The 57,544-nt window shown below is 71.9% G+C and carries 46 protein-coding genes (1 of these 46 running past the window's edge); 18 read left to right on the top strand and 28 right to left on the bottom strand.

All coding sequences use genetic code 11. The annotated features are described in order from the left end of the window. Together ACIBK6_RS15010 and mltG are read left to right on the top strand one after the other, a co-directional pair. On the top strand, window positions 1-126 hold the final stretch of the coding sequence (locus ACIBK6_RS15010) for an ABC transporter ATP-binding protein (protein ID WP_399051862.1). The gene continues 1,695 nt to the left of window position 1, outside the view; the window shows 126 of its 1,821 coding nt (coding positions 1,696-1,821); its start codon lies beyond the left edge, outside the window; the stop codon is at window positions 124-126. Window positions 127-399: 273 nt separating this feature from the next. After that, window positions 400-1,230, top strand: a complete 831-nt coding sequence (gene mltG / locus ACIBK6_RS15005; RefSeq protein WP_399051642.1) for an endolytic transglycosylase MltG — start codon at window positions 400-402, stop codon at window positions 1,228-1,230. 238 nt (window positions 1,231-1,468) lie between these two features. Here the strand turns inward: mltG and ACIBK6_RS15000 are convergent, their stop codons facing one another. After that, window positions 1,469-2,551 carry an NAD(P)-binding domain-containing protein gene (locus ACIBK6_RS15000; RefSeq protein ID WP_399051641.1) on the bottom strand — a complete coding sequence of 361 codons (1,083 nt, stop codon included), beginning with the start codon at window positions 2,549-2,551 and terminating at the stop codon, window positions 1,469-1,471. A 155-nt stretch (window positions 2,552-2,706) separates the two neighbouring features. Between ACIBK6_RS15000 and ACIBK6_RS14995 the strand changes: the two genes are divergently transcribed. The 6 genes from ACIBK6_RS14995 to ACIBK6_RS14970 all read left to right on the top strand — a co-directional run bounded on the left by ACIBK6_RS14995 (window position 2,707) and on the right by ACIBK6_RS14970 (window position 6,706). Further along, window positions 2,707-2,841, top strand: coding sequence for a hypothetical protein (locus ACIBK6_RS14995; RefSeq protein ID WP_399051640.1), 135 nt, complete (start codon window positions 2,707-2,709; stop codon window positions 2,839-2,841). A gap of 28 nt (window positions 2,842-2,869) precedes the next feature. Further along, window positions 2,870-3,292 (top strand): YjbQ family protein, encoded by a 423-nt coding sequence (locus tag ACIBK6_RS14990; RefSeq protein WP_399051639.1) that lies wholly within the window; start codon window positions 2,870-2,872, stop codon window positions 3,290-3,292. Between the two features lie 160 nt (window positions 3,293-3,452). Continuing rightward, window positions 3,453-4,022, top strand: a complete 570-nt coding sequence (locus tag ACIBK6_RS14985) for a hypothetical protein (RefSeq protein ID WP_399051638.1) — start codon at window positions 3,453-3,455, stop codon at window positions 4,020-4,022. After that, window positions 4,019-5,233: an MAB_1171c family putative transporter gene (locus ACIBK6_RS14980; protein WP_399051637.1), complete on the top strand. Its 1,215-nt coding sequence runs from the start codon at window positions 4,019-4,021 to the stop codon at window positions 5,231-5,233. Before ACIBK6_RS14985 ends, ACIBK6_RS14980 begins: the two co-directional genes overlap by 4 nt. Beyond that, window positions 5,230-6,189, top strand: coding sequence for a DNA-binding protein (locus ACIBK6_RS14975; RefSeq protein ID WP_399051636.1), 960 nt, complete (start codon window positions 5,230-5,232; stop codon window positions 6,187-6,189). Before ACIBK6_RS14980 ends, ACIBK6_RS14975 begins: the two co-directional genes overlap by 4 nt. Window positions 6,190-6,226: 37 nt before the next feature. Beyond that, window positions 6,227-6,706 (top strand): DUF3574 domain-containing protein, encoded by a 480-nt coding sequence (locus ACIBK6_RS14970; RefSeq protein WP_399051635.1) that lies wholly within the window; start codon window positions 6,227-6,229, stop codon window positions 6,704-6,706. 21 nt (window positions 6,707-6,727) lie between these two features. Here ACIBK6_RS14970 and ACIBK6_RS14965 read toward each other — a convergent pair whose 3' ends face one another. The 8 genes from ACIBK6_RS14965 to ACIBK6_RS14930 all read right to left on the bottom strand — a co-directional run bounded on the left by ACIBK6_RS14965 (window position 6,728) and on the right by ACIBK6_RS14930 (window position 16,175). Then, on the bottom strand, window positions 6,728-7,441 hold the full coding sequence (locus ACIBK6_RS14965; protein ID WP_399051861.1) for a DUF4142 domain-containing protein: 714 nt from the start codon (window positions 7,439-7,441) through the stop codon (window positions 6,728-6,730). Between the two features lie 37 nt (window positions 7,442-7,478). After that, the gene (locus ACIBK6_RS14960; RefSeq protein ID WP_399051634.1) at window positions 7,479-8,075 is read right to left on the bottom strand and encodes a phospholipase domain-containing protein; all 597 of its coding nucleotides are present in this window, start codon (window positions 8,073-8,075) and stop codon (window positions 7,479-7,481) included. Window positions 8,076-8,194: 119 nt separating this feature from the next. Continuing rightward, window positions 8,195-8,773, bottom strand: a complete 579-nt coding sequence (locus ACIBK6_RS14955; RefSeq protein WP_399051633.1) for a hypothetical protein — start codon at window positions 8,771-8,773, stop codon at window positions 8,195-8,197. Window positions 8,774-8,801: 28 nt separating this feature from the next. Continuing rightward, window positions 8,802-9,707 (bottom strand): zinc metalloprotease HtpX, encoded by a 906-nt coding sequence (htpX, locus tag ACIBK6_RS14950; protein WP_399051632.1) that lies wholly within the window; start codon window positions 9,705-9,707, stop codon window positions 8,802-8,804. A 228-nt stretch (window positions 9,708-9,935) separates the two neighbouring features. Continuing rightward, window positions 9,936-12,788, bottom strand: coding sequence for an NHLP bacteriocin export ABC transporter permease/ATPase subunit (locus tag ACIBK6_RS14945; protein WP_399051631.1), 2,853 nt, complete (start codon window positions 12,786-12,788; stop codon window positions 9,936-9,938). Window position 12,789: 1 nt separating this feature from the next. Then, a complete protein-coding gene (locus ACIBK6_RS14940) occupies window positions 12,790-15,069 on the bottom strand; it encodes an NHLP family bacteriocin export ABC transporter peptidase/permease/ATPase subunit (protein ID WP_399051630.1) in 2,280 nt (759 codons plus the stop codon). Continuing rightward, on the bottom strand, window positions 15,066-15,872 hold the full coding sequence (locus ACIBK6_RS14935) for an HlyD family efflux transporter periplasmic adaptor subunit (RefSeq protein ID WP_399051629.1): 807 nt from the start codon (window positions 15,870-15,872) through the stop codon (window positions 15,066-15,068). Before ACIBK6_RS14935 ends, ACIBK6_RS14940 begins: the two co-directional genes overlap by 4 nt. A 75-nt stretch (window positions 15,873-15,947) precedes the next feature. Then, window positions 15,948-16,175, bottom strand: a complete 228-nt coding sequence (locus ACIBK6_RS14930; RefSeq protein WP_399051628.1) for a type A2 lantipeptide — start codon at window positions 16,173-16,175, stop codon at window positions 15,948-15,950. A 439-nt stretch (window positions 16,176-16,614) separates the two neighbouring features. On the opposite strand from ACIBK6_RS14930, the gene ACIBK6_RS14925 reads away from it, so the two are divergent. Both ACIBK6_RS14925 and ACIBK6_RS14920 read left to right on the top strand, forming a co-directional pair. Further along, the gene (locus tag ACIBK6_RS14925; protein WP_399051627.1) at window positions 16,615-17,970 is read left to right on the top strand and encodes an OFA family MFS transporter; all 1,356 of its coding nucleotides are present in this window, start codon (window positions 16,615-16,617) and stop codon (window positions 17,968-17,970) included. Between the two features lie 213 nt (window positions 17,971-18,183). Next, a complete protein-coding gene (locus ACIBK6_RS14920) occupies window positions 18,184-18,873 on the top strand; it encodes a SpcZ (RefSeq protein ID WP_399051626.1) in 690 nt (229 codons plus the stop codon). A 42-nt stretch (window positions 18,874-18,915) separates the two neighbouring features. Here the strand turns inward: ACIBK6_RS14920 and ACIBK6_RS14915 are convergent, their stop codons facing one another. From ACIBK6_RS14915 to ACIBK6_RS14895, 5 genes are all read right to left on the bottom strand, one after another. Next, window positions 18,916-19,788 (bottom strand): TauD/TfdA dioxygenase family protein, encoded by an 873-nt coding sequence (locus ACIBK6_RS14915; protein ID WP_399051625.1) that lies wholly within the window; start codon window positions 19,786-19,788, stop codon window positions 18,916-18,918. A gap of 70 nt (window positions 19,789-19,858) precedes the next feature. Further along, window positions 19,859-20,551 carry a hypothetical protein gene (locus ACIBK6_RS14910; protein WP_399051624.1) on the bottom strand — a complete coding sequence of 231 codons (693 nt, stop codon included), beginning with the start codon at window positions 20,549-20,551 and terminating at the stop codon, window positions 19,859-19,861. After that, window positions 20,517-21,560, bottom strand: a complete 1,044-nt coding sequence (locus tag ACIBK6_RS14905; RefSeq protein WP_399051623.1) for a GSCFA domain-containing protein — start codon at window positions 21,558-21,560, stop codon at window positions 20,517-20,519. The genes ACIBK6_RS14910 and ACIBK6_RS14905 overlap by 35 nt, the downstream gene beginning before the upstream one ends. Beyond that, entirely contained in the window at window positions 21,557-30,859 is a 9,303-nt protein-coding gene (locus tag ACIBK6_RS14900; RefSeq protein ID WP_399051622.1) for an amino acid adenylation domain-containing protein, read from the bottom strand. The genes ACIBK6_RS14905 and ACIBK6_RS14900 overlap by 4 nt, the downstream gene beginning before the upstream one ends. Further along, on the bottom strand, window positions 30,856-35,061 hold the full coding sequence (locus ACIBK6_RS14895) for an amino acid adenylation domain-containing protein (RefSeq protein ID WP_399051621.1): 4,206 nt from the start codon (window positions 35,059-35,061) through the stop codon (window positions 30,856-30,858). Before ACIBK6_RS14895 ends, ACIBK6_RS14900 begins: the two co-directional genes overlap by 4 nt. A gap of 485 nt (window positions 35,062-35,546) precedes the next feature. Here ACIBK6_RS14895 and ACIBK6_RS14890 point away from each other — a divergent pair, with 485 nt between their 5' ends. After that, complete coding sequence (locus tag ACIBK6_RS14890) at window positions 35,547-38,576, top strand: amino acid adenylation domain-containing protein (protein ID WP_399051620.1); 3,030 nt, start codon at window positions 35,547-35,549, stop codon at window positions 38,574-38,576. Window positions 38,577-38,598: 22 nt separating this feature from the next. Here ACIBK6_RS14890 and ACIBK6_RS14885 read toward each other — a convergent pair whose 3' ends face one another. The 3 genes from ACIBK6_RS14885 to ACIBK6_RS14875 all read right to left on the bottom strand — a co-directional run bounded on the left by ACIBK6_RS14885 (window position 38,599) and on the right by ACIBK6_RS14875 (window position 41,033). Continuing rightward, window positions 38,599-39,651 (bottom strand): chitinase, encoded by a 1,053-nt coding sequence (locus tag ACIBK6_RS14885; RefSeq protein ID WP_399051619.1) that lies wholly within the window; start codon window positions 39,649-39,651, stop codon window positions 38,599-38,601. Between the two features lie 167 nt (window positions 39,652-39,818). Next, a complete protein-coding gene (locus tag ACIBK6_RS14880) occupies window positions 39,819-40,502 on the bottom strand; it encodes an HAD family hydrolase (RefSeq protein WP_399051618.1) in 684 nt (227 codons plus the stop codon). Between the two features lie 54 nt (window positions 40,503-40,556). Then, window positions 40,557-41,033, bottom strand: a complete 477-nt coding sequence (locus tag ACIBK6_RS14875; RefSeq protein ID WP_399051617.1) for an Lrp/AsnC family transcriptional regulator — start codon at window positions 41,031-41,033, stop codon at window positions 40,557-40,559. Between the two features lie 225 nt (window positions 41,034-41,258). Here ACIBK6_RS14875 and ACIBK6_RS14870 point away from each other — a divergent pair, with 225 nt between their 5' ends. After that, window positions 41,259-42,746: an FUSC family protein gene (locus ACIBK6_RS14870; RefSeq protein WP_399051860.1), complete on the top strand. Its 1,488-nt coding sequence runs from the start codon at window positions 41,259-41,261 to the stop codon at window positions 42,744-42,746. Window positions 42,747-42,948: 202 nt separating this feature from the next. Further along, complete coding sequence (locus ACIBK6_RS14865) at window positions 42,949-43,410, top strand: hypothetical protein (RefSeq protein WP_399051616.1); 462 nt, start codon at window positions 42,949-42,951, stop codon at window positions 43,408-43,410. Between the two features lie 119 nt (window positions 43,411-43,529). Here ACIBK6_RS14865 and ACIBK6_RS14860 read toward each other — a convergent pair whose 3' ends face one another. Continuing rightward, window positions 43,530-43,967, bottom strand: a complete 438-nt coding sequence (locus tag ACIBK6_RS14860) for a DUF6463 family protein (protein WP_399051615.1) — start codon at window positions 43,965-43,967, stop codon at window positions 43,530-43,532. A gap of 234 nt (window positions 43,968-44,201) precedes the next feature. Then, window positions 44,202-44,744, bottom strand: a complete 543-nt coding sequence (locus tag ACIBK6_RS14855; protein ID WP_399051614.1) for a TetR/AcrR family transcriptional regulator — start codon at window positions 44,742-44,744, stop codon at window positions 44,202-44,204. A 170-nt stretch (window positions 44,745-44,914) separates the two neighbouring features. Here ACIBK6_RS14855 and ACIBK6_RS14850 point away from each other — a divergent pair, with 170 nt between their 5' ends. Then, a complete protein-coding gene (locus tag ACIBK6_RS14850; protein ID WP_399051613.1) occupies window positions 44,915-45,070 on the top strand; it encodes a hypothetical protein in 156 nt (51 codons plus the stop codon). Window positions 45,071-45,208: 138 nt separating this feature from the next. Then, window positions 45,209-46,252 (top strand): lactonase family protein, encoded by a 1,044-nt coding sequence (locus ACIBK6_RS14845; protein WP_399051612.1) that lies wholly within the window; start codon window positions 45,209-45,211, stop codon window positions 46,250-46,252. Between the two features lie 88 nt (window positions 46,253-46,340). Here the strand turns inward: ACIBK6_RS14845 and ACIBK6_RS14840 are convergent, their stop codons facing one another. Together ACIBK6_RS14840 and ACIBK6_RS14835 are read right to left on the bottom strand one after the other, a co-directional pair. Beyond that, a complete protein-coding gene (locus tag ACIBK6_RS14840; RefSeq protein ID WP_399051611.1) occupies window positions 46,341-47,261 on the bottom strand; it encodes a sirohydrochlorin chelatase in 921 nt (306 codons plus the stop codon). Window positions 47,262-47,382: 121 nt separating this feature from the next. Further along, entirely contained in the window at window positions 47,383-48,363 is a 981-nt protein-coding gene (locus ACIBK6_RS14835) for an N-acetylglucosamine kinase (protein ID WP_399051610.1), read from the bottom strand. 275 nt (window positions 48,364-48,638) lie between these two features. Here ACIBK6_RS14835 and ACIBK6_RS14830 point away from each other — a divergent pair, with 275 nt between their 5' ends. After that, window positions 48,639-49,316, top strand: a complete 678-nt coding sequence (locus ACIBK6_RS14830) for a uracil-DNA glycosylase (RefSeq protein WP_399051609.1) — start codon at window positions 48,639-48,641, stop codon at window positions 49,314-49,316. A 59-nt stretch (window positions 49,317-49,375) separates the two neighbouring features. On the opposite strand, the gene ACIBK6_RS14825 is transcribed toward ACIBK6_RS14830, so the two are convergent. Both ACIBK6_RS14825 and ACIBK6_RS14820 read right to left on the bottom strand, forming a co-directional pair. Beyond that, window positions 49,376-50,464 carry a WD40/YVTN/BNR-like repeat-containing protein gene (locus tag ACIBK6_RS14825; protein ID WP_399051608.1) on the bottom strand — a complete coding sequence of 363 codons (1,089 nt, stop codon included), beginning with the start codon at window positions 50,462-50,464 and terminating at the stop codon, window positions 49,376-49,378. Window positions 50,465-50,553: 89 nt separating this feature from the next. Further along, entirely contained in the window at window positions 50,554-51,162 is a 609-nt protein-coding gene (locus ACIBK6_RS14820) for a TetR/AcrR family transcriptional regulator (protein ID WP_399051607.1), read from the bottom strand. A 176-nt stretch (window positions 51,163-51,338) separates the two neighbouring features. Here ACIBK6_RS14820 and ACIBK6_RS14815 point away from each other — a divergent pair, with 176 nt between their 5' ends. Next, window positions 51,339-52,103, top strand: coding sequence for a class II aldolase/adducin family protein (locus tag ACIBK6_RS14815; protein ID WP_399051859.1), 765 nt, complete (start codon window positions 51,339-51,341; stop codon window positions 52,101-52,103). A 101-nt stretch (window positions 52,104-52,204) separates the two neighbouring features. Here ACIBK6_RS14815 and ACIBK6_RS14810 read toward each other — a convergent pair whose 3' ends face one another. Then, entirely contained in the window at window positions 52,205-53,227 is a 1,023-nt protein-coding gene (locus ACIBK6_RS14810) for an NADH:flavin oxidoreductase/NADH oxidase (protein WP_399051858.1), read from the bottom strand. Window positions 53,228-53,401: 174 nt separating this feature from the next. On the opposite strand from ACIBK6_RS14810, the gene ACIBK6_RS14805 reads away from it, so the two are divergent. Continuing rightward, a complete protein-coding gene (locus tag ACIBK6_RS14805; protein ID WP_399051606.1) occupies window positions 53,402-53,764 on the top strand; it encodes an ArsR/SmtB family transcription factor in 363 nt (120 codons plus the stop codon). Window positions 53,765-53,840: 76 nt separating this feature from the next. On the opposite strand, the gene ACIBK6_RS14800 is transcribed toward ACIBK6_RS14805, so the two are convergent. The 4 genes from ACIBK6_RS14800 to ACIBK6_RS14785 all read right to left on the bottom strand — a co-directional run bounded on the left by ACIBK6_RS14800 (window position 53,841) and on the right by ACIBK6_RS14785 (window position 57,438). Then, the gene (locus ACIBK6_RS14800; protein ID WP_399051605.1) at window positions 53,841-55,190 is read right to left on the bottom strand and encodes an FAD-dependent oxidoreductase; all 1,350 of its coding nucleotides are present in this window, start codon (window positions 55,188-55,190) and stop codon (window positions 53,841-53,843) included. Between the two features lie 94 nt (window positions 55,191-55,284). Next, complete coding sequence (locus ACIBK6_RS14795) at window positions 55,285-55,887, bottom strand: TetR/AcrR family transcriptional regulator (protein ID WP_399051604.1); 603 nt, start codon at window positions 55,885-55,887, stop codon at window positions 55,285-55,287. Between the two features lie 152 nt (window positions 55,888-56,039). Continuing rightward, complete coding sequence (locus ACIBK6_RS14790) at window positions 56,040-56,744, bottom strand: HAD family hydrolase (protein ID WP_399051603.1); 705 nt, start codon at window positions 56,742-56,744, stop codon at window positions 56,040-56,042. A 19-nt stretch (window positions 56,745-56,763) separates the two neighbouring features. Beyond that, window positions 56,764-57,438 carry a phosphatase PAP2 family protein gene (locus tag ACIBK6_RS14785; protein WP_399051602.1) on the bottom strand — a complete coding sequence of 225 codons (675 nt, stop codon included), beginning with the start codon at window positions 57,436-57,438 and terminating at the stop codon, window positions 56,764-56,766. Window positions 57,439-57,544 lie beyond the last annotated feature (106 nt).

Raw genomic sequence — 57,544 nt, 5'->3', positions numbered from 1 at the left:
CAGATCGTCGTCCTCGACCAGGGCCTGATAGCCGAGCGCGGCACCCATGAGGAACTCCTCGACCGGGACGGCAGATACGCGGCCCTGGTCCGCAGGGATGCCGAGCTGGCCCCCGCCCCCTCATGACGGGCGCGGGCAGGGCTGCCGACGGCCCCCTCATGAGGGCAGGGCCGACGCCGCCGCCCCGGGTCCGGACACGGCGACGCCGGTCTGCAGCCTGTCGCTTGCGCACCTCAAGCATCCTTCGGCACACGGGAGTTGAGCAACGAACGCCGTGACGATCACGCGTTCCGGCGAACAATCGATCCCCTGTTCGCATGTTCCCCTCGGTCGACCCTGACTCGTGTCGGAGGCTGTCGAATATCCGATTTATCTAATATGTCGGGGTAGCGTGCCGCCATGAGTGAGTCCCCGTACCGCCGGCGGTCCCGGCTGACCCGCCGTGGCCGGCTGACCCTGCTGCTCCTCGCGCTGCTGCTGGTCGTGGCGGGCGTGGTGCTCGTGCTGGTGCTGCGGGAGACCGGCGCTCCGACCAGGACCCTCGTCGTCCCGGAGGGGTGGCGGGCGAGCCGGGTGTACGCGGCCGTCGACAAGCGCCTCGATCTGCCGCCCGGCACCACCAAGCAGGCCGCCGCGACGGCGGACCTCAGGCTGCCGCCGGACGCGAAGGGCAACCCCGAGGGCTACTTGTTCCCGGCGACATACCCGGTCAAGGACGATGCGACCCCGGGTGGTCTGCTCCGGTACATGGTGGACACCGCCACCAAGCACTTCGGTCAGGACCGGATCGCGGCGGGTGCTCAACGCGCCGGTCTGACGGTCTATCAGACGGTCGTCATCGCCGGGATCGTGCAGGCCGAGGCCGACTCCGCAGCCGACATGGGCAAGGTCTCGCGTGTCATCCACAACCGACTCGCCCGCGGTATGCCCTTGCAGATGGACTCGACGCTGAACTACGCGCTCAACCGCTCGACGCTCATCACCACGACCAGCGATACCAAGACCGACAGCCCCTACAACACGTATCAGCACAAGGGGTTGCCGCCCACCCCCATCGGCAGCCCGGGGCAGCAGGCTGTCGACGCCGCGATCAACCCGACACCGGGCAACTGGCTGTACTTCGTGACCGTGGCGCCCGGAGACACCCGCTTCACCGACAGCTACGACCAACAGCAGCTGAACGTACGGGAGTTCAACAAGAACCAGCGGAAGCCCGGAAGCCCCGCCTGACCGTGCACGCGCCACTCCGGCCGCCCCCGTTCCTCCCCGTCGGCTGAACCCTGCCCGTCCGCCCCCGGTTGGACCCGCCCCGGCTGACCGTGCCCAGCCCAACTCCGGCTGACCCCGCCGGTCGCACCCCGCCTGGCCCCGTCTGTCCCTCCGAGCCGATCCCGCTTCTCACACTCCGGCTGACCCCGCCGATCACACCCCGGGACCCTGCCCGTCCCTCCCGAGCCGACCCCCGTGCTCACGCCACCGCGGGCTCGCGTTCCAGCAGGCGCTTGATGTCCCGCACCGCGGCCCGTCCGGCCCGGTTGGCGCCGATGGTCGAGGCCGACGGGCCGTAGCCGACCAGGTGGACGCGCTCGTCCCTGACCGCCCTGGTTCCCTCAAGGCGGATGCCGCCGCCCGGCTCGCGCAGCCGCAGCGGAGCGAGGTGGTCGACGACCGGCCGGAAACCGGTCGCCCAGACGATGGCATCGGCCTCGACCGTCCGGCCGTCGTCCCAGGCCACCCCCTGTGGGGTGATCCGGTCGAACATCGGCAGCCGGTCCAGGACGCCCTTCGCCCGCGCGGCCCGGACGGCATCGTTCAGCGGCAGCCCCGTCACCGAGACCACGCTCCTGGGCGGCAGCCCGAGCCGCACCCGCTCCTCGACCATCGCCACGGCCGCACGGCCGGCCTCCTGGTCGAAGGGCCCTTCCCGGAACACCGGCGGCCGCCGCGTCACCCACGTCGTCTCCGCCGCGACCTCGGCGATCTCCATCAGATGCTGGGTGCCCGAGGCCCCGCCGCCGACCACGACGACCCGCAGCCCCGCGAACGCGTCCGGCCCCGGATAGTCCGCCGTGTGCAACTGTCGCCCCCGGAACGTCTCCTGGCCCGGATAGCGCGGCCAGAACGGCCGGTCCCAGGTGCCGGTGGCGTTGATCAGCGCGCGCGTGGCATAGCCGCCCTGCGAGGTCTCGACCAGCAGCCGCCCGCTCTCGCCCTCCCGCACGCCGCGTACGTCGACGGGGCGGTGCACCCGCAGGCCGAAGGCGTCCTCGTACGCGGTGAAGTACGCGCCGATGACCTCCGAGGACGGGCGGTCGGCCGCCGCGCCGGTCAGTTCCATACCGGGCAGCGCATACATCCCGTGCACCTTGCCGTACGTGAGTGACGGCCAGCGGAACTGCCAGGCGCCGCCCGGTCGCGGTGCGTGGTCGAGCACCACGAAGTCGCGGTCCGGGACCAGTCCCGCCCGGCGCAGGTGGTAGGCGCCGGACAGACCCGCCTGCCCGGCGCCTATGACCACCACGTCCACATCTCGTACCGCGAAGTCGTTCACGGTTCTACCAACCATGGGCAGCGCGGGGATCTTCCCGCGCCGCCGCCGACCGGTTCGGCGACCGCCGCCCACCAGAAGCGGAGCCCCGCCGGGCGCGGCGGCCGGGCGGCCTCGCCGCTGCTCGGCGCGCCCGCCGCCAAGCGGACCGGCTCCCCATGTTCGCCATCGGACTCCAGACCCGGGGCGTGTTCCCGTTCCCGGAGCGCTACGACGAACCCGGCGGCCACCGGTTCGTCCACGGCGTCCTTGACGCCCTTGCGGCCGGGGGCATCTGTGTATGTGGTTGGTGAAGCTGCCCCAGTCGGCAACCATGGGCGCATGAGCCATGGATTCGAGACCCGGGCCCTCCAGGTCACCACGGGAGCGGCCGAGAACGTCTTCGACCTGACGGCAGACTGTGTTGCCTTCCTGGCGGAGGTTGCCTCAGGTCGTGACGGACTGCTGAACGTTTTCGCGCCACACGCAACTATGGGAGTGGCCCTCATCGAGACCGGGGCCGGCAGCGACGACGACCTCCTTGCCGCGCTGCACACCCTGCTCCCCGCCGACGACCGCTGGCAGCACCGCCACGGCAGTCCGGGGCACGGGCGGGACCACGTCCTGCCCGCGATCGTGCCACCCCACGCGACGTTGCCCGTCATCGGGGGCCAACTGGCGCTGGGTACCTGGCAGTCGGTATGCCTGGTGGATACGAACCGGGACAATCCGAATCGGCAGGTCCGGCTGAGTTTCCTCGGCTGATCCGGGAGAAACTCGCTTCAATCGTCGGCGAGTTGAGGGTGTGGCATCATGGCCGCGTTGTCCGCCCGGGGGCCGGGAGACCGAATCCCGGGGACAGTTGAATCGGCATTGCAACGGCCTGCTGCTCCAACGTGGAAGGCGTGGAAGGCTAAGGATGAAGGTGTCTGGCTCTGCGTTACCGTCGCCGGAGGACCGTCGGCTCAGGCGCCGTCTCAAAAAGGTCCGCCAGACCTGTGAGGCGCTGCTCGCGGACTGGGGCATGGAGCACGGATGCGGTATCGACGAACTCCACCGCTATCTCAGCACCCAGAACCAGCGCCCGATTCATCTGATTCCGATGCCCTTCCCGGAACGGCATCTCTTCGGTCTGTGGCTGAAACTCGATGAATTCGACATCATCGCTTACGAGAAGGCCGCATCGCCGTCGCACAAAGAACACATCATTGCCCATGAACTGGCCCATATCGCCTTCGCGCACCGGGGTTCCGTTGAATTCGACCGCAGTGATACGAGTCAGTTGTTCACGAATGTCGAACCGGCCGTCGTACAGGGCATGTTGATGCGTTCCCGCTACAGCGACGACGAGGAGCAGGAGGCCGAGACGATGGCCTCGCTGATCCTGGCCCGGGCCACCAAAAGGTGGTTGGAACCCGCCTGGGGAGTCCCGGACGAGGCCGCGGAGATCGTCGCTCGTATCGAGAACGGCGTCGGCAACCCGGACCAGGCATGAATACCGTCAACGGCGTCCTCTCCTGGACCTGCGCGCTCGGCGGTCTCGCCGCCTTCGGCTACCGGCTCCCCGATCTGCTGCGCAGAAAGCACGACGTGGCCCTGTGGGCGCTGTGCGTCTACTTCCTCTGCTCCGGGATCAGCTTCCTGGTCGACCTGGACGTGCTCCGGGTGCACATCTCCGACCTGTTCGGCCGGCCCAACGTCACCTCGCTGATCGTCCAGGTCGCCGTCGTCGTGCTCACCGCCGCTCAGCAGGTCGTCCTCGTCCACTGGTCGTCCCCGCCCGAGGAGGCCCGTCGCAGGGCCCGGCGCCGGGTGATGTTCTTCGGCGCCGCTCTGTGCGTCCTGGTGGTGGCGTCGATCGCCGTCACCCCGGTCGCGAGCTCGAAGACGGCCACCTCGACCATCCTGCTCAGCATTCAGGACGGCCGGTACGCGCTGTACATGTCCTTCTACCTCGTGATCTGCGGGGTGGGGCAGTTCGAGACCGTCCGGCTGTCCCTGCGCTTCACCAAGATGGCCAACCGGCAATGGCTGAAAGTCGGTATGCGCACCGTGACCGTCGGCGCGAGTCTGATCATGGTCTACTGCGTCACCCGCAGCATCCAGATCGCCGGCACCCGGCTGCACTTCGACGGTTCGGCCCTCGACCCCATCCAGTGGTCGTGCGGCAGCATCGGAGCGCTCCTCCAGATCACCGGCTGGACCATCCCGTCCTGGGGAATCCACATCACCCGCGCCCTGGGCTGGCTGCGCAGCTACCGCTGCTACCGCCGGCTGCGCCCCCTGTGGTGGGCGCTGTACCAGGCGTCGCCGGACATCGCGCTCGACCCGCCCCGGTCCTGGGCGCGCGACCTCGTCCCGCCGCGCGATCCGCACTACAGCCTCTACCGGAGGGTCATCGAGATACGGGACGGACAGCTCATGCTCCGCACCTCGCTCTCCCTCGCCGACTTCTCCCGGGTGGCCCGCTCCCTGGACCTCCCCGAGGACCCCACCTCGCCGCTGGGCGAAGCGCTCCAGGTGCGGGCCGTCCTCGACCGTCCCGCCGAGGAGCGGGCCGAGCAGGCCGACGCGTCCGACATTCCCGCGCGACCGCCGTACGAGGACTTCCGCGACGAGGTGGAATGGCTGACCCGGGTCGCGTCGTCCTTCACCGCGCTCACCCAGGGCCGGGCGGTGCACACGGCCGACCGCATCCCGTCATGACGAAGACGACCCCGCCGCGCACCGCGGTGCGCGGCGACGACCGCGGCCCGCTGACTCCCTTGGCGCTGCGCGCAGTTGACCACCTCGTGTCCCTCGACGCCGGGCACGGTGCGCGGGCCGCGGTGCCCGCCGTGCACGACACGCTGCGGCGCATCCCCGAACTGCTCGCCGGTCCGGCCGGTCCCCCCGGCGCGGACCGCGACCTGCTCGCGGCCCTCGCCGAACTCTGCGAAGTGATCGGCTGGATCCTCTTCGACGCCGGGCTGCACCACGCGGCCCACCGCATGAACAGCCGAGCGCTCTCCCTCGCCGAACGCTGCGGCGACCGCGGCATCGCCCGCCTGGTGCTGCTGAACCACAGCATGCTCCACACCCACACCGGTCACCCCGGGGCCGCCCTGGACACGGTCGCCCGGGTGGCCGGGCCGCGCCCGCTGCCCACGCTCGTCGGCAGCCTCGTGCTGGTCCGCCGCGCACACGCCACCGCCCTGCTGGGCGGCGGCCGCGAGGCCGCCGACCTCATCGACCGCGCCCGGAGCCGGTTCCTGGACGGCGCCTCGCGCCACGACCCGCCCTGGTCCTGGTGGATCGACCAGACCGAACTGACCGGCCACCAGGGCTGGGTGCTGGCCAGACTGCGCGACTGGGACCGGGCCATTCCGCTCCTGTACGAGGCCGTGACCGCCCCCGGCCCCTCCTACCGGCACCTGTTCACCGCGGAACTCCTCTCGGCCCTCACCGGGGCCGGGGCCTGGAGCGAGGCGGAGGACCTCATCGCCGGCCTCGCCCCGCGCGCCGGGGGCATCGGCTCCGTACGGACCACCGAGACCCTCGCGAGCACCGCCGCCCAGCTGCTCGGCCGTGCCGACGCACCGGCGAACCTGCGGGCGGCCGCAGCCTTCCTGCGGGAGTGCCTGACCACGCACCCCAGTGGCCAGGACCGCCCCTCCCGCTAGGAACCACCCCCACCGGAAGTCAACAGACAGGGACAACATGCTCCACATACGCGTGTCGACGCCCGCGGCCGCCGCCCTCGTGGCGGTCGTGCTCCTCTTCGCCACCGGAGGGCCGGTGACGGACGTCGCCTACGGCACGTCAGCAGCCCCGTCGGCGGCGGCACCGGATACCGCCACCGGCCACGGCAGCCCCTATCTGGCCACCCACCTCTACTTCGGCACCGGCCGCCACGGCGGCCAACCACCCATCACGGACGAGGAGTTCATGAAGTTCGTCGCCGACGTGATCACCCCCCGCTTCCCGGCCGGGCTGACCCTCCAGCAGGGCCGCGGCCAGTGGCGCGACAAGTCGGGGAGCATCAACCGCGAGATCTCGTACGAGCTGACAGTGCTGTATCCCGCGCAGGAGGCCCGCACGCACGACCCCGACATCGAGTACATCCGCCACCTGTACTGCACGATGTACGGTCTGGAATCCGTCGGCCGGGCCGATGTCCGGGCCCAGGCCAACTTCTGACCCCCTGCGGTCCCTTCCCCGCTACGGCTGGTAGGAGCCGCCCGGCTGAACGGGAGCCGCCGATGGGGGAGTTGCCCCCGGAGCAGGCGGGGGCGGGCCGGTAGGGCTCGCGGTCGCGGAGGCCGCGGCGCCCCGGGCAAGACCGTCGAAGTCGACGAAGCCGGTCGCCTCCAGGATCTTCATGTGGTCGAGGACGGTCGTGTTCGTGTCGTCGGCCAGCGAACGGACCACGGAATTACGGGTGTTCGCCCGGATCTGCGCGATCAGGGCGAACACCTGGCCGTGCGCCGAGCGAAGGAAGTTGGCGAAGTCGCGCTCGTACGCCGTGCCCGTGTCGGCCGTCAGCGTGCGCAGCCAGCCCTGTTGCAGCGCGTTGGGCTGGCTCGGCAGCTCCATGCCGAGCTGGGCCGCGACCTCCCGCACCCGGGCGTCGAGGAACGTGTGGCCCTGGACGAGATGCTCGCCCGCCGTCTTGACGGCCTCGGTGGGGGCGCGTTCCATCGCCTGCTGTCCCGCGGGCAGCTCCCACAGCCCGGCGAGTCTGACCCGGGTGATGAAGTCGCGGTCGGCCGCCGACAGCGGGCCCCAACGGGTCGGCACCGTACCGGAGTTGAGATTGGCGAGTCCGGTGCCCGAGCGATCGGCGTAGGACCAGACCGGGTAGGACAGGGCGGCCACCGTCGCGATCAGGGCGAGCAGGACCAGACCGGTGCTGGAGAAGACGATGCGGCGCAGCAAGGAAGTGCCTCCTGAAGTGTGTCGTGCCCACGGCCTAGGGGATGCGGAGTCGGCGGATGACGAAGAGCATCGCGCCGAGCAGCACCAGGAACGCCCCCGTGGCCAGTGAGCCGAGGTCGGTGATCCCCGCGATCGCCAGTCGGCGCCCGCCCGGATCCGTGGGGGAGCCGCGGGGCGTCACGGGTACGGGCCGCGCGCCGGCCGCCCGGTCTGCGCCGGTCGCGGGCGATGGGGAGGGGCTCGCACAGGTCAGTACGCCCGTCACGTCCTGGCGGAATCCGCCGGGCCCCACGACGGTGAAGCGGTAGCTCTGGTGCTCGGCGACCGGCACGGTGACGGTCCTGGAGCGGCCCGGCCCGACCGTCACCGAGACGCCCGCCAGGGCGAATCCGAACGGCGCGTCGCCCCCGTTGCTCGCCGTGACGTCCACGCCGCCTCTCGCGCAGTCGTCCGCGGCCGTCACGGACGGCACGGGGCCCTGGCCGGGCGGCCGGAGCACGAGCGCCGCCTCCTGCGGATACCGGGGCTCCGGCGCCGCGACCGCGCCCGCCGCGACGGAGCCCGCCGCCAGGGTCGCGGCCGCCAGGGCGACGGCCCAGCGCGCCGCGCCGCGCTTGCTCGCAGAAGGCATGTGCGTCCCTTTCGGAGTGAGGGGGCGCGACAGGGACGACCTTCAGTACGGGGCAGGGGAGGTGGATGTTCAACAAGGGGCGAAGGAAACTCCGTTGCGGTGGATGCCGGGGTGACGCTTTACAGGCCGGGCGCGCCCCATACCGGGAACCAGCGGGACAAGTCCCCCTCGATGTGCAGGTCGTCCGCGACGACCGCCCGGACGCGCAGTTCGAGCGCGTTGTCCCGCTTCTCGCCCGGCAGCGGCGCGAAGGGGTAGAAGGTGCCCCGCTTGTAGAGGTACACCAGGGCGAACCGCTGCCCCTCCGGGTTGCCGAACCCGACCAGGGAGCACAGGAGTTGGGGGCCGAAGCCGGATCCTTCCAGGGCGGTGTTCACGGCGTGCAGATCGCCGACGAGAGCGGCCAGGTCGTCGGGCTCCCGGCGCGAGAGCAGCCACGAGTACCCGTACTCGTCGCGGCTGAACTCCACCGAAGCGCCGACCCGTTCGGTGTCCGCGTTCAGCAGGTCCGTCACGTCCTGGCGGATCTGGGCGAAGGCGGTGCCCTCCACCGTGGTGAAGCACACCGAGCCCTGCCCGGTCGGCGTGAACCCGGCGGCCGCCTGCACGGTGATTGCCGCCGACGGCAGGCCGAACAGCCGGTCGAGGTCGGGCGGGGCGGGCTTGGTGCGCCCGAGCAGGATGTCCAGGAATCCCATGTGCTCCGTCCTTGATTGGGGGCCGTGGTCAGGCGGGACGTCCCAGCTCGGCGGAGATCTTCGCCAGCCGGTCCAAGCGCTGTTCGAGGCTCGGGTGGGTGGCGAAGAGCTGCCCCAGACGGCTTCCCTCGCCGAGGGCGGGCACGAAGTAGAAGGCGTTGAACGCGCTGGCGGTCCGCAGGTCCTTGCTGGGGATCCGGGCGATGTCGCCGTCCAGTTTGGTCAGCGCCGAGGCGAGGGCGGAGGGGTGCCCGGTGAGCATGGCCCCGGCCCGGTCGGCGGCCAGCTCCCGGTAGCGGGACAGCGCCCGGATCAGCAGGAAGCTGAGCGAGTACACAAGCGCGGACACCGCCATGACGGCCAGCAGCACGACGACGGTGTTCTGGTCGCGCCGGCCGCGCCCGCCGTACAGCTGGGAGTAGAACGCGAAGCGGACGATGAGCCCCGCGATGACGCCCAGGAACGAGGCCACCGTGATCACCGCGACGTCGCGGTGCGCGACGTGCGAGAGCTCGTGGGCGAGCACCCCCTCCAGCTCGTCGGGCTCCAGCCGGCGCAGCAGTCCGGTGGTGACGCAGAGCACGGCGTGATCGGCGTTGCGCCCGGTCGCGAACGCGTTGGGCAGATCGATGTCGGAGACGGCGACCTGGGGCCTCGGCATGTCGGCGGTGGCGCACAGGCGGTCGACGATGCCGTGCAGCTGGGGCTGTTGCTCGCGGGTCACCACGCGGCCGTGCATCGCGTACAGGGCGATCCGGTCGGAGAACCAGTACTGCGAGAGCAGCACGGCCGCAGCCACCACGACGACCACGACGGTCGACTTGAGCAGGACCAGGAGCGCGGCGATGAACGCCACGTACAGCAGTCCGAGCAGGAACACCGTGAGCAGCATGCGGGCGGTCAGCTGCCGGTCGGGTGCGAAGCGGCTGTGCACGGCCGTCACTCCGTACCCGTGCCGGTGCGGCCCGAGCGGGCACGAGCCCGCGCGGCGTGGAGGGGAGGCCGCAGGACGTGCGGTGCATTCCTCTTGATCATGGCGTGCTCCAGGACCGGTGCAGTGGTGCTCACCCTCCACCATGCCACCGCGACGGCCCCGGCGACGGTGGTCGTACGGCACGAATTCGGCGCGCTGACGGCGGCCGCCGCCCCGGCCCCGGACCGTTCAGGCCAGCTGTCTGCGCACCAGCTCGTGGAGGCGGCCGGACGGGTCGGCGAGGAGCTCGGCGGGCGGGCCCTGCTGGACGATGCGGCCCTCCGACATGACGATCACCCGGTCGGCGTCCAGGACCGTGGAGAGCCGGTGGGCGATCACCACGCGGGTGGCGCGCAGCGCCCGGGTGCTCTCGATCACGATGCGCTGGGTCTCGTTGTCGAGGGCGCTGGTGGCCTCGTCGAAGAACAGCACGCGCGGCCGCCGGACCAGCGCCTGGGCGATCATGAGGCGCTGGCGCTGGCCGCCCGAGATGGCACCGCCGCCGGAGATCATGGTGTGCAGCCCCATCGGCATCCGCTTGATGTCCTCGGCGAGGCCCGCCATCGCCGCGGCCTCCCACGCCTCCTCCTGCGTGAACACCTCCGCTCCGCAGATGCAGTCCAGGATCGACCCGCTGAGCGGCTGGGCGTTCTGCAGCACGACCCCGCACTGGCGGCGCACGGCCGCCCGGTCGAGGGCCGCCAGATCCTGGCCGTCGTAGAGCACGCTGCCCGTGACCGGGGTGTCGAAGCCGATCAGCAGCCTCAGCAGGGTCGACTTGCCGCAGCCGCTGGGCCCGACGACCGCCACGAACTCGCCGGGCCGCACCTTCAGGGACACCTCGTCCAGGACCAGCGGACCGTCGTCGGTGTAGCGGAAGGACAGGCCCTTGGCTTCGATCTCGCCGGACAGCTCGCCGGGCTGGGTGCTGGCGCCGCGCACCTCGGGCGCCTCGTCGAGCACCGGCTTGATCTGCTCGAACATGGGCAGCACGGCGGCCGCCGAGATGAACGCCCCGGTGAGCTGGGTGACCGCGGTCAGCAGCATCGTCACCGCGGTGTTGAAGGTCAGGAACGCGCTGGCCGACAGGGACCCGCGGGCCGGTCCCGCGAGCAGCACGAACATGACGAGTGAACACAGCGGCAGATAGACGGCGTTGAGGACCGTCGTCAGGTTCTTGATCCGGCCCGCCCGCTTCTGCAGCTCGCGGCTGCGGGCGAACTCCCGCGCCCAGGCCCCGTACGCGAAGCTCTCGGCCGCGGCGACCCGCAGTTTGGGCAGCCCGCGCAGGGTCTGGAACGCTTGGTTGTTGAGCTTGTTGCCGAGCTCCACCAGACGGCGCTGCCAGCGCAGCTCCCACATCCCCATGGTGAGGAACACCGCGGCGATGACGGCCAGCATCGCGAGCGCGGTGAGCGCCAGCGGCACGCTGAAGCACAGCAGCAGGACGAGGTTCATCGCGCCGACCGTGCCCGACTGCACGGCGACCGGGCCGATGCCCGAGAGGACCCGGCGGATCGCGCTGACCCCCATCGCCGCACTCGCCAGCTCACCGGTGGAGCGCTCGGTGAAGAACTTCGTCGGCAGCCTCAACAGCCGGTCCCACACGGCGGGTTGGAGGGTGCTCTCGATGCGTCCTTCCATGCGCAGCATGGTGAGGTTCTGGAGCAGCATGAACGCCGCCGACACGATGCCGGTGACGATGACGGCGAGCGACACCTGCACGATGAGGCTGTTCTCGGCGCGGGGCACGTAGACGCCGAGCACCTGCCCGGTCGCGATCGGCACCAGCGCGCCGAGCGCCACCGTCACCAGACCGGCAAGCACCAGACGGCGCACATCGGCCCGGGTGCCGCGCAGGCTGAAGCGCAGCAGCCCCCACTTGCCCAGCGGCCGATCGGGCAGCGGCCGGTAGAACATGACGGCGCGCTGCTCGAACTCGGCCGCGTTGCTCCCGTCGACGCGGGTGCGCCGGCCCGACACCGGGTGCACCGCCTCGTACCCGCCGCGCCGCCACAGCAGCGCGACCGGAGTGCCGCTCGCCGTGCGGTGCCCCACCAGCGGGCCCGCGTCCTGGCGCCACCAGCGCCCGTCGAGCCGGACCGGCCGGGTGCGGATCCGGGAGCCGACCGCGACCCGCTCGACCGGATCGATCCGGTCGCTCACCGCGCCGCTGCGCGCGGGTTCCGCGAGGGTGATCCCGGCCGCGTCGGCGACCAGCCGGCAGGCTGCGTACGTCTCGTCGTCACCGGAACCCGCCGCCCGCGAAGGAGCCTTGCGGGTGCGTCCCATGGAGGTGAGCAGCGCCCGGTCGGCCTCGTCGCGGACGGCCTCGCCCGCCTTGATGCCGGCCGCCGTACGGTCCTCGTGTGCGCGCTCCAGACGCTCGATCCAGCGGTCGAGCGCGGCAAGCAGCCGGTACTGCCGGTTGACCATGCCCTGCCACAGCTCGCCGTCGACCAGCAGGTCACCGGCGGCCTCGGTGCTGAACGCCGCCCCGTACTGAACACTGCCCGGCGATACCGGAAGCCACAGCACGTCATCGTCGGCGACCGCCTCGTCGGGAGCGGTGCGGCCGTCCAACGGCGCCTCGAACAGCACCCGTTGGCCGCGCCCGACACCCAGCGAGAACGCGTGCTCAAGCAGGCTCAGCGCCGCGTCCCCGGTGTCGTACTGACTGTGGTACGGGACCTCGTAGCCGCCGGAATCCGGATACCGGTACAGCTCCCGCAGCGCGATCCGGCGCAGCACGCACTCCCGCAGCGGGCGGCCGACCAGGGTGTGCCGCGGCCCGTCGACGGGGCCGAGCAGCAGGGTGCCCGGTTCGAGGCGGCCGAGGAAGTGCCAGTGGCCCTGCTCCACCGCGTCGACCGCGAACAGGTCGAGCGCACCGGCGACCACGAGCCACAGCACCTGCGGCCCCTCCAGCGAGAGGCTGCGCAGACCCGTGCAGTCGACCTGGTGGCCCAGGCCCCCGAGCGCGCCGATGACCGCGTCGTGCCCGGCCGCGCCCGGGTCCGCGAAGTGGTGTACGGAGGTCACCTCAGTGCTCCCTGACCAGTTCGGCGTACGGTCCCGCGGCGGCCACCAGGTCCTCGTGCCGCCCGCGTTCCACCACGGTTCCCTGGTCGAGGACCAGGATCTCGTCGCTGTCGCGGACCGTGCTCAGACGGTGCGCGATCACCACGCAGGCGCAGCCGCGGCGGCGCAGGTTGTCGATGATGAGGTGCTCGGTCTCGGCGTCCAGGGCGCTGGTGACCTCGTCGAGGACCAGGATGCTGGGCCGCCGCACCAGCGCGCGGGCGATTTCGAGGCGCTGGCGCTGCCCGCCGGAGAAGTTGCGCCCGTCCTGCTCGACCCGGCTGTGGATGCCGCCCGGCCGGCGCGCGACGACCTCGTACAGGGCCGCGTCCTGGAGAGCGGCCACCACGGCGTCGTCGGCGATCGAGGGATCCCACAGCGCCACGTTGTCCCGCACCGTCCCCTCGAAGAGGAAGACGTCCTGGTCCACGAAGGAGACCGAGGCGGCAAGCGCCCCGCGCGGAATGTCCTCAAGGCGCTGCCCGTCGATGCGGATCGTGCCCTCCCACGGGGCGTAGAGGCCCGAAATCAGCCGGGAAACCGTCGACTTGCCGCTGCCGGAGCCGCCGACGAGCGCCACCTGCTGTCCCGGACCGACGGTCAGCGAGAACCCGGTGAGCAGCGGTTTGTCGAGCGGGCTGTAGCCGAAGGTGATGTCCTCAAGGGTCACGTGGCCCTTGAGGCGGCGCGTGCTGGCGGCCGGTTCGGGGCGCGAGTGCAGCGAGTCCACCGGGAAGTTCTCGACGTCCTTGAGCCGGGCCACATCCGCCGCGAAGTCCTGGATCCGGCCCGCCACCCCGTTCAGCCGGGTGACCGGCGCCGTGAAGCGGGTCACCAGCGCCTGGAACGCGACGAGCAGCCCGATCGAGATGTGCCCCTCCACCGCCCGCAGCCCGCCGATCCACAGGATCAGCGCACTGTTGAGCGTGGCGAGCAGCGGGGCCACCACGCCGAGCCAGGCGCTCGGCACCCCGAGCCGCTGCTGCTCCTCAAGGGTGGTCGCGTGCTGGCCCGCCCAGCGGCGGAAGTACCCGTTCTCGCCACCGGTGGCCTTCATCGTCTCGATCAACTGGAGCCCGGTGTACGAGGTGTTGGTGAGCCGCGCGCTGTCGGCCCGCAGCTTCTGGGTGCCGGTGGCCCGCAGCCGGACGACGATGCGCATCGCGACGACGTTGAGCAGCGCGATGCCCACCCCGATGACGGTGAGCTCTGGATCGTAGGTCCAGAGCAGGAACGCGTAGAGCAGTACGACGATGCCGTCCACACCCGCCGCGGTGAGATCGCGGGCCAGCGTCTCGGCGACCGCGTCGTTGGACTGGAGCCGCTGCACGAGATCGGCGGGGCTGCGCTGCGCGAAGAAGGTGACCGGCAGCCGCAGCAGATGCCGGAAGAACCGGGCGCTGCTCAGCGTGGACGAGATGATGCGCCCGCGCAGCAGATTCGCCTGCTGCAGCCAGGTCAGCACCGCGGTGAGCGCCACCATGGTGCCCATCGCCGCGAACAGCACGCCGAGCAGCGAGGTCTGATGACCGATCAGGAACAGGTCGATGTACGTACGGCTCAGCGCGGGCAGCGTCGCGCCGACCGCCACGAGCAGCAGGCTGGCGAGCAGGGAGGCCAGCATGGTGCCCGTGGTGCCGCGCAGCCGCGCGGGCAGCGCGCCCATGACGCCCGGCTTGCGGCCGCCGGGCTGGAAGGCGGGACCGGGCTCCAGGACCAGGACGACGCCGGTGAAGCTGGTGTCGAAGTCCTCGGCGGGCACGAAACGGCGGCCCTTGTCGGGGTCGTTGATGTGCACGCCCCGCCGGCCGAGGCGGCGCCCCATGCCGTCGTACACGACGTAGTGGTTGAACTCCCAGAACAGGATGGCGGGCGCCGGCACCTCGGCGAGCGCGGCCGGTTCCATCTGCATGCCCTTGGCGGTGAGCCCGTAACTGCGGGCGGCCTTCAGGACGTTGCTGGCCCGCGAGCCGTCGCGCGAGACACCGCACGCGATGCGCAGTTCCTCCAGGGGCACGTGGCGTCCGTAGTGGCCGAGCACCATGGCCAGCGAGGCCGCGCCGCACTCCAGCGCCTCCATCTGGAGGATCGTGGGGGTACGTACGCTCTTCGCCGCCTTGACCTTCGGTGCCTGCCGGGCACCTGAACGGCGGCTGCCACCGGGGGAGTTGGACGGGCGGCGGCGGCCGTGGCCGGTGGGGGGAAGCTGCTGGGCGGCGGGCGATGCGTGCGGTGCGGTCACGGGAGCAGCCAATCGATGGGACGCCGGTCGGCCAGATGGACGGTTCCGGTGGCCGGGGTCATGGAGTCGACGGCGAACGGCGGGCCCGCGGCCGACGACCACCGGTAGCCGGACCGCGTGGCGGACGTGGACTCAAGCCGCACCAGGACCCCCAGCGGCCTGCCGTGCTGCGAGAACTGGTCGGCGAGCTGTCCGTCGCCGAGAAAGGCGGTGATCTGCTGGCGGGTCTCGGGCGTCCGGCCGACCGCGGCCACCGTGCCGCGCAGCACCCCGTACTGCTCGGCCGGCACGGACTGCACGGCGAGGTCGACCAAGGCGCCCACCGGGACGCTCGCGCCGCTGTCGCCGGGCACGTACAGCATCACCATCAGGGGGTCGTCGGCGCTGCCGGTCCGCTCCACGCTCGCGACATTCGCACCGGTGGCGACCACCGAGCCGATCGTGGCGGCGAGACTCGTGAGGCGGCCCGCGTCGATCGTGCGGACCGTCCGGTCGCCCTGGGCGGTACGGACCTTGAGCAGGGGTGCGTCGGCCGACAGGGTCTGGCCCTCCCTGGCGAACACCTCGGTGATCTGGCCCGCGACCGGGCTCTGCAGGACGTAGCTGCCCTGCGCGTGGGTGAGGATGCCGGGTGCGTCCAGTGTGGAGGCGACGGAGCCTGTCATGGCCCAGAAGGTGGCGGCGGCCATCACCACCACCGTGATCAGCAGGACGAGCCGGCCCTGCGGACGTGCGAAACGCACCGGCAGGTCGAGTTCCTCCGGTGACTGCAGTTTGGAAAGGGCCTGTTGGCGAAACTGCACGGAACTCTTTCCTTAACCTTTAACCATCGGCAATGAGCCCCGGAACCGAGCGGGTTCCGGGGCTCACGCGCGATATCAGAGACCGGCGATGAGACCGGAGGCGATGCCCGTGACGGCGCCGGTGTTCACGCCGGTGACCGAGCCGACGAGACCCGTGACCGAGCCGACGATGCCGGAGACCGGGAGGATCGAGTCGGCGGTGCCGGTCACGTTGCCGAGCGCGGTGCCGACGAGGCCGCCGGACACGTTGTCCAGGTCGGCGTCGGAGATCTCAAGGGTCTCAACCTGGGGAGCGTTGTTCATGGTGGGGACTGCCTTTCATGGGGACATTTCTTAAACGGGAACCCGTTGGCGGGGCTCCCGCAGAGCCAGGATCAAAGCACGCCGACTGCTGTCACTGCGAATCGAACGGGCTTTGAACAGGGGTTCCCCACTGCCTCGAATTACCGCCGCGTGCAGGAGTGTTCATGATTCGGAGGCAGTATCTTCACGAGCTTCACAAGGTGAATTCCTTTTGCCGGGAAGCGGATGTACGCCAAGTCGGACACTCCCGCACCAAAGCCCCCTTCCCCGGTCCGGACCTGAAACCCGCCGGTGGCCCTGGTGACGGGTCTGCGCACGCGATGTGCAGATTTTCGGAAGGTGTGGCTCCGCTTCTCTGCGGGAAGGGGAGTTGACCGGCCTGGTCCACTAACTGCTGGCGCTCTTCCGGGAGTTGTCGGTCTGCTGTACGGTCCGCGACATGCTCGCCCGCTCGCGCACGCCGTCCCCACCGGGGTGGAGCCGCTGGCTCGTGCCGCCCGCCGCGCTCTCCATCCACCTCGCCATCGGCCAGGCGTACGCCTGGAGCGTCTTCAAACCGCCCCTGGAGTCCTCGCTCGACCTGTCGGGCACCGCGTCCGCACTCCCCTTCCAACTGGCCATCGTCATGCTCGGCCTCTCCGCGGCCTTCGGCGGCACCCTGGTGGAGCGCAACGGGCCCCGGTGGGCGATGGCCGTCTCGGCGGTCTGCTTCTCCTCCGGCTTCCTGGTCGCCGCGCTCGGCGCCGCCACCCGCCAGTACTGGCTCGTCGTCCTCGGCTACGGCTTCATCGGCGGCATCGGACTCGGCATCGGCTACATCTCGCCGGTCTCCACCCTCATCAAGTGGTTCCCCGACCGGCCCGGCATGGCCACCGGCATCGCCATCATGGGCTTCGGCGGCGGCGCGCTGATCGCCGCGCCCCTGTCCACCCAGCTCCTCTCCTCCTTCGGCAGGGACTCCGCGGGCATCGCGCGCACCTTCCTGGTGATGGGGGCCGGTTACGCGGTCTTCATGACACTCGGCGTGCTCCTGGTGCGGCTGCCCCCGGACGGCCGGCGGCCACCCGCCCCGCCGGAGAACGCGGCCCCGGCCGGCACCGGCCAGGTCTCCGCCCGCAACGCCGTGCGCACCCCGCAGTTCTGGTGCCTGTGGGCGGTGCTCTGCATGAACGTGACCGCCGGCATCGGCATCCTGGAGAAGGCCGCGCCGATGATCGGGGACTTCTTCGCCGGTACGGCGTCACCGGTCGCGGCGGCCGCCGCCGCGGGCTTCGTCGGCCTGCTCTCGCTCGCCAACATGCTCGGCCGCATCCTGTGGTCCTCGGCCTCCGACGTCATCGGCCGCAGAAACGTCTACCGCGGCTACCTCGGCATCGGCGCGCTGATGTACCTGCTCATCGCGCTCACCGGCAACGCCTCGAAGCCGCTGTTCATCGTCTGCGCCGCCGTCATCCTCTCCTTCTACGGCGGCGGCTTCGCCACCATCCCCGCCTACCTCAAGGACCTCTTCGGCACCTACCAGGTCGGCGCGATCCACGGCCGGCTGCTCACGGCCTGGTCGATCGCGGGCGTCCTCGGCCCGCTGATCGTCAACGCCATCGCCGACGCGCAGAAGTCCGCCGGACGCACCGGACCGGACCTCTACACCACCTCCTTCTTCATCATGATCGGGCTCCTCGCGGTGGGCTTCGCGGCCAACGAGCTGGTACGCCCCGTCCACCCGCGCCACCATGAACCCCCGGCCGCCGAAGACGAGTCCACGCTCCCCGCCCCGGAGAAGGGAGCGCTGTCATGACGGTCCGCCGAAGGGTCCTGTTCGCCATCGCCTGGCTGTGGGTCGGTGTGCCGTTCGCGTACGGCATGTACGAACTGGGCCTCAAGCTCAAGCAGCTGTTCACGGGCTCCTGAGCGACCCCCTGCGCCGGTTGATCCACCGGGATACGGTTCCGGTATCCGCCTTTCCCGGCGCTCAGCCATGTGCGGATCAGCCGAGACAGGAGTGAGGCCCATGAGCGGTTCCCCGGCCGGTGCCGAGCCCGAAACGAGCGCGTCCGGCGAGGACATACCGCCGTGGCCGCGGCAGTTGGCTGTCGCTCTGAGCGAGGGCGCGGCGGAATCGGACGGGGTGCGCCGAGCCCACGCCGAACTGGCCCGCCTGGACGGCCGGTTGCCGTTCCTCGTGGTGCACGACTGGCACGCCCGCACGGTGCTGCCGATGCTCCTGGAGGCGGGCTGCGACAGCGGGCCGCTGGAGGCGGCCGGGCAACTGCACGCCCGCGCCCTCAAGGGCGAGCGGATCGACGCCGCCGCCTGGACCGCCGCCCTCGAACCGGCCCTGCGCGAGGTGTACCGCCTCGCCTACCCGTACGCCGAGGCGCACGCCACCGCCTCCGCCAACGCCCATGCGTACGCGATGGCCAACGACTACGGCGCCGCGCAGGCCACGGAGTTCGCCGCCACCTACGCCGAGCTCAACACCACCGCCAACGCCCGGTCCTTCGCCGTGGCCAACGCCCTCGCGAACGCCCGGGCCACCGCGCTCGCCTACGCCGAGGCGGACGAGCGGGCCTACGCCGAGACCTACCCGTGCGCCCGCGTCCACGCCTATGCCCTCGCGCACGCGGGCTCCGGTGGAGAAGCGGGGGCGGCCTATGCGCGGCTCGCCGAAGGGCTCGCCGACAGCCTGGCCCGCGTCTGAACGCGCGCCGTATCGGCCTGGGGGTCGCTGCCCCGCGCCGTATCAGGCCTGGGGTCGCTGCCCGTTGATGGCCACGCGCCGCCCGTAGCGCGAGTGCGGGTAGTAGTCCCAGGTCGCATGGTGCTGTACGCAGCGGTTGTCCCAGAACACCAGGGTGTTCTGGGTCCACCGGACGCGGCAGTTCAGGAACGGGGTGCGGGCGGTCTGGTCGTACAGCAGGTCGAGCACGGCCCTGCTCTCGCCGCGCGACAGCTGCGTGATGTGCGAGGTGTAGGCGCCGTTGACGAACAGCAGCCTGCGTCCCGTGTCGGGGTGGCGCACCACCACCGGGTGCTCGGTCCTGGGGGCCACGTAACCGGCCGGCGGTGTCTCGCCCTGCCAGGGCAGCAGCCCGTCGTGCACCGCCGTGAGCCCGTCGAGCAGGGACTTCACGGCGGGCGACAGCATCTCGTACGCCAGGTGCATATTGGCGAACAGGGTGTCCCCGCCGCTGCCCGGCTCGGGGGTACGGGTGATGTAGAGCATCGAGCCGAGGGAGGGCTCGGCGTCGGCTGTGCCGTCGGCGTGCCAGCCGTTGCCGGCCACCGCGCGCGAGTCCTTCGTGGTGCTGATTTCGAGGACGTACGGGTCGGAGCCCTCGGCGGGCAATGTCACTGGGTGCAGCTCGCCGAAGTACCCCGCGAGCCGCTTGTGGTCGGTGTCCGAGAGTGTCTGATCGCGGAACACCAGGACGTGGTGGGCAAGGAACGCCCGCTTGAGTTCGTCCAACTGACCCTCCGTCAGTTCCTTGGACAGGTCCAGGCCGGACACCTCGGCGCCGATCACCGGTGTCAGCGGGTCGACGACGAGGGTGTCGTACACCTCCGGCGGCCTGGTGGTGATGTGCTCGATGGCGTCCAGCGCGAACTGCTCCATTACTGCCTCCTGATGGGGGTGGTTCCTCGGCGTCCCGTACGGCGGTCGCCGGATGGTGCTGCCTGTTCGGTCACAGTCCTCGCGCGAGCAGCTCGGCCAGGATCAGCCGGCCGAAGGCGAGGTTGCCGTGGATGGTGTCGTCGTTCTCGCAGAACTCCGGGCGCTGGCGGCCCTGTTCGTCGGTGACACGGGGCCGCAGGTCCACGATCTCCACGCCGAGCTCGGCCAGTGCCCCGCGCACGCTCTCCTGCGCCGCCCCGAAGACGGCCGGATCGGACAGGCCGGGTACGCGTTGCGGCGGCATCACGGCGAGGACCCGCAGACCGAGGGCGCGCGCATGGCCGTAGAAGGCGAGCGCGTCGCGGACCGTGGCGCGCACGATGGCGTCGAACAGGCCGCTCGTCAGGAATCCCGGCGCGAAGCCGCCGCCGCGCACCCGGTAGATCCGCCAGTTCTCGGTGGTGGCGAGGAAGTGCGCGCTGAAACCGAACGTGCAGACCAGCGGCACACCTGCATCGCCGAGCCCCGCCGCGCCCAACTCGGCCAGGAATCCCCGGTAATGACCGTCCGCCGCCGCCTTGCGGAAGACGACATCGCCCTCGCGCACATCGAAGAACTCCGCGTTGAACTCCCGCCCGGCGCCGATGGGACCGCCCTGGAAGGGGATACCGGCGGCCTTGGCGGCCCGGCCGATCGGACCCGCGTGCGAGTCCCCGAGGAGCAGGAACCTAGCGGGGGTTGTAGTAGTCGAGTACGGCGTCATCGCACCAGAGGTCCTCTCCTGCTCGGGGTCGGGCGCGCCCGGCCGGTTCCGGCTCGGCCGGGCGGTCGGCGAGCGCGTCGAAGAACCGGCCCATGACGAAGGCGACGCCGTGCGGCGTCACCGAGCGCAGGTTCGGCTCGAAGAAGGCCGCCTTGAAGGGGAAGCCGGTGACGATCTCGTACGCCGGGAAGTAGTCGACCTGCGCGTGCTCCTCGGCCAACTGCCCCGCCACCGCGCGCAGTACGGACTTCGAGTACGTCGTGGCGGTCAGCGCGTGGCGGCCGGTGGCGGTCGCGGTGAGCGGCACCGGTGAGACGGTGAGCAGGACGCGCAGATCCGGGTTGGCGGCGCGGGCCAGCTCGATCGCCGCCGACAGATCGCGGTGGACCTCGGCGAACGTGTGGTTGTGGAAGACGTGCCGGTCGGCGTCGAACGTGCCGCGCACGGTGCCGGGGCAGACCGGATGGACCGTGCCGTGCGTGCGGTCCCGCCAGGCCTCGGTCAGGCCGAGCGTGAAGACGAGGCAGCTCGCCCCGGCGACGGCGGTGCGGATCGCGGCCAGCGTCGCGCGGCGCGCCGCTCGTACCGCTTCGGCCGAGGCGTGCCCCTCGGGCTCGACGCCGGGACGGTACGGGTCGACGTACCGGCCGTCCTCGTGCCAGACCTCCTCGGGCGGCGCGGACTCGTCGTACGCCCAGGCCAGCCACTGGCGGAGCAGGGCGGCGGTGTAGATGTTGCCGGTGCGGAACGAGAAGGTCCCGTAGTGCCGGGCCTGCCGCTCGGCCTCGGTGAGTCCCGGCGGGGCGGGCTCGGCCTCGCGCCAGTTCATCCCCCGCTCCACCAGCGCACGGCCGATGTGCTGGGCGAAGCAGGACCCGGCGGTGAGGACCACATCGTCCTGCCCGATGGAGAACTTGGGGGTCCACAGTCCGTCGATGTCCAGCATGTCCGGTTCGGCCACGGCGGTGCGCCAGAACGAGCGGGCGGGCAGCGATTGGTAGGGGTTCATGGCGTCGGCCTCGGCTGGTCGGACGGAAGGACGGGCGGCTGAGCGGTCGGCGGTTCGCTGTTGATCGCGTGCGCGATGACGTGCACCTGGGGCGGCCGCACGAGGTCGTAGTGGGTGGTGTCGAGACACTCCCAGTCGGTGAGGTTCGCCAACTGGCCGTGCCAGAGGTCCAGTTGGTGCTCCGTCGAACCCAGGTCCGGCAGTCCGGGCACCGGTCTGCTCGCCAGCCACAGGCGGGCCGGAGTGCCGGGCAGGGACGGCAGTTCGTGCCGCGCCATGCTCGCCAGGTTGGCCCGGCAGCAGCGCGCCAGCCGCTCGGCGTACGACCGCGCCTCCTCGCTCATCCGGGGCTCCGCACCGCCCTGGCCCAGCTCATGCGCGAAGACCGACGCCAGCTCGGTGCCGTCGTACGCCTCGAAGCGCGGCCCGGCGTCCGGCGGCGGCGGGTCCAGCAGGCAGAGCCCTTCGGCGGGCCGCCCGGCCGCCTCCGCCTCGGCCGCCATCGCGTGTGCCACCCAGGCGCCGAAGGACCAGCCAACCAGCCGCCAGTGCCAGCTGCCGCCCGGGAACCGGGCCTGGAGCGCGGCGTGGTAGCGCCGGGCCCGGTCGGCGAGGGACCAGACCGGCCGTTCGGGGCTGCGCAGCGCCGGGTCGGCGATCAGGCAGACGGTGAAGCGCTCGTCGAGCGCGGAGACCAGCGCCCGGTAGGCCTGGATGTCGCCGCCGACCGGGTGGACCAGGCACAGCACCTCACGCCCGGTACCGGTCTGCCAGACCTCCAGCGGCACGTCGTCGCCGTCCGGACGCGCCTCGCGCTCCAGTAGCCCGAGCACCTCGGACAGGCTTGCCTCATGGGTGAGTTGGGACAGTTCGAGGTCGATACCGCAGTGGCGTTTCACCTTGCTGATCAGATCGAGCATGGTGAGGGAGTCGGCGCCGTAGTCGTACAGCGAGACCGACGGATCGAGCTCGTCCACGCCCAGCCAGCCGCACAGCCAGTCCGTGAGCAACTCGGCGATGGGCGCCGCTGCTTCCGCGCGGGTCTCCTGCTCCGGGGCCACAGGCGGCTCGTAGAAGGCGCGGGCCTGCTCGATGTCCGTGGTGGAGAGCAGCAGTTGGGGCAGTTGCAGCCGCAGGGCACGCGCGAACTGCCGCTGCCCCTCCTTCACCGTCAGGCCGACGGCGAGGTGCGCCTGGTGGCGGCGATCCGTCGCCAGGGCGTCGCGCGCCATGCCGGCCTCGTTCCAGATGTCCCAGTCGATACCGATCCGTACCGTGCTCTCGGCCGTCCCGGCCCGGTAGTGCGCGAACCCGTCGAGGAGGCCGTTGGCGGCGGCGTAGTCGAACTGGCCGACGCCGCCGAACAGCGCCGACATCGATGAGCAGTACGCCGCGAAACCCGGCCGGTGCAGCGCGATCAGCCGCTCGACCAGGAGGGCGCCGCCCAGCTTGGCCGCGGTGGCCTCCCTCCCCCAAGGTCTCGGCTTCGCTCGACCAGGGGGGACCCCCATCACGGCGGCGTCCCGCCCGCCGATCAGACCGCCGCCCGGCACGCCCGCCGCGTGCACCACGCCGTCGATCCGGTTGGCGAGCCGACCGAGCCGGGCGAGGATCGCATCCGTGTCGTCCTCGGCCAGGTCGGCCGCCATCAGCTCGACGCGGTCCGCCCATGGCGCCAGATCGGCGGGCAGCCTTGGCCGCCGGGCCAGCAGGATCACCCGGCAGTCGGACCGCGCGAGCAGCCATGCCGCGATGCCCGCGCCGATGCCTCCGGTGCCGCCAAGGACGAGGTGGACCTCCGGTTCTTCCCCCTCCGCCGCCGAGGTCGTCGCCATGGCGGGCGAGGTCACCTTCAGGAGGGCCTGCCGCCACCAGTAGCCCTGCCGCAGCGCGAGCCGTCGGGGCAGCGCGGTGTCGTCCTCGGCGAGGAGGCCGGGAATCAGCGCCGCCCAGTCGGCCGGATCACGGCTCGGCAGATCGAGCCAGCGCCCGTCCACCCCGCACTCCTGCGGACCCACCTCGCACACCCCGGCGAGCAGCCCCAACTCCGGCCGCTGGACGGTGCCTTCGACGGGCTGGGCCCCGTACGACAGCCACCAGGGCCGCACGTGTGGCGCGCCGGGCGAGCCCGTCACGGCTTGGAGCAGCGCGGCGGGTGTGTCGAGACAGGCCCAGCGTGCCCGGTCCAGCGCGTCCGCGCCCACCTCGCCGTCGACTGCCAGCGGCAGTGCGTGCAGCCAGTCGATTCCGGCCCCGCCACTGTCGGGCAGCGCGTCGAGCAGCCGCCGCAGCGAGGCTGGGTCGGCAGGGTCGACCTCGAAGCGGTCGTCCGCAAGCCGCGCGAACGCACCGGCCGCGTGCACGCGTACCACCCGCTCGTACGCCGCCTCGAAGGGACGCAGCGCCTCGGGTGGCACGGGCTCGGCCGTCACCACCACCAGCACTCCCGGAGTGCGGGCCGCGCCGCCGGTGCCGGCGCGGCTCAGCCGCACCCAGTGCGGCTGGTACAGCCACTCCTCCTCGGGCAGCCGCTGCGGCCATTCCCGAGGATCCGGAACGGTGGCCGGGGCGGCGCGTTCGAAGTCGTAGGTGGCCAGGTCGAAGGCGGGCGGCGGAAAGTCCCAGGGCGCCTGAGCGGGCCCGGCGGGCCACGCGACCGCTTCCCCGGCGAGCCAGGCGGCGACCGGCGCCGAGGCCGTCGGGTTGTCGGCAGGGCGCGCGCTCGGCGTCGCCACGCCATCCGCGACCGTACGCAGCCACGCCACCGCGACCGCCGCATCCGCGCACACCGCCGCGGCCCGATGACGGTGTGCGGGCCGTCCCGCTCGCAGATGCCGGACCACCTGTGCGTAGGCCTCGGGTCTGGATTCCAGATAGTCGGCGATGTGCCCGGCGTCGATGCGCAGCCCCGCCGCGCTGCGGCTGGAGAGGAGGAGAGCGCGCGGAGCGGCGGTCAACTCCACGTATGGCGAGGGCAGTTGACCGGACTCCTCCAGTATCAGATGGGCGTTGGTCCCACCGATGCCGAAGCTGCTCACCGCTGCCACGCGCGGGCGACCGGTGGGCCAGGGCCGCGCCCGGGTGGGGATGTGGAAGGGCGCCGGGTCGGCGCCGATCTGCGGGTTGAGCCGGCGGAAGTCGGCGGTCGGCGGGATCACACCGTGGTGGACCGAGAGGGCGGCCCGCACCAGGCCCACCACGCCCGCGGCCGCGCCCAGATGACCGATCTGGCTCTTCACCGACGACAGGGCGCAGCGGTGGTCCCCGGGCGAGTCCGGCCCGTCCAGGCCGAACGCCTGGCGCAGCGCGCCGACCTCCACCGGATCGCCGAGACGGGTCCCGGTGCCGTGCGCCTCCACATAGCCGATGTCGGCGCCGCCGCGCCCGCTGCGGCGGAGCGCGGAACGGATCACCTCGCGCTGCCCGGCGAGCGAGGGCGCGCTGTAACTGAGCTTGCCAGAACCGTCATTGTTGACCGCCGAGCCGGTGATCACCGCGTACACCGTGTCGCCGTCCCGCCGCGCGAGCCGCAGCGGCTTCAGTACGACGACGCCGACCCCGCTGGCCCCGATGGTGCCGTCGGCGTCGTCACTGAAGGGCCGGCAGTGTCCGTCGGGAGAGAAGATGTGCTGCGGCCGGTATGCGTAGCCCCCGCTCAGCAGGGTGTCGACCAGCACGCCGCCCGCCAGCATCACTTCGGCCTCGCCCTGGCGCAGCAGACCGGCGGCGACGTGCACCGCCACCAGCGAACTGGCGCAGGCCGCCTGCACGGTGAAGGCCGGGCCCGACAGATCGAGGTGGTACGCCACCTTGGTGGCGAGGAAGTCCTTGTCGTGGTGCAGGGCCAGCTGGAAGCCGTCGGGCAGCTGCTCGGGGTCGGCCTCGCGGAGCAGGGACTGGAAGTACGTGTTCTCGCCGCAGCCCGCGACCATGCCGATGCGCTGCCCGGCCGGGTCGGCGATGCCCGCGTGGGCGAGCGCCTGGCCCGAGCTCATCAGCAGATGGCGCTGCTGCGGATCCATCAGGCGGGCCTCCTGCCTGCTGATGCCGAAGTGCTCCGGGTCGAAGTCGAGCAGACCGGCCATCTGACTGCGGGCGCCTACCAGGCCCTCGGCCGCCTCGAAGTGCTCGATGCCGCGACCGCCGGACTTCACCAACTCCCAGAAAGCCGCCAGGTCTTCGGCCCCGGGCAGCCGGACCGCCATGCCGATGACGGCGACCGGCTCGTCCGAGGCCGCCGGAAGCTCCGGGCCGGGTGCGGCCTCGGCCGGGTGCCCGTCGAGGAAGCGGGCCAGCCTGCGGACGGTGACGTGCTCGAACAGGTCCGGGATGGTGAAGTGCGGGCCGGGCTCGGTGGTGCAGCGCAAATGGAAGCGCATCAGGTCGAGGCTGGACGCGCCGGCGTCGAAGAACCGCTGCTCGGGGCCGACCCGTCGGCCGGTCACCTCCTCGAACAGCTCGCTGAGCCTCGCCCCGCGCGCCGACAGAACGGGTGCGGCGGCGGCTCGCGAGCGCAGCTCTTCGCCGGGAGCGGACAGCACCGTACGGCGGTCCAGCTTGCCGCTGGGAGTCAGCGGCAGCGCGTCGAGCCGACGGAAGCGGTCGATCCGTACGTACGGGGGAAGCAGCGGAGCCAGATGATCCGCCAGGTCTTCCGGCGCGGGCGCATCCCCCCGGCATTGCAGACAGGCCACCAGACGCTCGCCGTCGCGCACCACGACCGCGTTGACGATGCCCGGATGCCGCAGCAGCGCCGACTCGACCTGGCCCAGCTCAAGGCGGTGACCGCTGAGTTTGATCTGCTGGTCGTCGCGGCCGAGGTAGTGGAGCAGGCCCTGGCGGTCGAAGCGGGCCAGGTCGCCGCTGCGGTAGAAGAGGCCGAGTCCCGCCAGCTCCACGAAGCGGGCCTCGTTGAGTGCCGCGTCCCCCAGGTAGCAGGGCGCCGCCATCGGTCCGCAGATGAGGAGCCGGCCCGGACAGCCGGGCGGTACGGGCTCGTCGTCCTCGTCGACGACCAGCAGCCGGGCCCGGGCGATCGGGCCGCCGATGGACGGACGGGCCGGCCAGTCGGCGGGGTCGCCTTCGAGGCGCAGGCTGCTGACCACATGGGTCTCGGTCGGGCCGTAGTGGTTGAACAGGCGCGCACCGGGCATCCCGGCGAACCACCGCCGGATGGCGTCGGTGCACAGCAACTGCTCGCCCGCGGTGACCACGTCACGGAGCTTCGACGGGTAGCGGCCGAGCCGTACGCCGTGCTCGGCGAGGAGGTGCAGCGCGACGTACGGCATGAAGATCCGCTCGGCACCGGCCGCTTCCAGCTGGTCGAGCAGCGCGGGCGCGTCCTGTCGCAGGCCCGGCCGCACCAGGTGCAGGGTCCCGCCGCCGCACAGCGTGCCGAAGATCTCCTGGAAGGACACATCGAAGGACAGCATGGAGAACTGCTGGGTGACGGCGCCGGCCGCGAGACCGCCCGCCTGGCTCTGCCATTGCAGCAGGTTGCACAGTGTGCGGTCGGGCACTTGGACGCCCTTGGGCGTGCCCGTGGACCCGGAGGTGAACAGGGTGTACAGCGGCCGGAGCCCGTCGTGCGGCCCCAGCGCGGGCGCGGCCCGGGTGGACAGCGTGACGGGATGCCGTACCAGCCCCTCCGGGGCGATCGCGTCGACGGCGGCCGCGCCGCCCGGCGCGACCAGCAGGCACAACGGCCGGACCTGGTCCAGGATGTGGCGTAGCAAGACCGGCGGGTAGGCCGGGTCGAGCGGCACGATGGTGAGGTTGAGCCGCGCCAGTGCGAGCAGCGCCACGACATGCTCGACGGAGGGCTCGAAGTGGAGCGCGACGCTGCCGGACTCCTGCGGATGCGGGAAGCGGGAGTGCAGCTCGGTCGCCAACGCGCCTGTGTAGGCGTCGAGTTGGGCGTATGTGACGCTGCCGCCTGATGTGACGAGCGCGATCGCGTCGGGTGTGCGGTGGGCCTGGCGTGCGAATCCTTCGGCAATGGAGGCGTAGGAAAGGGGAGTTGATGGGCCGGTACCGGGATCCGGCAGGCCGCTCCGGTACGGGGCCACCAGCTCCGCCAGCGTGAGGTCACCGCTCCCGGCCAGGCTGTCGAGGCCGCGCCCGAGCAGCCCTGCCATCGCCCGCACCTCATCGCCGTCGAAGTGGTCGTCGGCGTACTCCCACAGGCAGTCGAAGCCGTTCTCGTGCTCGACCACGGACAGCGTCAGGGGGCACTTCGCGGCGGCGGGTGCCAGCCACTGCGGCCGGGTGTCGCAGCCCGGCAGCGACAGCGCGGCGAAGTCAGTGTTCTCCAGGACGAACATGAAGTCGAACGGCGGCCCGTCGGAGCGGGTGTCCCGGTCGGCGAGCGCATCCGCAAGCGCCACGTCCTGCCGGTCGAGCACCGCTTGGATGTCGGCGGCCTGCCGCCCGAGCTGCGTCCGCAGAGTCTCGTGCGGCGACGAACTCAGCGGAAGCAGCACGGTGTTGGCGAACATGCCCACACTGGACTCGAATTCCTGCACCGGCCGGTTGGCCACCGGTCCCGCGATGCGCGGGCGGGTCCGGCCGGTCACCGCGTACAGGCTCCAGGCGAAGACGCTGAGCAGCACCTGGAAGCGGGTGAGGCCCAGTTCGGCGGTCAGCCGGTCCAGGGTGGCGCGGCGGCCCGGATCGAGCGAGGCGAGCAGCAGGCGCCCGGTGCCTCGGGGGCGGACGGGCTCCAGCAGTGATTCGTCCTGCTCCGGCAATGAGCCGAAGTGCTGGGCCAGCTCGGCGCGTTGGGACCGGTAGGCGGCGCTCGCGAACCAGTCGGCCTGCCAGGCGGCGAAGTCGAGCGGGGTGTGGATCTCGGCGGCTTCCTCCCGCACCGGCTCTCCGGCGGACGCGGTCTCGTAGTCGGCCGACAGCTCGCGGAAGAGTACGTTGAGCGACCAGCCGTCGACCGCGATGTGGTGCAGATGGAGCAGCAGCACCGCTCCGTGGGGCTGCTGCAGCACGCACGCCCGCAGCAGCCGGGGGTCCGACAGATCGAACGGCTGGGAGAAGAACCCGTCGGCGAAGGCGCGCCAGTCGGAGGCGTCGGGAGCGGGATCGAGCCACGGGTCGTACGGCTGCGCGACCCGCTGCGTCAGGCCCTCGGGCGCGGGCTCGAAGGCGGTGCGCAGCGCCGGGTGGCGTGCCACGAGCCGCCGGAGCGCGTGCCGCAGCGCGGCGATGTCGAGCGTGCCGTCGAGGCGGAAGGCGAGAGGGACGTTGTACGCGGTGGATCCCGGCTCCCGCTGGTGCAGGAGCCAGAGCCGCTGCTGCTCGGCGGTGGCCGGGGCGGAACCCGCACCCATGGGAGCCGCGGGGGCCGGGTAGGGCGACTCCTGGGTGCGGCCCGGTGTGATCGCCGCGGCGATCTGCGCGAAGTCCCCCTGGAGCACGAGGGATTGGGGTATCTCGCAGCCCCAGCGGCGTCGGATCTCGAAGCGCAGGCGCAGGGCCTTGAGGGAGTCGCCGCCGTTTGCGATCCAGCCGTCGCCGAGCCGCAGCCCGGGGACGCCCAGGATCTCCGCCGCCAGGTCAAGTACCGCCTGCTGATGGCCAGTTGTGGGAGCGGCCTCGGCGTGGGTTCGCCAGAGCGGGGTGTCTGCGGCCAGCAGGACGGCCCGGTCGACCTTGCCGTTGGCGTTGAGCGGCAGCTCGTCGACCAGATGGATCCGGTGCGGCCGCATATAGGCGGGCAGGCCGTCGGTGAGATGCCGGGCGAACGCGTCGTACGACAGGTCGGAGCCGAGGACCAGGTAGGCGAGGAGTTCGTCGGCCCCGTGGTCGGGGTCGCGGCGGGTGCAGACATAGGCCTGGCGGACCGCGGGATGGGTGACGATCTGCCGTTCCAGCTCGCCGGGTTCGATCCGGAAACCGCGGACCTTGACCTGCCGGTCGGCCCGTCCCACGTAGCTGATCCGGCCCTCGGAGTCGCTGCGGACCAGGTCGCCGGTGCGGTAGTGGAGGACGCGGCCGCCGTCGAGCCAGGGCAGCCGGACGAAGCGGCGGCCGGTCTCCTCCGGCAGGTTCCGGTAGCCGATCGCCAACCCCTCGCCACAGAGCAGGAGTTCGGCCACCTCGCCGGGCTCGGCCGGGCGGGACCCGTCCACCACAGGCAGGGCGGCGGTGCCGGGCAGCGCCCGCCCGATCGGTACCACGTCGCCGTCGAAATCACGCGGGATGGGGTGGCAGAGCGCGAAGGTGGTGGACTCGGTGGGGCCGTACACGTTGTAGAGCCGGGTGGTGCTGTCGGGGTTGGCGCGGTACCAGCGCCGGATCAGCCGGGCGTTGAGCTGCTCGCCGCCCACCAGGACCTGGCCGACCCCGGCGAAGCAGTGCGGCATCCGGTCGACCACCGCGTTGAACAGGGCGACGGTGATGAACGCCGTGTCGATGCGCTCGCTCTCCAGCGCCGCCGCGAGGAGGTGCGGCGTCTGTACGGTCTCGTCGCCGAGGATCACACAGCAGCCGCCGGTCAGCAGCGGCACCCAGACCTCGAAACTCAGCGCGTCGAAGGCTGGGTTGGACAGGCAGGCATAACGCGCGGCCCCGACCAGCTCGATGTAGCCGGGGCGGGCGAGGCGCAGAATCCCGGCATCGCGCACCTCGACGCCCTTGGGGTGTCCCGTGGTGCCCGAGGTGTAAAAGAGAAAGGAGACGGCTGCGGGCGCCGCTTCCCCCGGCATGCGTTGGGGTCGGCCGCTCAGCAGTGTGTCGGCATTCAACATCCGTACGTCATCCGGCAGTTCGCCGCGCGCGGACTCGCCGTGCACCACAGCCACGCTCGCCGAATCGGCCAGGATGTGGCGGCGCCGCTCGGCAGGGCTCTGGACGTCCAGTGGCACCACCGTCGCGCCGAGCCGCAGGATGCCGAGCATGACGCAGACCAGCTGCCAGGAGCGCGGCAGACAGACGGCCACCGCGTCGCCGGGCCGGATCCCGCTGCGGCTCAGGCCGTGGGCGACGACCGCGCTCGCGGTGTCGAGCTCCGCGTAGTCGAGGGACCGGGCCCCGTCCACGACGGCGACGGCGTCCGGCGTCCGTCGCGCCTGGGCCAGTACGCGCCGGGCGAGGCCGGGGGCGGTGGCCGGGGAGTCGCCCGGTGCCGGGCGGCACCCGTCCGGCACCGGCGGTGCGGTGGTGCCGGGCGGCTCCCGGCCAGGGTCGGTGGCGGGGGCGTCGCGCGAGGTCCCCTCGCCCGCCGCCCCGGCCAAGGAATCGGCCGCCGTATCGGTCCCGCCCTGGGGATTCGGTCTGGCTTGCATCATGCCTCCTGGGCGCGATCAGGGCCGAACTGGTCCGCGCAGGGCGGAAGTTGGCCCGCCGTGCGCAGTCGGGTCAGTTCGGAGTCGAGCAGGGCGGCGACCCGGGGGAGCGCCGGGTTCTCCAGCACCTCCCAGTGGTCGCAGTCCAGCGGTTCCACCAGCAGCCCGCCGTCCGCGCGGCTCTGCCAGAACGCCCGGACCGGGCCCGCGGATTCGGGGGCCCCGCCCACCGCCTGGACCAGGACCAGCCGGGCCTTGGAATGCGCCGGGCGGTGGTCGCGGGCGGTCAGCCGGTTGTGGTTGTAGAGGTGGAAGTACTGGTCGATCTGGCGGTCCTCGATGCCGGGATACATCCCGTTGAACTTCACGAGCTTGTCCCGGAACTCGGCCATCTCCACCGGCTCGACCAGCGCCTGTTCCACCGGATCGCCGGTGGCCTGGGTGTCCAGCAGGACGACGCTCGGCTCGGCGCGGCCGGCCAGCGCGAGACGGCGGCCCATCTCATGGGCGACCAGACCGCCGTAGGACAGCCCGGTCAGGACCAGCGGCCCGTCGAGGAGCGGCTCGATGAGCCGCAGATACTCCTCGGCCATCGCCTCGACCGTGGGCAGGAAGGACTCGCCGGGATTGACCCCGGGCGACTGGATCCCGTACACACCGACGGAATCGGGCAGTGCCTTGGCCAGGGACAGATAGCAGAAGGCGGTGCCGCCCGCCGGATGGACGCAGACCACGCGCCCGGCGCTGTCTCCCGCGCGGAACTCGATGAGGTTGCTCGGCGGCGGGCCCCCGGCGCCCTCGCGCAGCCGTCCGCCCAGTGCCTCGATGGTCGGGTGCTGGATGATGTCGCGCACCGGCAGCGTCTCGCCGAACGCCTCGCGGATCGCGTGGGCCAGCTTGATCGCGGAGATCGAGCTGCCGCCGATGTCGAAGAAGCTGTCGCGGATGCCGATCTCGGGCTGGAGCAGCAGGCGTTGCCATATCTGATAGAGCGTCAGCTCAATGAGGTCGCGTGGGCTTGCCTGGTTGACCTGGGCGGGCCCGCCGGTCCGGGCGAGCTCAAGCAGCGCCGTGCGGTCGACCTTGCCGTTCGGGGTCTGCGGCAGTCGCGGCAGCTCGATGAAGAGCGCCGGAATCATGTAGTCCGGAAGCCGCCGCGACAGCGCGGCACGCCAGTGCGCGGGCGGCCGCGGCTCGATCGCGCTGCGGTCGGGGGCGGGTTCGGTCTCGCGGTCGCCCACGGAAAGCCGGGGCTCGCCGCGAGCCCCGGCGGGCCCGGACTCGGTGCGACCGCCGGTGGGTTCGGAATCGGTGCGCCCCCCGGCGGGCCCGGTCTTGCCGCGCCCCCCGGCGGGATCGCTCACACCGCGCCCCCCAGTGGTCTCGGTCTCGCTGCGCCCCGCGACGGGCTCGGACCCGCTGCGTCCCACCGCGGCGACCAGCCGCTGTTCACCCGTCGGAGCCCGGTCGGCGAACACCGCGGCCTCGTACACCCCGGGCTCGTCGAGCAGCGCCGCCTCGACCTCGCCCAGCTCGATGCGGAAGCCGCGCAGCTTGACCTGGTGGTCGCGGCGGCCGATGTACTCGGCGTTGCCGTCGGCCAGCCGGCGCGCGAGGTCGCCCGTGCGGTACATGCGCTCACCGGGGACGAACGGGTCCGCCAGGAAGCGCTCGGCGGTCAGGTCCGGCCGGCCGAGATAGCCGCGCGCCACTCCCGCGCCGGCGATGTAGAGCTCGCCGGGCACGCCGATCGGGACCGGTTCGAGCCGCTCGTCCAGGAGATAGACGCGGGTGTTGGCGATGGGCTTGCCGATCGGGCACTGCCGTGCCAGCGGCTGAGGGCCGAAGTAGGCGGTGCTGTAGAGCGTGGTCTCGGTCGGCCCGTACCCGTACAGGACGCGCAGGCCCGGCAGCAGTCGCGTCATGCGGTGCAGGGCCGCTTCGGGCAGCGACTCGACGCCGGTCAGGAGCTGGCGCAGCGCCACGCCGTCGAGTCGGGCGCGCGGGTCCTCGTCGATCCACTTGATGAAGGCGGGCGGCAGGAAGGCCTGGGCGATGCGGTGCGTGCGCAGCCAGTCCATCAGCGCCTCGGGATCACCGCGCAGCTCTTCCGGTACGAGGTGCAGCGCGGCCCCGGTGGTCAGCGGCAGCAGGATCTCGTGCACCGAGGCGTCGAAGCCGATGCTCGACCACATGGACGCCGCTTCCCCCGGTGCGGCGCCGATCCGGTCCAGCCAGTGGTCGAACAGGTTGACAACGTTGCCGTGGGTCACCGCGACCCCCTTGGGGCGGCCGGTCGAGCCCGAGGTGTAGATGACGTACGCCAGATCGGCCGGGGCGGCCGCGATGCCGGGCGCGTCGTCGCGGCGGCCTTCGGCTTCGACCGCCGTCAGCGCGTGCCAGTCGGCGGCTGGCGTCGCGGCGTCGCTCAGGACCAGGGCCGGTGCGGCGTCCGCCACCATGCCGGTCAGCCGCTCCGCGGGCAGCCCCGGGTCGAGCGGCAGGTAGGCGGCGCCGGCCTTCAGGATCCCGAGGACGCCCACCACCAGTTCGGCCGAGCGCCCGGTGTGCAGACCGACCAGCTGATCGGTGTGCACACCGCGGGCGAGCAGGGCGTGCGCCAGCCGGTTGGCGCGGCGGTCGATAGCCGCGTAGTCGAGCCGTTCGTCCGCGCAGGCCAGGGCCAACTGGTCCGGGTGCAGCCGCACTTGGGCTTCGAACCGCTCGACCAGACCGGTCTTCGAGACCGGCCGGGCGGTGTCGTTCCAGTCCACCAGGACCTGTCGGCGCTCCCGCTCGTCGAGCAGCGAAAGCGAGGTCGCCTCCCGGTCGGGTTCCTCGGCCATCTGCTCAAGAACGCGCGTCAAATAGCGGCCATAACGCTCGGCGGTTTCGCGGTCGAACAGGGCGTCCGCGTAATCCAGACTCCCCACAATGCGCCCGTCCTCTTCGCCGAGGGACAGCGCCAGATCGAATTTGGCCGCTGCGGAAGGTGAATCCAGCCCGGTCACCTCGATATCCGGCAGCGTCAACTCGCCCGCTTCGTTGTTCTGCCAGGCGAACATCACCTGGAACAGGGGAGTATGGGCGAGGGTGCGGGACGGATTGGCGAGTTCCACCACCTGCTCGAAGGGCAGATCCTGGTGCTTCAGGGCCGACAGCGCCACACCGCGTACGCGCTTGAGCAGCTCGGCCACCGAGGGAGCGCCGGAAAGGTCGATACGCAGCGCGAGCGTGTTGACGAAGAAGCCGATCAGTTCTTCGAGTTCGGTGCGGCGCCTATTGGCGACCGGGGTGCCGATCACCACATCGTGCTGACCGGAAAGCCGGGAAAGCGTGAGGGCCCAGCCGGTCAGCACGGTCATGAACAAGGTGCTGCGATGGCGGCGGCTGAAGGCGTGCAGAGCGGCCGTCAGCTCCGCGCCGAGGGTGATCCGCACGTGCTCGCCGCGGTAATCCTGTTCGGCGGGGCGCGGCCGGTCGGTGGGGAGTTCGAGCAGCGCGGGGGCGCCCGCCAGGGCTTCCCGCCAATAGGCGCTCTGGGCGGCCAGCGCACCGTCGGACAGCAGCTGCCGCTGCCAGGCGGCGTAGTCCGCGTACTGCACGCGGAGCGGCGCCAGAGGGTTGGGCCCGTCCTGCTGGAACGCGGCGTAGAGCGCGCCGAGTTCCTTGGTCAGTACCCCCATGGACCAGCCGTCCGAGACGATGTGATGCATCGTCAGAAGCAGTACGTGGCGGTCCGGTGCCAGCGCGACGAGGCGCCCGCGGACCAGTGGCCCCCGAGCCAGGTCGAACGGCTCGGTGGCCTCCTCCCTTTGCAGGGCGGTGAGTTGCGACGCGCCATCGGGCAGGCCCGACAGGTCGTGGAACCGCAGGGCGAAGCCCGTGCCGGGCGGATCGATCCGCTGGAAGGCCTCGCCCGCCACCGCGACCAGCCGCGTACGCAGCACCTCGTGCCGCGCGACGAGCGCGTCAAGGGAGCGGCTCAACACCACGGAATTCAGGGGGCCTTGAAGGTGCAGCGCCAGCGGCATGTGGTACGCCTCGCTCGCGCCCGCCAGCTGCGCGAGGAACCACAGCCGCTGCTGCGCGAAGGACGGGACCAGCGGTGCGGCGCGGTCCGCCTTCGGTACGGCCGCGTTCTGTCCGCGTACCGAAGACGGCTGCTCGGGGATGGAATGGGGGATCGTGCGATGACCGGGCACAGCTGGTTCTTCCCCTCTGCGGGAGGCTTGTTCAAGGGGTTCGCGGGGGCGACTTCAAGGGGTTCGCGGGGCGACTGAATTTCGGTCAGGGCGATCGGCGGGTCGGAAAGCCGTCGCCCGAGCCGGGAGCAGAGGGAGTTGTTCCCGCCGCGGTCGGGCATGCGATCGAGGGCCGCTCTCGCACCGTCGGCCGGTTCTGGTCTGCACCGCGATGATTGATCAACGCCGCTGAACCTGTCAATGGTCAGTTGTTCGGATCCGCGCCGAACTGGGCTGTCACACCTGGCATTTCGCGGGCGACCCCGCCAAGTCCGGTGGATGTAGCAAGAAGTTAAGGAGATTGATCAAGGTATTGCGTATTCCGGTCGACATCAGGCAGATTGAGTCAGCCGGCCGGATGGGGGCCCGCCCGGCCGCCCCCGAGCGCGGTACCCGGGGGTGATCCTCCGCCACGAGACCGCTACGACGGTGACAGGACGTGTTCGATGTCCGATGCCCCTGCCGAGCCCGCCCCCGCACGCCAGGCCCCGCCCGGGCCGCGCCCCGCCTCCGCCGCGCAGAGCGGCATCTGGTTCAACGAGCGGCTCGCCGACTGCGGGGCGGTGCACCACCTGCCGTTCTCCGTGCGCTTCGAGGGCGACCTGGACATCGAGGCGCTGCACCGCGCCTGCGCCGCCGTGGTCCGCAGGCACCAGGCGCTGAGCAGCGCGGTCGAGGACCGGGCGGGGGCGCCCTTCCTGGTCCCGGCCGCCAACCCGCCCGAGCTGCGGGTCGAGGAGGACGCCCCGGACGCCGTGCGGCGGCACATCGTGGCGCCCTTCGACCTGGAACGCGGGCCGCTGTGCAGGCTGGTGCTGCTGAGCGCGGGCCCGCGGGAACACCGGCTGCTCGTGGTGGCCCACCACCTCGTCTTCGACGGGCAGTCGATGGGACTGCTCCTGGCCGACCTCGCGGCGCTCTACCGGGCGGAGGTCTCGGGGGACGGTCCCGGACTCCCGGAACTGGCCCTCGCCGAACCGCCGGGCGCCGAGGAGGAGCGGATCGCCGCCAAGTTGCCGCAGGCGCGGGCCCATTGGGCCGGTCATCCGCTCGCTGACGACGATGTGGTGCTCCCGGGCCTGGAGCGGCCCGCCCACGGAGTGGCCGAGGGAGACTCGGTGGAGTTCCGGGTCCCGGCGGAACTGCGCGACCGGCTCGGCCCGGTGGCACGGCGGATCGGAGTGACCCGGTTCGAGCTCATCGTGGCGTCCCTGCACGCCCTCCTGTTCCGCTACGGCAACCGCGCGCCGGTCACCGCCATCGACCTCGGCACCCGGACCCCGGAGCAGCAGGACCGTATCGGCGTGTACGTCAACGAGCTGCCCTACTGCTCGCAGCCGGCCGCCGCGCTGGAGTTCGGCGCGTTCGCCCGCGCGGTGCGGTCCGGGCTGCGGGAGCTGTACCCGGTGCGCGATGTGCCGCTCGGCCGCGTGGGCGCCGGAGTGAAGCCGGGGGTCGCCCTGGCGCAGGTCTCGATGTCCTACCGCGTCCCGAGCGCCGTGCCCGACTTCCCCGGCCTGACCACCACGGCCGACTGGTCGGCCTCCAACCACACCGCGCGCAACGCGCTGCGCATCGAACTCGCCGACAGCGCCGACGAGTTGAGCGTGCTGGTCCAGTGCCCGAAGCAGGACATCCTCTCCGGGGCTCCGGACCGCGTCGCCCGGCACTGGCTGAACCTGCTCGGGCAGGTGGTGGCCGCACCGGACACCGCGCTGGCCGAACTGCCCCTGCTCGACCGGGACGAGCGCGAGCGCCTCCTGGCCGACTGGAACGACACCGCCGTGGCGTACCCCGCGAGGACGGTCCCCGAACTGGTCGCGGAACACGCGGCCCGCACCCCCGACGCCGTGGCCGTCAGCCACGCCGGCCGCCACCTCACCTACGCCGAACTCGACGCCGGGGCCGAAGCCCTCGCGCACCGGCTCCGTGCCAAGGGCATCGGGCCGGGCGACCTGGTGACCGTACGGGCGCGACGGTCGGAACGGCTGGTCGTGGGCCTGCTCGGGGTGCTCAAATCCGGGGCGGCCTACATACCGCTGGATGCCGAATACCCGGCGGAGCGACTGGAGTTCATCGCGGCGGACTCGAAGGCCGCCCTTGAACTGGGCGACGCGGACCTGGCGCAGCAGGCCGCGCCGACGTACGGCACCGGACACTCCGTCAGGCAGCCGACGCCGGACGATCTCGCGTACGTCATCTACACCTCCGGTTCCACCGGCCGCCCCAAGGGCGTGCAGATCGAGCACCGCTCGCTGACCAACCTGCTCCTGTCCTTCCGCGATCTCCTGCACTCCGGGCCCACCGACACCTGGCTGGCGCTCACCTCGGTTTCCTTCGACATCTCCGCCCTCGAACTGTTCCTTCCGCTCATCACGGGCGGCACGGTCGTCGTGGCGGGCGAGAGCCGGACCCGCGACGGAAAGGCGCTCCGCGAACTCGCCGCCCGCCACGGCGTCACCCACGTCCAGGCGACCCCGACCGGCTGGTCGATGCTCCTGGACGCGGGCTTCGACGCACCCGGGGTCACCGCGCTGGCCGGCGGCGAGGCGCTCCCGCCGGCGCTCGCGCGGCGACTGCGCCCCAGGGTCGGCAGGCTCATCAACGCGTACGGGCCGACGGAGACCACCATCTGGTCGACCTCCGACGAGATCGGCCCCGAACCCGGGCGCGTGACGATCGGCCGACCGCTGGCCAACACGCGCACCCATGTGCTGGACGAGCAGCTGAGGCCCGTGCCCGTCGGGGTGCCCGGAGACCTGTACATCGCGGGGGCGGGGCTCGCCCGCGGCTACCTCGGCAGACCGGACCTGGACCGGGAACGGTTCCTGCCCGACCCGTTCGGGCCGTCGGGCAGCCGCGTCTACCGCACCGGCGACCGGGCGCGGTACCGCGGCGACGGACGGCTCGAATTCCTGGGCAGGAACGACGACCAGATCAAGCTCAGGGGCTACCGGATCGAACTCGGCGAGATCGAATCACGGCTGCTCGCCGTCCCCGGCGTGGACCGCGCCGCCGCGGCCGTACGAGACGGCCGGCTCGTCGGCTACCACGTCGGCGACGCGGACCCGGGCGTCGTCCGGCGGGCGCTGGCGGCGGCGCTTCCCGCGTACATGGTCCCGGACGTACTTCTCGCGCTCGACGCCCTGCCTCTCACCCCGAACGGCAAGCTGGACCGGGGAGCCCTGCCGGCTCCGCCCGATGCTGTGGAGCCCCCGGAATCCTGGGACCCCGCGCGGGCCGGAACTGCGCTGGAGGCGGTACGCGAGGTGTGGTGCGAGGTCCTGCGGCTGCCCGAGGTGGGCGACCGCGAGGACTTCTTCGACCTCGGCGGCCACTCGATCACCATGACCCAGATCTCGGCCCGGCTCCTCGACCGGCTCGGCGTCGACGTCCCCCTGGACGCGTACTTCGACGCCCCGACCGTCGAGGAACTCGCCGTGGTGGTCGCCGACCTCCAGTCCGGACAGACGTGACGGTCAAGGAGCCTTGGGATCGTCAACGCCCTTGCAGGGACTGGATGTTGGAGCCGAACGTCCAGTCCTTCGAGCCGTCCCAGTTGACCGACCAGGTCATCAGTCCCTTGAGCCCGCCGCCGTACGCGTTCCACGCCTGGCCGACCAGGCCCGGGTCCAGGTAGCCGCCTCCGGCGCCGGGTTGCGCCGGGAGCCCCGGGACCTGCTGGTCGTAGGGCACCCTGATCGTGGTCCCCTGGACGACGAGCCCCTTGTCGAGGCAGTCCGTCTGCGCGGTGAATCCGGCGACGGTTCCGGCGGAGTACGAATCGCCGGAGCAGCCGTACATGTTGCCGTTGTAGTACTGCATGTTGAGCCACCACAGCCGGCCGTTGTCCGCGTACTTCTTCACGATCGGCAGGTACGCGCCCCAGATCGAGCCGTACGTGACGCTGCCGCCGGTGACGTACGCCGTCTCCGGTGCCATCGTCAGTCCGAAGCCGGCCGGCATCTGGGCGAGCACGCCGTCGATGATGCGGACGAGGTTGGCCTGCGAGGCCGACAGGGTGTTGATGTCCCCGCTGCCGACGAGACCGGTCTCGATGTCGATGTCGATCCCGTCGAAGTTGTACTGCTTCAGGATCGGCACCACGGTCGCGACGAAGCGGTCGGCGACGGCGCTCGAACTCAGGTCGATGCCGGCCGCGGCCCCGCCGATCGACAGGAGGATGGTCTGGCCGGACGCCTTGGCCTGGCACATCTCGGCCGGAGTGGGCACCTTCACCGTCGCGTCCATGCCGTCCTGCCACAGCGCGGTGCCGTCCGACTGGATGACCGGGAAGGCCGCGTTGATGACGTTGTAGCCGTGACCGGGGATGCGGCTGTCGGTGATCGGTATCCAACCCAGCGGCGGATGAACGCCGTTGGCGGCGCCGTCCCAGTTCTCCCAGTACCCCTGGAGCACCTTGCCCGAGGGTCTCGGCTTGACCGCGCAGGTGTCGGCCGCGGGCGCGTTCGGCGCCGCGGCGACCGGGACCTGCACGGTGAAGGCCAGCACCAGGCCGGCTGTCAGCAGACGCACCGTACGACCGATCATGCTGTGCTCCTTGCCTCCGGAAGCCGCCACTGGCGCGGTGCGGCGGCTCCCGGACCGTGGGGGGACCTGGAGAGGTGCGGGGGGTGGCGCCCCACACCGTAGATTGGTCCAGACCTACCGTCAATCACTTGCGTGGCAAGGAAGTTGGGCCGGTCGCGGCCCCGCCCTCAGGCGCCGACCGCCCACGCGTACGCCGTCTCCGCGCTGAACTCCCGCTGGCCGCCCCGGAACAGCAGCCCCGCCGTCGCGAACTCCGGGTCGTCGGCGGTCTGCGGCAGGTAGGGGATGGCGATGCAGCGCATACCGGCGGCGTGCGCCGCCGCCGCGCCGGGCGGGGCGTCCTCCAGGACCACGCAGTCGGCGGGCGCGGAGCCGAGGCGGCGCGCGGCCTCCAGGAAGACATCGGGCTCGGGCTTGCCCCGCTCGACCTCCTCGGCCGAGACGACGAGCGTGACGAACGAATCCAGGCCCGTGCCCGCGAGCACCGCATCGATCGCGGCCCGCGAGGAACCCGACGCCACCGCCATCCGTACGCCCCGCGCGTGCAGCCGCTCCACGAACTTCCGCATCTCGGGGAAGACTTCGGTGCGGGCGGCGGCCAGCTCCAGATACGTCGCGTTCTTCGCGGCGAGCATCTCGTCGACCGGGCCGGTCAGCGCGTACTCCCGGTCCAGGATCTCCAGGGTCTCGCGGGTTCCGATGCCGATGAAGCGGGCGTGCTGCTCCCAGGTGAAACCCGGCAGTCCGTAGCGCGCGAGCACATGGCGCGCCGCCTCGTAATGGTTCGGCTCGCTGTCCACGAGTGTGCCGTCGAGATCGAAGATGACCGAAGTGGTACGTGATGTGGTCATGTGTACCAGCATGCCAAGACCCGGGCGCGCCTCGTGACGCTCCTTGTCCGGCGCTCACTTCGCGGCCGAGCGCCCCACCGACTCGACCAGCGGCAGCAGCCGGTGCGGCACCCGTTCGCGCAGTGCCATCTCGGTGCGGGTGCGCACGACGCCCGGGAGCTGGATGAGCCGCTGGATGACGTCTTCGAGGTGGGCGTTGTCACGCGCCGCGACCCGGGTCAGCAGATCGCCGCCGCCGGTGATCGAGAACGCCTCGATGATCTCGGGGACCGCCGCGAGCCCATCGCCGACCTCGTCCAGATGCCCCTGGGTCACCTCGATGTGGACGAAGGCGAGCACCGGGTGCCCGAGTGCCGCGGGGGAGAGGACCGGACCGGTGCCGGTGATCACGCCGTCCCGCTCCATCCGGTCGAGCCGGGCCTGGAGGGTGCCGCGGGCGATGCCCAGAATGCGCGCGTACTCGCGGATGCTGGTGCGCGGCTGCTCGATGAGCAACCGCAGGATCCGGGTGTCGAGTGTGTCCACCGTCACGTCCCGTTGGCTCCCTTCTGGCCCTGTCGCTGAGGCTTCGACTGTACCAATGGCGCAGTCATGCGGAGTCCGTTTGAGCCACTATCACTCCGGATGTTTTCCTCTGATGACAGATGGCGCTGCGCAGCGCGCGGGACGGTGACGATGCCTGTCCGGGCTGGCAGCGCCTTCGTCATGCCTGAGCGAATGTGCGACGAAGGGGGCGCGGCGACCGCCGTGAAGAGGATGTTTGTGGCTCCGGACCCGGGGCGGCTGCGGTTGCGCAGTGCCGCGCGGGGTGTCCTTGGCGTCTCGCTGGCTGTGACGGTGTCCGATCTGGTCACGCAGTCACTCCCGGCGGCGATCGCCGGCGGGCTTGCCGCCCTGCTTGCCCTGTTCACGGTGACCGATGCCTCGGTGCGGGGGCAGGCGGTCACGTCGGCCCTGCTGCCGGTGGCCGGTTTCCCGGTGCTCGCTCTCGCGGCCGCACTGCACGATGTCCCGTGGGTGCGGGACGCGGCCTTCCTCGCCGTCCTCGGCGCGGGGATCTACGCCCGTCGGTGGGGGCCGCGCGGCCACGCCCTGGGGACCTTCGCGTTCATGACCTTCTTCGCCGCGCAGTTCCTGCACGCGGTGCCGGGACAGCTGCCGGAGCTGTACGCGGCGGTGGCCCTCTCCCTGCTCGCGTCCTCGGCGGTGCGCTTCGGCCTGTGGTGCTACGAGAGGCGGCTGCCGCCGGCTGCCGTCCCGGCCGTCGCGCCGGGCGGTACGGGCCTTGCCCGGGTGACCACGCGCCAGGCGGTCCAAGGGATGGCAGGTGGCGCATTCGCCCTGGTGGTGGGCCAGCTGGTGTCGCACGAGCGCTGGTACTGGGCGGTCGGCGCCGTGTGGTGGATCTTCGTGAACACCGCGTCGCGCGGCGAAACTCTGGTGCGGGGCTTTCGCCGGGTCCTGGGCACGGTGGCCGGTATCGCCGTCGGCCTGATGGTCGCCGTCCCGCTGGACGGAGCGGGCGCTCCCACCGCGGTGCTCGTCGCGGTCTGCGTGTTCGGCATCTTCTACACGGCCGCGGTGTCGTACACGTGGATGATGCTGGCGGTCACGCTGATGGCGGGGCTGCTGTACGGGCTCCTGGGGGTGCTCAGTCCGGGGCTGCTCGCCCTGCGGGTCGCGGAGACGGGCGTCGGGGCGCTCGGCGCGGCACTCGCTGTGCTCCTGGTGCTGCCGGTGACCACCCATGCCACCACCGACGCGTGGATCCAGCGGGCCCTGCACTGCGTCCACGCCTGTACTTCCGAAGCCGCCGCCCGCCTGGCCGGGGCCCCGGCCGCGGACCCGGCCCGGTACGTCGCTGAACTGGAAGTGCTGCTGGGGCGGGTGCGGCTCTCGCTGGCCCCGCTCGTCCACCCGCTCAGCCCGCTGCGCGCCCGGAAGGCGCGGGCCCGGCAGGTGCTGGAGCTGCTCGACCGGTGTGCCCAGGAAGTGCGCGGGCTTGCGTCGGTCGCCGGGGATCCCGATGCCTCCCACGACGCCAGGCTCGCCGCCGCGTGCTGGCGGGTGGAGGCGGCGGTGCTGGCGCTCACCACGCCCGGTGCGCCACACCACGGAACCGACGTACCCGTCGTGGAACCGCGGCATTTCGACGGCGAGGCCGCCCTTGCCCATCTGCATGACCTGGAACAGGCGCTGAAGGCACTCGCCGCACCCCTGCGCAGCCCCGTCGCGCCTGCCTGAAGGGCGCGCCTGCCTGAAGGGCGCGATGCGGAGGGGTGCGATGCGGTAGGGGCCGGACCTGCGGCCGGGCGGGGCCGCGGAGCCCCCGGGCAGCGGCGGTTGGACAGCCGGGGCGTCACCGGCCGCGCGGGACGGCAGGTACCGTGGGGAGAACCGATCTCATGAGCCTCCTGACGGGCTGCGTGAACCCAGGAGGAACAAGATGACGACGAACCGCGGACGCAAGGACGTGATCCGGGACCGGATGGAGGCGACCGGCGAGTCGTACAACGTCGCCGCACGCAACCTGAAGTCGATGAAGGACATGGGCGCCACCGGCGAGGCCGTCCGCACGCAGCGCTGGCGTCCCGCCGCCTCGCCGGACCTGCCGTGTCCCTGCGGTGGGACGTGCGAGCCCGGCGAGAAGTGCGAGCACTGCCATGCCTGGCACCGGCACGTGGCACGCGCCCCCGGCAGCCTCACCGACGTGGAGGTCTGGGCAGATCGGTACGACTGCACCGGCTGCGCGTCCTCCTACACCCTTTCCGTAGTCCTCCCCGGCCGCCCGTGGGGCATCGCCGAGACGGTCATCCAGGGCGGATCCGCTGAACCCGTCGTCCGGGCCCGGGTGTTCCCCGGCGTCGTGCACCCGCTGCTGCGCCCCGGGGCACCCGAGGAGGACTGACGCAGGGCTGGCGACGTAGGGACAACCCCACGGCTCCATGGAGGGCCTGATCCCCAGGCCCGTGCCGCCCCGGACCGGCGCCGCGCCACGACGGGCAGTTGTGGGCTGCGGCGCCGCCATCAGGGGGCCGGCCGCTCGAAGTCCGCCGCGTCACCGTCGCGCCGCGACGCCACCAGCGCCAGCACGCCGATGACGATCAGCGACCAGCCTCCCGAGACCGGCTCCAGCACCGACACCAGGATTCCGAGTGCCAGCAGGATCCATCCGGTCTCCGTGGGCACGGCGCCGGTGGCGATCACCGACCTCCTGGCAAGGAGCCCGAGGCCGAAGAGGGCAACTCCGCTGATCATGAACCAAAGGGCTGTCATGCGGGGGTCGTTGTCGTTGTGGACGGCATTCCACAGCCCGTCGGAGACGATGCCGCTCCAGTGCGAGTACGAGACGACGACGCCCACCATCATGTGCACCACAGGCACGGCAAGCATCAGGCGGGGAACCCAGAGGCGGAGCCCTCTGGTGTCGGGCTTGCGGGATTCCAGGCGTATGGATGTGTTCATGACATTACGTTCCTTCCGGGAGTGCGGCGTGCTGGATGTGCGGCCGGCGGTGGAGGGGGAACTCGGGATCGCGCAGTCGCAGGAACCGGGCCAGGAGCGTCCCGCCCCGGAACGGCGCCCTCACCCCCACCGGGGCGCCGGCCCATGACCCTCGCGACGAACTCCCGCGCGGCCGTTCCGGATTCGCTCAACATCGACGATGTTCACGAGGGGCCTCCTCGATCGTCGGCGGGGTCAGACGGCCGGCCGGTCCAGAAGCGGCATCAGCAGCTCGTACATGCCGCGCAGTTCTGATTTCGGCAGCGGCGGCATGAGGTGCTCCGCCCCGACCAGCATCAGATAGAGCATCTTGGCCACTTGATCAGGTCTGTCATGACCGGTCTGTTCGCACAGATCCCGCAGATATCCGATGCGGGTGGCGTCGACCCGCTCCTGCACCTGCGCAGCTTCGGGATCCTGTTTCGCCCAGGCCCGCATCGCGATCTCCAGCGGCGGGCCGGCCTGACTGGTCACTTCCGCCAGGAGGATGGCCAGCCGCTCCCGGGCCGGAAGCGTGCCAGCCGCTTCCACCCCGTTGATGATCGCCGTGGTGCACTCGGCCTCGAAGTGATCGAGCAATCGGGTCCGGTACTTCGGCATCGATCCGAAGTGGTGGTAGAAGGCACCCTTCGACATGCCCATGCGCTCGCACAGCCGGTCCAGCGTGACCGCCGGGGCCCCCTGCTCCGCCAGCAGCGTCAAACCTTGGTCCAGCCACGCAGACCTCTCCGAGCTCATCCCGACCCCTCCTCCATACCAAAAGGTTTGGTATGGAGGAGAGTAACAAGTGTGCCCGAGGAAGGAAGGGGTGGGGGTGCGGGAGTCGAAAAGCGCTGCCGCAACGAGGAGTTCGAGGCGCACGGCCCGCCCATGCTCGCGACCTTGGTGCGGTTCCGGAACTCGACGGGGTGTTCCTGGAGATCGACACCCAAGCGAAGGAACAGGACGACCTGCAGGACGCGCTCGACGCCGTCCGGGCCGTCCTTGCTGAACTCGGGGTCGCCGAGCGGGACTTGACCGCCGACACGTACGCCGACGCGGTCCGGGCGCGGCGCAGCGACTGACCCCAGGGCCTGCTCGACGATGTTGGTCTAGACCGACTGCTACGGTCGGCCGAGCAGTTCGGATCACGAGCAAGCCTCGGATCATGAGCAAGCCTCGGATCAGCGGAGAGTCTCGCTTCGGCGGAGAGGGGAAGCACGGTGGGCAGCAACCGCGCCGCGCGGGCATTCATCGGGTCGTTCACCACGGCGGGCGGGCACGGAGTCACCGCGGCCGCCGTGGACGAGGAGACGGGCGCGCTCACCCCCCTCGGCTCCTCGGCCGCCGTCATCAACCCGTCGTTCCTGGCCCCCTCTCCGGACGGAACCGTCCTGTACGCCGTGGGGGAGACGGCGGAGGGGACGGCGGCCGCGTTCGACATCGGCGAGGCGCTGCCCCGTCCGTTCGGCGCGCCCGTTCCGGTCGGCGGCGCGGGCCCCACCCATCTCGCCCTCGCCGCCGGCCACCTCGTCACCGCCAACTACGACTCGGGCAGCGTCACCGCGCTCCCGGTCCACCCCGACGGCAGCCTCGGCCCGGCCGCGTGCGTCCTGGAACACCGGGGTTCGGGCCCGAACGCCGAGCGTCAGCAAGGCCCGCACGCCCACCAGGTGCTCGCGGACCCGAGCGGGCGCTGGACCGTCAGCGTCGACCTCGGCACCGACTCCGTACGCGTCTGTGAACTCGCCCCGGACACCGGCGTCCTCAGGCTCCACTCCGAGACCCCGCTGCGGCCCGGCAGCGGCCCCCGCCACCTCGCCTTCCATCCCGGCGGCCGGTACGCGTACGTCCTCAACGAGCTGGCGCCGACGCTCACCGTGTGCCGCTGGGACGCCGGCACCGGCACCCTCGAACCGCTCGGCGAGACACCGGTCGTCGAGGACGGCGTGCGCGGCGAGGTCTACCCGTCCGGGGTCGTCGTGGCGCGCGACGGCCGCTTCCTGTGGGCGGCGAACCGGGGGCACGACTCGATCGCGGTCCTCGCGCTCGACCCGACGGGCGAGAAGGCGGCCCTGGTCACCACCGTGGACTGCGGCGGGCACTGGCCCCGCGATCTCACCCTGGACCCGTCAGGACGCCGCCTGTACGCCTCCAACGAGCGCTCCGGCGATGTGACCTGGTTCGACATCGACGCGGCCACCGGTATCCCGTCCCGGACCGGCTCGATCGAGGCGCCCGCCGCCTCGTGCGTGGTCTTCTGCTGAGAGCCGGTGTCACACACCGTCCACGACGCGACGGGGCCCGCACCGGATGCGTCCGGTGCGGGCCCCGCCCGTCATGTCGTGCGTACGGTCAGTGGACCGGCGAACCCTGCGGCTGCGGGGCGATGCCCAGCGCGGCCGCGTACTGCGAGAGCACCAGCTTGCCGATCGCCGGGTAGGCGCCGAGCGCCTCGGCGACCGCGCACTCGGCCTCCTTTGCGGCGGCGTCGAGCAGACCCTCCGCGACCTCGGGACCGATCAGGTACGGGGCGACCGCGAGCTGCACCGAACCCGAGCCGCGCAGCTGTGCGGCCATCGCCGCGATCGCGCCCTCCTGGTCGAGCGCGGCGGCCATCACCGGCACGGCGAGCCGCGCGGCGAGCAGCATGCCGGTGATCCCGGCGGCCTGCACGGCCTCCTCGCCGCCGACCGTCGCCAGGATGATCCCGTCGGCGGCGGTGGCGACCGTGAACAGCCGGGCGCGGTCGGCGCGGGCCAGACCGGCCTCGGAGAGCCGCACGTGCAGGCCCTCGGCGAGCAGCGGGTGCGGGCCGAGCACGTCGGTCAGCTCGGCGGCGGCGCGGCTGTCCATGACGGCCTGCCGTATCCGGCGGATCAGGGCGCTGTCGGGGCCCGCGAGCAGCGGCACGACCACGGCGGCCGGGCCCTGCGGGTCGGCGGCCTCGCGGCCAGCCGCGCGCGCCTGCTCGACGCGCGCGGAGCGCTCGGCGGCGGTGCGGGCGAGCACGACGTCGAGCGTGGGGTACTCGGCGTCCTCGCTGTCCAGGTAGCCGATGCGGGCATCGAGACCGGGCAGCTCGGAACGGGCGATGCTGATGACCTCTTCGGCCAGGCTGCGCACAGCCGGGCCGGGAACGCCGGGAACGGCGAGAACGAGCGCGGGCGCGCCCTCCGGAGCAACCACCGGTTCCGGGCGGCGGTGCCGGCCGGACTGGCGGGGTCGCGGCATTCGTACGGGCAGGCCGGATGCTGGCCCAGTGGGGGTGCTCATGGCGCCGCATGCTACTGGTTTTGCCCGGGCCGCTGTTCGGGGAGGGGGTAGCTGAGCGGTATCTGTCCGCATTTTCCCGGAGAGTGGCATAAGGCTCAACTGCCCTGATCTGTCTGGGCGCTCACCCGGTCGAGATCCACAGCATGCGGGGGTCCCGCGGAAGCCGCAGTTCGCCGTCGGCGAGGGCGGTCGCGACGATCAGCGAACCGTCGAGCGGATCCCCGGCCGCCTCGACGGTGCGCGCCTGCGGCAGTTGTCGGCGGAACTCCTCGCGCAGCGGTACGAGAAGAGGGTCTCCCAGCTTGAACAGGCCGCCGGTGAGCGCCACTTGACACTCCTGGCCGGTGTCCGGGCAGACCGCCGCGGCGGCCTCGGCGATGTGCCGCGCCGCGGCGCGCAGAATGCCGGCCGCGACCGGGTCCGCGGCCGCGCAGCCGGCGACCTCGGGCGCGAACGAGGCCAGCACGGCGGGCCGGTCGGTCCGCGGATACAGCAGCCCCGGCAGTTCGCCGGGCGCACCGAACACCGCCTCGACCCGGGCGAGCAGCGCCGCCGAGCCGCCGCGCCGTCCGTCGTGACCGCGCAGGGCCGCTTCGAGACCGGCCCGGCCGATCCAGGCGCCGCTGCCGCAGTCCCCGAGCAGATGCCCCCAGCCGTCGGCCCGCCGCCACCCGCTCAGGTCCGTGCCGAGCGCGACCATCCCGGTCCCGGCGGCGACCACCGCGCCGGGCCGCTGGCCAAGGGCACCCGCGTACGCGGTGACCGCGTCGGAGGCCAGGGCGAGCCTGCGCACCCCGAGCGAACGGGCGAGGGCCCCGGGCAGTTCGGCCCGCAGCCCGTCCCCGAGCGTCGCCATCCCGGCCGCGCCGACCGCCGCCGCGAGGATCCGCTCCGCCCCGGTGCGCACCCTCAACTCCTCCACCGCTGGCAGCAGTTGCGCAAGGAAATGCCCGGCGTCGATCCCGGCGGGACCGGTCCGCACCGGCTCCTTCGAGACAACCACTTCGGTCGGTGCGCCCGGTTCGGTCCGGCGCAGCGCGAACCGCACTCCCGATCCGCCCGAGTCGATTCCGAGCACCCACTCCTGGGCGCCGCCCGTCACGGCAGCCGTCGGCCGGCCGACCGGGCGCCCCGCCGTCGCGGGAGCTCGCTCGTACGGCTGAAGGTCACTGGACGCAACACAATCCCCTCCCTCCGGGCGGCCGGCCGCCCGGCCCGCTCAACCGGCTCGAAGACCTCGTAGAAGACCCGTGGAAGATCTGTAGAAGACCTCGAAGACCTTGAAGGGGGAGAAGCGTAGCGCCGGGAAGCGGTGCTGGGGGCGGCGGTCTCCCTGCTTGTGCGGAGCCCTGGCCTGGGCCAGTAGAGTGACACGTCGTGGCACCACGACCCTTGCATGAACTTGTCGAAGCGGGCTGGGCGAAGGCTCTGGAACCCGCGGCCGAACGCATCGCGGCCATGGGGGACTTCCTCCGGGCCGAGATCGCTGCCGGACGGACGTATCTCCCGGCCGGGACGAACGTGCTGCGGGCGTTCCAGCAGCCCTTCGAGGACGTCCGCGTCCTGATCGTCGGCCAGGACCCCTATCCCACGCCGGGGATGGCCATCGGGCTGAGCTTCGCGGTCTCGCCCGACGTGCGTTCGCTGCCGGGCAGTCTGGAGAACATCTTCCGCGAACTGAACTCCGATCTGGGCCTGCCGCGGCCGTCCAACGGGGATCTGACGCCGTGGACCCGGCAGGGGGTGCTGCTGCTCAACAGGGCGCTGACGACGGCCCCGCGCCAACCCGCCGCCCACCGGGGCAAGGGGTGGGAAGAGGTCACGGAGCAGGCGATCCGGGCGCTGGTCGCGCGCGGTACGCCGCTGGTGTCGGTGCTGTGGGGCAGGGACGCGCGCAACCTGCGGCCGCTGCTCGGCGACCTCCCCGCGATCGAATCCGCCCACCCTTCGCCGATGTCGGCCGATCGCGGTTTCTTCGGCTCGTGCCCCTTCAGCCGTACGAACGAACTCCTGGCACGGCAGGGCGCCCAGCCGGTCGATTGGCGCCTGCCGTAGCCGACGGCCGTCCCGGGCCCGGCAGTTGGGGAGCCGCCGCCCGCCGGGCCAGCGGGCGGTCAACCGATCACCGCCGCCCGTACGCAGAGCACGTCCGCCAGATGCGAGGCGAGCAGTCGCCAGCTGTCTCCGTCGTCGGCGCTCGCGTACACCTCGCCGTTGCGGTTGCCGAAGTAGACCCCTGCCGGGTCGGCGTCGTCCGTGCAGAGCGCGTCGCGCAGAACCGTGCCGTAGTGCGGGTCCTGCGGCAGGCCCGCCGAGAGCGCCTCCCAGTTCTTGCCCGCGTCCTCGGTGCGGAAGACACGGCACTTGTTGTCCGCCGGGACCCGGTCGGAGTCGGCCGTGATCGGGAAGACGTACGCGGTGCCGGAACGGCGCGGATGGGTGGCGGCCGCGAAGCCGAAGGTGGACGGCAGCCCCGCGCCGATGTCCGTCCACTGGTCCCCGGCGTCGTCGCTGCGGTACACCCCCCAGTGGTTCTGCAGATACAGGCGGTCCGGGTCGCCGGGGTCCTGGGCGATCTTGTGGACGCACTGGCCGAACTCCGGGTTCGGATCGGGCAGGAACACCGCAGAGACGCCCTTGTTCGCGGGGGCCCAGCTCGCCCCGCCGTCCCGGGTGCGGAACACCCCCGCCGTGGACACCGCGACCGTCAGCGCCTGGGGGTCCCGCGGATCCGTGACGACGGTGTGCAGTCCCTCGCCCCCGCCGCCCGGCACCCATTGGGAGCGGGTCGGATGCTCCCACAGGGGCCGTACAAGCTCGAAGCTCTCCCCGCCGTCCTCGGAGCGGAACAGCGCGGCCGGCTCCGTCCCCGCGTAGACCACACCCGGCGCCTCGGCTCCGGCCGGGCGCAGCTGCCATACCCGTTCCAGTGAGGCGCCCGTGAACTCGGGGAATTTCACCGCCGGTTGCTTCGGCTCGGTCCAGGTCCGGCCCAGGTCGTCGGAGTGGAACACCGAAGGGCCCCAGTGCGCGCTGTCCCCGCCGACGAGCAGCCGGGGCCGCGGGCCGTGCCGGGTGTCGATGGCGATGGAATACACCGCCTGGGCGTTGAAGTGCGGTCCGTCGAACTCCCATGCCCCGCCGCGCCTGCGGCCGAGAAAGAGCCCCTTGCGCGTACCCACAGTGAGCAGTACCTCGGTCATGCCTGTCCCTCCAAAACGCCGTTGTTCCGGATAGGGGCCAGTGTGCACCCAGCCACTGACAACGGCCTCTGAAGCGGTAAAGCGGCAGTTCAGAGCGGTTCTGTCCCGGCTTCGACGAGAAGCGGCAGGAACGTTCGGGCCAGCGCGCCGGGCTCCAGGACGTCCGGTTCCACATAACTCTGCCCGAGCGCCCCCTCACGCAGCGCGATCACGACCCGTACGAGTTCCGTCAGATCTCCGCGCGGTCGGAGACCGGCCCGCGCGAGCAGACCGGTGAGCAGCCGCACCGCCTCTTCGCGCAGCCGGGCGTCGTGCTCGGCGAGGCGCGCGGCCGCCCCCGGGTTGCGGATCGCGTACAGGGTGAACTCGGTCGTCACCAGGAACCAGGTGCGCTCGTCGGGCCCGATGTGCGCGAGCAGCGCGGCGATCCGCGCCACCGACAGGTCGCGGTCGTCCGTCTCGTCGGCCAGCCTGCCGATCCGAGCCAGCTCGCGCTCGGCGTGCGCGTCGAAGAGCGCGAAGAAGAGCTCCTCCTTGGAGGAGAAGTTGGAGTAGAAGGCGCCCCGGGTGTATCCGGCGCGGCGGCAGACGTCCTCGATCCTGGCCGCGCCGAACCCCGACTCCGCGAACACCTCCAGCGCGGCATCGAGCAGCCGGGCCAGCGTCTGCGGACGCCGCTTCGTCGTTCCCTTGGGCACAGCCGGCTCCCGCACTCTTGACAGCACGTACGTCCTCGGAAAGCATCCGGACGCGTATCGGATACGTGAATGTATCCGATGATGCTCCCCGGCAGCTCCCTCCAGGAGGAACGCTCATGAGTGACGAAGGCACCGCCCCCACGACGGCCCAGGTGATCGCGGGCGCGGCGGGCCCCATGCCCGAGGGCGTCGGTGTTCCGATGCCACCGGTCTTCGCGGACGTCGAGGGGGAGCGCCGCTACCGCAAGGAGCAACTCGCCGCCGGATTCCGGCTGTTCGGCCGCTTCGGCTTCTCCGAGGGAGTGGCGGGACACATCACCGTCCGCGACCCGGAGCACCCCGACCGGTTCTGGGTGAACCCGTTCGGCATGAGCTTCGGCCAGATCAAGGCATCCGACCTGATCCTGGTCGACCACGAGGGCAACCTGCTGCACGGCGCCCGCCCGGTGAACCGCGCCGCCTTCGTCATCCACTCCGAGGTCCACAAGGCGCGCCCCGACGCGATCGCGGCCGCCCACTCGCACTCCCTGCACGGCAAGGCGTTCGCCTCCCTCGGCATCCCGCTCGACCCCATCACCCAGGACGCCTGCGCGTTCTTCGAGGACCACGGCCTGTACGCCGACTACCAGGGCGTGGTCAGCGATGCCGAGGAGGGCAAGCGGATCGGCGCGGCGCTCGGCGCGTACAAGGCGGTGATCCTGCAGAACCACGGGCTGCTGACCGTCGGCCACTCGGTCGCCGAGGCGGTGTGGTGGTTCATCACCATGGAGCGCTCCTGCCAGGCCCAGCTCCTCGCCATGGCCGCCGGAACCCCACGGCACATCGACCGTGAGACCGCCCTGCGCACCCGGGGCCAGCTCGGCGGCCACTTCGCGGGCTGGTTCCAGGCCCAGCCCCTCTACGACCAGATCGCCGCGTCCGATCCCGACCACGTCAACTAGCGGGATCAGAAGGGGAGTTGATGCACGTTAGGGCCGTCGCGGAAGGGCCCGTTCACAGAAGCTCACAGGAGTGAGCGGGCCCCTCGGCGGTCCGGTGGAGGTCAGACCGAGCGGTGGTACTGGGCCGGTACGTGCACGTCGCCGCCCAGTTCGCGGGCCGCGTGGCGGGCCCACGACGGGTTGCGCAGGAGCTCGCGGCCCAGCAGGATCGCGTCGGCCTCACCGTTGGCGAGGATCTTCTCGGCCTGCCCGGCTTCGGTGATCAGGCCGACCGCCGCGACGGCCAGCTCGCTCTCGTTCTTCACCCGCGAGGCGAACGGCACCTGGTAGCCCGGCCCGGTCGGGATGCGTACGCCCGAGGCGTTGCCGCCGGTCGAGACGTCCAGGAGGTCCACGCCGTGCTCCTTGAGCAGCGCGGCCAGGCGGACGGTCTCGTCGGCGGTCCAGCCGCCCTCGTCCAGCCAGTCGGTGGCCGAGACGCGGAAGAACAGCGGCAACTCCTCGGGCCACACCGCCCGTACGGCGTCGGTGACTTCGAGCGCGAAGCGGGTGCGGTTCTCGAACGAGCCGCCGTACTCGTCGGTGCGCCGGTTGGAGTGCGGCGAGAGGAACTGGCCGATCAGATAGCCGTGCGCACCGTGGATCTCGGCCACCTTGAAACCGGCGTCCACGGCCCGGCGGGCCGCTTCGGCGAACTGGCCGACGATCTCCCGGATTTGATCGACCGTCAGCCCGGTCGGCACCGAGTGGCGCTCGTCCCAGGCCACCGGGCTGGGGCCGACCGGCTGCCAGCCCTCCACGCTCTCCGGCTTCAGCGGCGCACCGCCGAGCCAGGGCCGGTCCGTGGAGGCCTTGCGCCCGGCGTGGCCGATCTGGATGCCCGGGACCGTGCCCTGGCTCTCCAGGAACCGGGTGATCCGGCGGAACGCCTCGACCTGGGTGTCGTTCCAGATGCCCAGGTCCCCGGGGGAGATCCGGCCCTCGGCGCTGACGGCCGTGGCTTCGACGAGGATCAGTCCGGTGCCGCCGGTCGCGCGGGCCGCGTAGTGCGCGAAGTGCCAGTCGGTGGGGACGCCGGCGGCGGGTCCGGAGCCGTCCGCGGAGTACTGGCACATGGGTGCCATCCAGACCCGGTTCGGGAAGGTCAGGGACCGCAGGGTGTAGGGCTCGAAGAGGGCACTCGCAGCAGACACGGCAGACTCCAGTCGGGACGGCCCGGGGCGCGGGCGGCGCCGGGTTCGCTTCGTACGATACTCGTCGTAGTACGGGAGATGTCAAACTACGACGGGTCTCGTACAATGGCTGACGTGACCACCGCAACGAGCACCCGTGAACTCGCCCACCCGGCGCGCGCAGAGATCCGTCTGGAGGGCGTGCTGCACGCGCTGTCCGACCCGATGCGGATGCGGGTGGTGCGGGCACTCGCGACGGCCGAAGGGGAGCTCTCCTGCTCGCACTTCGTGCTGCCCGTCACCAAGTCCACCACCACCCACCACTTCCGCGTGCTGCGCGAGAGCGGCGTGATCCAGCAGGTCTACCGGGGCACCGCGAAGATGAACGGCCTGCGCCGCGCGGACCTGGACGCGCTCTTCCCGGGCCTGCTCGACAGCGTCCTCGGGGCCGCCGACCGCGAGGCGGAGCGGCTCGGCGACGACGCCTGACCCGGTCCCGGTCGCGGTGGTACGCGGCGAGCCCGGCCCGCGTCAGTACGCCGCGGGCCCGGGCCCGTTCGCCGCGTCAGCCCTGGTGCAGCGCCGCCGTCAGCAGGCCCTCCCAGTCGGGGATCTTCACCGAGCGGCGCCCCAGCGAGCGGCCCAGCTCGGCTTCGGCGCGTTCGATCGCCAGCCAGCCCTGCCACGTCACCGGTTCGAGGCCCAACTCCCTTATCGCGTCGAGCGGTTCGCCCTGGAGGACCGGGCGCTCGGCGAGGAGCGGGGCGTCCTGGAGCAGCGAGGCGACCGTCTCCTTCGCGCAGGGGCGGTTGGTGCCGATCACGCCCGTCGGGCCGCGTTTGATCCAGCCTGCCACGTACTCGCCCGGCGACGGCGTCCCGTCACGCAGCACCCGGCCCGCCGCGTGCGGCACCGTCCCGGACGCCGGGTCGAACGGCAGCCCCTGGGGCGGCACCCCGCGGTAGCCGACCGCCCGCAGCACCAGCTGCGCCTCGATCTCCTCGTACGCCCCGGTGCCGAGCACCCCGCCCGAGCCGTCCGGCGCCGTCCGCTCGAAGCGCACCGAGCCCACCCTGCCCTCCCGCTCCAGGATTTCCACGGGCCGCAGATAGAACCGCAGGCGCAGCCGGCGGGCGGCGGGCCGCTGCGGGCGCCCGGCCCAGCCCCGCAGCACCTCCACATTGCGCCGCACGGGCCCCGGCAGCGCGGAGGGGTCGGTGAAGTCCGGGTCGAGGGCCAGCTCGGCCTCGTCCACCGTCGCATCGGCGCCCGGCAGCGTGCCCAGCTCGCGCAGTTCCTTGGTGGTGAACCTGGCCTGCGAGGGGCCGCGCCGGGCCGCCATGTGCACCTCGCGCACCCGGCTGACGGCGAGCGCGCCGAGCGCGGACTGCGGCACATCGGTCGGCCGCAGCTCATCGGCGCCGCGGGCCAGCATCCGCGCGACGTCGACCGCCACATTGCCCGCGCCGATCACCACGGCCGAACGGGCGCCAAGGACAAAGCCGTTGGGGTCGGCGTCGGGGTGTGCGCTGTACCAGGAGACGAACTCGGTGGCGGAGAAACTGCCCGGCAGCTCCTCGCCCGGGATGCCGAGGTGCCGGTCGGTCTTGGCGCCGACGCAGTACACCACCGCGTGGTAGAGCCGCAGCAGCAGCTCCGGCGGGACACCGCCCGGACCCACCTCGACATGCCCGAGGAAGCGGATCCGGCCGTCCTCCAGGACCGTGCGGAGATTGTTCTGGAGCGACTTGATCTTCTCGTGGTCCGGGGCGACCCCGTAGCGGACCAGGCCGTACGGGCACGGCAGCCGGTCCAGGACGTCCACCCGCACCCCGGTGACCGCGCTCTGCTCCACCAGGCCCTGGGCGGTGTAGACACCGCTCGGCCCGGATCCGACGACGGCGATGCGCAGCATGGCGGGTGCTCCTCAGGGCAGAGAACCGCAGAAGTCCGCAGCGGACCTTCAGGATGGCACCGTCGCGCACCGCAGAACAGACGGCTGCCGCCGGTCAGGGGCCCTGCTCGGGCGGCGTGCCCATCTCCCGGTCGAGTCCGTAGCGCTGGAAGAGCTCGGCCCGCAGCTTGCCGGTGTCCATCGGCGCGCCCGGCAGCAGCGCGGCGAACACGGCGCCCATGAGGTTGGCGCGCAGCAGCGGGTAGTCGGCGTCCACGTCCGAGGAGCCGTACCGCTCGACGGTGTCGCGCAGGAGGGCCGCGAGGCGTTGCTGCTCGACGCACTGCACGAAGCCCTGGGCCTGGAGGATCCCGGCCATGTGCGCCCGCATGAGGACCGGCTGATCGTGGCTGAGCCCGAGGATCGCGTCGATCGCCCGGGCCAGGCGCTCCCTGCCGTCGGCGGTCCTCGGCTCGCGCTCCAGACCTGCCTCCAGGCTCAGATGCATGAGGCGGTGCACGGCGGACTGGAGCAGCTGGCGCTTGCCCGGGAAGTAGTACGACACCAGACCGCGGGCCGAGCCGGCCCGGTCCGCGATGTCGCCGAGGGTCGTCGACTCGTAGCCCCGTTCCGCCACCAGTTCCACCGTGGCTTGCAGCAGCCGCTCGCGAGAACGTCTGCGCAACTCTTCATTGACCGATGCGCTGCGCGGGGACATGCTGTAACTCCTGCGTTGACTGGCTCAGAGCCAATATACTCAGGCTGTCGCGGGACGGTACCCCCCTCGCAGGGGTCTGACCTGCGGCCAGGCTGCTCGTTCGGGGTGACGCGGGGGATCACCCCGAACGGGTGGCCCCCCTTTCCGGCCGCTCAGCGGCCTTCCCCGGCCAGCGCAAGGACCGGCCGCAGACCGTCCGGGCGCTCGTCCACCGGCAGATGGTCCACGAAGTGCACCGCGCAGCCGAGCGCCGCGGCACCGCCGTCCGCGCGCCGGTCGTCACCGACCATCAGCACCTCGCGGGGATCCAGGCCCAGCGCCTCGCAGGCCATCCTGAACAGCCGCTCGTTCGGCTTCTGCACCGCGTGCTCGAAGGACAGGAGGTACGCGTCCACGAAGGCGTCCAGACCGTGCGCGCGGAAGACCGGCCGCAGGTCCCAGCCGATGTTGCTGACCACCCCGATCCCGATGCCCCGCTCCCGCAGCCCGGCGAGGACCGCCTTCGTGTCGGGGTACGGGTGCCAGGCCGCCGGGGACATGTGGCGGTCGTAGAGCAGGTCGTACAGGCGCGGATCGGGCAGCTCCACCTGCCGCGCGAGACCGGTGTACGTCTCCCGGTGGAGCTCGGCGCTCCGGTCGCGCACGGCCCACAGCTCCGCCAGGTGCTCGGGCAGCCGAAGCGGGTTGGCACCGCCGGGCAGTGCTCCCGCTGCCTCCAACTCCATTGCGTACCGGGCCAGTTCAGTGTCGGGCAGGGTGATGCCGGAGGTGTCGAGCACGGCGGAGAGCCAGTCGCCGACCGGTTCGATGCGGAACAGGGTGCCGGAGAAGTCGAAGAGAACGCCCTTGATCGTCATGCTCGCGATCCTCGCGTGCTCACCCGCGCCGGTTCAAGGCCCATCGACCGTGGGCGGCCGCGCTCAGCGTGACGACCGCCACACCGATCAGCCAGCCGCCCACCACGTCCGAGAACCAGTGCACCCCGAGGAACAGCCGGGTGAACCCCACGCCGAGCGCGGAGGCCACCCCCGCCGCGATGACGGCGTTACGCACCCGGCGCCCGGCCCCGTGCAGCGCGAGCAGCCACACCAGGAGCCCGAAGGCGACCGTCACGCTCAGCGCGTGGCCGGAGGGGAACGCGGCGTAGTCCGCGGAGTCCACCGGGTCGGGCCACCGCGGCCGGTCCCGCCCGACGGCCGACTTCAGCGCCTGCTGCACGGCCGTGCCGACGGCGCTCGTCGCCGCGACCCACAGCGGCAGCAGCCGCTCGCCGCGCCACAGCAGCACCCCGACGGTGACCGCGAGCAGGGCCCGCATCGTCCACGGGTCCCACACCCGGTCGGTCAGCACCCGGTTGACCCGGGTGAGGCCGGGGTCGGCGACCGCCCGCCGGTGCAGCCCGTCGGCGACGGCGCGGTCCAGCGACATCAGCGGACCCCACTCGGCCACCACCAGGGCCAGAAGCAGTCCGGCGAGGAGGAGGAAGACAAGGCCGGTGCGGAGCGGTATGGCCGGGCGGCGGGTACGGGCCTCGGCGGGAGCGAGCTGCATGGGGAGGATCCAAGCGGATGCCGCCGGAGGCGGCCAGGGGGTTGTCTGGCGGACCACGGCTGGGGCCGACCCCGAGCCGGCGGGAACCGCCCAGCGCTCCGCGGGA

The organism is Streptomyces sp. NPDC050485 (assembly GCF_044458185.1).
In the GTDB taxonomy this organism is placed as follows: domain Bacteria; phylum Actinomycetota; class Actinomycetes; order Streptomycetales; family Streptomycetaceae; genus Streptomyces.
Note: the sequence above shows the minus strand (reverse complement) of the source record. Positions and strands in the feature narration are given on the sequence as shown.

Excerpts from the sequence above, each read along its gene's own strand:
- mltG (WP_399051642.1), top strand. The coding sequence starts at position 400 with ATGAGTGAGTCCCCGTACCGCCGGCGGTCCCGGCTGACCCGCCGTGGC.
- ACIBK6_RS14995 (WP_399051640.1), top strand. The coding sequence starts at position 2,707 with ATGTTCGCCATCGGACTCCAGACCCGGGGCGTGTTCCCGTTCCCGGAG.
- ACIBK6_RS14990 (WP_399051639.1), top strand. The coding sequence starts at position 2,870 with ATGAGCCATGGATTCGAGACCCGGGCCCTCCAGGTCACCACGGGAGCG.
- ACIBK6_RS14980 (WP_399051637.1), top strand. The coding sequence starts at position 4,019 with ATGAATACCGTCAACGGCGTCCTCTCCTGGACCTGCGCGCTCGGCGGT.
- ACIBK6_RS14975 (WP_399051636.1), top strand. The coding sequence starts at position 5,230 with ATGACGAAGACGACCCCGCCGCGCACCGCGGTGCGCGGCGACGACCGC.
- ACIBK6_RS14970 (WP_399051635.1), top strand. The coding sequence starts at position 6,227 with ATGCTCCACATACGCGTGTCGACGCCCGCGGCCGCCGCCCTCGTGGCG.
- ACIBK6_RS14960 (WP_399051634.1), bottom strand. The coding sequence starts at position 8,075 with ATGCCTTCTGCGAGCAAGCGCGGCGCGGCGCGCTGGGCCGTCGCCCTG.
- ACIBK6_RS14955 (WP_399051633.1), bottom strand. The coding sequence starts at position 8,773 with ATGGGATTCCTGGACATCCTGCTCGGGCGCACCAAGCCCGCCCCGCCC.
- ACIBK6_RS14930 (WP_399051628.1), bottom strand. The coding sequence starts at position 16,175 with ATGAACAACGCTCCCCAGGTTGAGACCCTTGAGATCTCCGACGCCGAC.
- ACIBK6_RS14925 (WP_399051627.1), top strand. The coding sequence starts at position 16,615 with ATGCTCGCCCGCTCGCGCACGCCGTCCCCACCGGGGTGGAGCCGCTGG.
- ACIBK6_RS14920 (WP_399051626.1), top strand. The coding sequence starts at position 18,184 with ATGAGCGGTTCCCCGGCCGGTGCCGAGCCCGAAACGAGCGCGTCCGGC.
- ACIBK6_RS14915 (WP_399051625.1), bottom strand. The coding sequence starts at position 19,788 with ATGGAGCAGTTCGCGCTGGACGCCATCGAGCACATCACCACCAGGCCG.
- ACIBK6_RS14910 (WP_399051624.1), bottom strand. The coding sequence starts at position 20,551 with ATGACGCCGTACTCGACTACTACAACCCCCGCTAGGTTCCTGCTCCTC.
- ACIBK6_RS14905 (WP_399051623.1), bottom strand. The coding sequence starts at position 21,560 with ATGAACCCCTACCAATCGCTGCCCGCCCGCTCGTTCTGGCGCACCGCC.
- ACIBK6_RS14900 (WP_399051622.1), bottom strand. The coding sequence starts at position 30,859 with ATGATGCAAGCCAGACCGAATCCCCAGGGCGGGACCGATACGGCGGCC.
- ACIBK6_RS14890 (WP_399051620.1), top strand. The coding sequence starts at position 35,547 with ATGTCCGATGCCCCTGCCGAGCCCGCCCCCGCACGCCAGGCCCCGCCC.
- ACIBK6_RS14885 (WP_399051619.1), bottom strand. The coding sequence starts at position 39,651 with ATGATCGGTCGTACGGTGCGTCTGCTGACAGCCGGCCTGGTGCTGGCC.
- ACIBK6_RS14880 (WP_399051618.1), bottom strand. The coding sequence starts at position 40,502 with ATGACCACATCACGTACCACTTCGGTCATCTTCGATCTCGACGGCACA.
- ACIBK6_RS14870 (WP_399051860.1), top strand. The coding sequence starts at position 41,259 with ATGTTTGTGGCTCCGGACCCGGGGCGGCTGCGGTTGCGCAGTGCCGCG.
- ACIBK6_RS14865 (WP_399051616.1), top strand. The coding sequence starts at position 42,949 with ATGACGACGAACCGCGGACGCAAGGACGTGATCCGGGACCGGATGGAG.
- ACIBK6_RS14860 (WP_399051615.1), bottom strand. The coding sequence starts at position 43,967 with ATGAACACATCCATACGCCTGGAATCCCGCAAGCCCGACACCAGAGGG.
- ACIBK6_RS14855 (WP_399051614.1), bottom strand. The coding sequence starts at position 44,744 with ATGAGCTCGGAGAGGTCTGCGTGGCTGGACCAAGGTTTGACGCTGCTG.
- ACIBK6_RS14840 (WP_399051611.1), bottom strand. The coding sequence starts at position 47,261 with ATGAGCACCCCCACTGGGCCAGCATCCGGCCTGCCCGTACGAATGCCG.
- ACIBK6_RS14825 (WP_399051608.1), bottom strand. The coding sequence starts at position 50,464 with ATGACCGAGGTACTGCTCACTGTGGGTACGCGCAAGGGGCTCTTTCTC.
- ACIBK6_RS14815 (WP_399051859.1), top strand. The coding sequence starts at position 51,339 with ATGCCCGAGGGCGTCGGTGTTCCGATGCCACCGGTCTTCGCGGACGTC.
- ACIBK6_RS14810 (WP_399051858.1), bottom strand. The coding sequence starts at position 53,227 with ATGGCACCCATGTGCCAGTACTCCGCGGACGGCTCCGGACCCGCCGCC.
- ACIBK6_RS14805 (WP_399051606.1), top strand. The coding sequence starts at position 53,402 with ATGGCTGACGTGACCACCGCAACGAGCACCCGTGAACTCGCCCACCCG.
- ACIBK6_RS14800 (WP_399051605.1), bottom strand. The coding sequence starts at position 55,190 with ATGCTGCGCATCGCCGTCGTCGGATCCGGGCCGAGCGGTGTCTACACC.
- ACIBK6_RS14795 (WP_399051604.1), bottom strand. The coding sequence starts at position 55,887 with ATGTCCCCGCGCAGCGCATCGGTCAATGAAGAGTTGCGCAGACGTTCT.
- ACIBK6_RS14790 (WP_399051603.1), bottom strand. The coding sequence starts at position 56,744 with ATGACGATCAAGGGCGTTCTCTTCGACTTCTCCGGCACCCTGTTCCGC.
- ACIBK6_RS14785 (WP_399051602.1), bottom strand. The coding sequence starts at position 57,438 with ATGCAGCTCGCTCCCGCCGAGGCCCGTACCCGCCGCCCGGCCATACCG.